This window comes from Klebsiella sp. G-Nf4, assembly GCF_002810615.1.
GTDB classification, from domain to species: Bacteria; Pseudomonadota; Gammaproteobacteria; order Enterobacterales; family Enterobacteriaceae; genus Klebsiella; species Klebsiella variicola.
On sequence record NZ_PION01000001.1, the window covers coordinates 1 to 57,411 of the forward strand.

Annotated in this window: 53 protein-coding genes, 2 tRNA genes, 4 other RNA genes, 1 pseudogene and 1 other annotated feature (1 of these 61 only partly in view); of the genes and pseudogenes, 33 read left to right on the forward strand and 27 right to left on the reverse strand. The window is 54.9% G+C overall.

What is annotated here, in order from left to right; all coding sequences use genetic code 11:
* Positions 1–105: 105 nt before the first annotated feature.
* From CWM57_RS00005 to CWM57_RS00035, 7 genes are all read right to left on the reverse strand, one after another.
* Positions 106–237, reverse strand: a non-coding RNA gene (locus CWM57_RS00005) — RtT sRNA.
* 43 nt (positions 238–280) lie between these two features.
* A tRNA-Tyr gene (locus CWM57_RS00010) sits at positions 281–365 on the reverse strand.
* 39 nt (positions 366–404) lie between these two features.
* Positions 405–537: non-coding RNA, RtT sRNA (locus CWM57_RS00015), on the reverse strand.
* A 43-nt stretch (positions 538–580) separates the two neighbouring features.
* Positions 581–665 (reverse strand) — tRNA-Tyr (locus tag CWM57_RS00020).
* Positions 666–691: 26 nt separating this feature from the next.
* Positions 692–833: non-coding RNA, RtT sRNA (locus tag CWM57_RS00025), on the reverse strand.
* Positions 834–1,004: 171 nt separating this feature from the next.
* Positions 1,005–1,847 (reverse strand): formyltetrahydrofolate deformylase, encoded by an 843-nt coding sequence (gene purU, locus CWM57_RS00030; RefSeq protein WP_074385533.1) that lies wholly within the window; start codon positions 1,845–1,847, stop codon positions 1,005–1,007.
* Positions 1,848–1,889: 42 nt separating this feature from the next.
* A complete protein-coding gene (locus tag CWM57_RS00035; RefSeq protein WP_061154202.1) occupies positions 1,890–2,348 on the reverse strand; it encodes a YchJ family protein in 459 nt (152 codons plus the stop codon).
* Positions 2,349–2,460: 112 nt separating this feature from the next.
* Here CWM57_RS00035 and rssA point away from each other — a divergent pair, with 112 nt between their 5' ends.
* The 3 genes from rssA (at position 2,461) to galU (ending at position 5,566) form a co-directional block, all read left to right on the forward strand.
* Positions 2,461–3,363 (forward strand): patatin-like phospholipase RssA, encoded by a 903-nt coding sequence (rssA, locus tag CWM57_RS00040; RefSeq protein WP_061154203.1) that lies wholly within the window; start codon positions 2,461–2,463, stop codon positions 3,361–3,363.
* 89 nt (positions 3,364–3,452) lie between these two features.
* Entirely contained in the window at positions 3,453–4,466 is a 1,014-nt protein-coding gene (rssB, locus tag CWM57_RS00045) for a two-component system response regulator RssB (protein WP_061154204.1), read from the forward strand.
* A 197-nt stretch (positions 4,467–4,663) separates the two neighbouring features.
* Positions 4,664–5,566, forward strand: a complete 903-nt coding sequence (gene galU / locus CWM57_RS00050) for a UTP--glucose-1-phosphate uridylyltransferase GalU (RefSeq protein WP_061154205.1) — start codon at positions 4,664–4,666, stop codon at positions 5,564–5,566.
* 123 nt (positions 5,567–5,689) lie between these two features.
* Here the strand turns inward: galU and hns are convergent, their stop codons facing one another.
* Complete coding sequence (hns, locus tag CWM57_RS00055) at positions 5,690–6,097, reverse strand: histone-like nucleoid-structuring protein H-NS (RefSeq protein ID WP_002910103.1); 408 nt, start codon at positions 6,095–6,097, stop codon at positions 5,690–5,692.
* Between the two features lie 421 nt (positions 6,098–6,518).
* The gene (locus tag CWM57_RS27290) at positions 6,519–6,650 is read right to left on the reverse strand and encodes a hypothetical protein (RefSeq protein ID WP_165784107.1); all 132 of its coding nucleotides are present in this window, start codon (positions 6,648–6,650) and stop codon (positions 6,519–6,521) included.
* A gap of 7 nt (positions 6,651–6,657) precedes the next feature.
* Here CWM57_RS27290 and tdk point away from each other — a divergent pair, with 7 nt between their 5' ends.
* Positions 6,658–7,275 carry a thymidine kinase gene (gene tdk / locus CWM57_RS00060; protein ID WP_061156354.1) on the forward strand — a complete coding sequence of 206 codons (618 nt, stop codon included), beginning with the start codon at positions 6,658–6,660 and terminating at the stop codon, positions 7,273–7,275.
* Positions 7,276–7,412: 137 nt separating this feature from the next.
* Here tdk and adhE read toward each other — a convergent pair whose 3' ends face one another.
* Complete coding sequence (gene adhE, locus CWM57_RS00065; RefSeq protein WP_074385535.1) at positions 7,413–10,088, reverse strand: bifunctional acetaldehyde-CoA/alcohol dehydrogenase; 2,676 nt, start codon at positions 10,086–10,088, stop codon at positions 7,413–7,415.
* Positions 10,089–10,165: 77 nt separating this feature from the next.
* Here adhE and CWM57_RS00070 point away from each other — a divergent pair, with 77 nt between their 5' ends.
* The 8 genes from CWM57_RS00070 (at position 10,166) to CWM57_RS00105 (ending at position 18,433) form a co-directional block, all read left to right on the forward strand.
* Positions 10,166–10,381, forward strand: coding sequence for a hypothetical protein (locus CWM57_RS00070; protein WP_071839070.1), 216 nt, complete (start codon positions 10,166–10,168; stop codon positions 10,379–10,381).
* Positions 10,382–10,564: 183 nt separating this feature from the next.
* Complete coding sequence (locus tag CWM57_RS00075) at positions 10,565–11,212, forward strand: YchE family NAAT transporter (RefSeq protein WP_008804412.1); 648 nt, start codon at positions 10,565–10,567, stop codon at positions 11,210–11,212.
* A 747-nt stretch (positions 11,213–11,959) separates the two neighbouring features.
* Positions 11,960–13,594, forward strand: a complete 1,635-nt coding sequence (gene oppA, locus CWM57_RS00080) for an oligopeptide ABC transporter substrate-binding protein OppA (protein WP_074385536.1) — start codon at positions 11,960–11,962, stop codon at positions 13,592–13,594.
* 85 nt (positions 13,595–13,679) lie between these two features.
* Positions 13,680–14,600 (forward strand): oligopeptide ABC transporter permease OppB, encoded by a 921-nt coding sequence (gene oppB, locus CWM57_RS00085; RefSeq protein ID WP_002910089.1) that lies wholly within the window; start codon positions 13,680–13,682, stop codon positions 14,598–14,600.
* Between the two features lie 14 nt (positions 14,601–14,614).
* Entirely contained in the window at positions 14,615–15,523 is a 909-nt protein-coding gene (oppC, locus tag CWM57_RS00090; protein WP_004145396.1) for an oligopeptide ABC transporter permease OppC, read from the forward strand.
* 11 nt (positions 15,524–15,534) lie between these two features.
* The gene (locus CWM57_RS00095; protein ID WP_004151853.1) at positions 15,535–16,548 is read left to right on the forward strand and encodes an ABC transporter ATP-binding protein; all 1,014 of its coding nucleotides are present in this window, start codon (positions 15,535–15,537) and stop codon (positions 16,546–16,548) included.
* Positions 16,545–17,549 carry a murein tripeptide/oligopeptide ABC transporter ATP-binding protein OppF gene (oppF, locus tag CWM57_RS00100; protein WP_008804414.1) on the forward strand — a complete coding sequence of 335 codons (1,005 nt, stop codon included), beginning with the start codon at positions 16,545–16,547 and terminating at the stop codon, positions 17,547–17,549. The genes CWM57_RS00095 and oppF overlap by 4 nt, the downstream gene beginning before the upstream one ends.
* Before the next feature lie 56 nt (positions 17,550–17,605).
* A complete protein-coding gene (locus CWM57_RS00105) occupies positions 17,606–18,433 on the forward strand; it encodes an ion transporter (RefSeq protein WP_100675429.1) in 828 nt (275 codons plus the stop codon).
* A gap of 63 nt (positions 18,434–18,496) precedes the next feature.
* Here CWM57_RS00105 and CWM57_RS00110 read toward each other — a convergent pair whose 3' ends face one another.
* The gene (locus CWM57_RS00110) at positions 18,497–18,826 is read right to left on the reverse strand and encodes an HI1450 family dsDNA-mimic protein (protein ID WP_061154212.1); all 330 of its coding nucleotides are present in this window, start codon (positions 18,824–18,826) and stop codon (positions 18,497–18,499) included.
* A gap of 34 nt (positions 18,827–18,860) precedes the next feature.
* A complete protein-coding gene (gene cls, locus CWM57_RS00115) occupies positions 18,861–20,321 on the reverse strand; it encodes a cardiolipin synthase (protein WP_008804416.1) in 1,461 nt (486 codons plus the stop codon).
* Between the two features lie 143 nt (positions 20,322–20,464).
* Here cls and CWM57_RS27110 point away from each other — a divergent pair, with 143 nt between their 5' ends.
* Positions 20,465–20,638, forward strand: coding sequence for a YciY family protein (locus tag CWM57_RS27110; protein ID WP_123235798.1), 174 nt, complete (start codon positions 20,465–20,467; stop codon positions 20,636–20,638).
* 493 nt (positions 20,639–21,131) lie between these two features.
* On the opposite strand, the gene CWM57_RS00120 is transcribed toward CWM57_RS27110, so the two are convergent.
* Positions 21,132–21,743, reverse strand: coding sequence for a YceI family protein (locus tag CWM57_RS00120; RefSeq protein WP_227520639.1), 612 nt, complete (start codon positions 21,741–21,743; stop codon positions 21,132–21,134).
* A 752-nt stretch (positions 21,744–22,495) separates the two neighbouring features.
* Here CWM57_RS00120 and CWM57_RS00125 point away from each other — a divergent pair.
* Positions 22,496–24,925 carry a glucose/quinate/shikimate family membrane-bound PQQ-dependent dehydrogenase gene (locus tag CWM57_RS00125; RefSeq protein WP_074385539.1) on the forward strand — a complete coding sequence of 810 codons (2,430 nt, stop codon included), beginning with the start codon at positions 22,496–22,498 and terminating at the stop codon, positions 24,923–24,925.
* Between the two features lie 270 nt (positions 24,926–25,195).
* Here the strand turns inward: CWM57_RS00125 and CWM57_RS00130 are convergent, their stop codons facing one another.
* Positions 25,196–25,492: a YciI family protein gene (locus CWM57_RS00130; RefSeq protein WP_008804420.1), complete on the reverse strand. Its 297-nt coding sequence runs from the start codon at positions 25,490–25,492 to the stop codon at positions 25,196–25,198.
* Positions 25,493–25,702: 210 nt separating this feature from the next.
* Between CWM57_RS00130 and tonB the strand changes: the two genes are divergently transcribed.
* The gene (gene tonB, locus CWM57_RS00135) at positions 25,703–26,455 is read left to right on the forward strand and encodes a TonB system transport protein TonB (RefSeq protein WP_100675430.1); all 753 of its coding nucleotides are present in this window, start codon (positions 25,703–25,705) and stop codon (positions 26,453–26,455) included.
* A 43-nt stretch (positions 26,456–26,498) separates the two neighbouring features.
* On the opposite strand, the gene CWM57_RS00140 is transcribed toward tonB, so the two are convergent.
* The 3 genes from CWM57_RS00140 to pfkB all read right to left on the reverse strand — a co-directional run bounded on the left by CWM57_RS00140 (position 26,499) and on the right by pfkB (position 28,786).
* Positions 26,499–27,371, reverse strand: a complete 873-nt coding sequence (locus tag CWM57_RS00140) for a fructosamine kinase family protein (protein ID WP_061154217.1) — start codon at positions 27,369–27,371, stop codon at positions 26,499–26,501.
* Positions 27,372–27,476: 105 nt separating this feature from the next.
* The gene (gene ghoS, locus CWM57_RS00145) at positions 27,477–27,761 is read right to left on the reverse strand and encodes a type V toxin-antitoxin system endoribonuclease antitoxin GhoS (RefSeq protein ID WP_100630680.1); all 285 of its coding nucleotides are present in this window, start codon (positions 27,759–27,761) and stop codon (positions 27,477–27,479) included.
* A gap of 92 nt (positions 27,762–27,853) precedes the next feature.
* The gene (pfkB, locus tag CWM57_RS00150) at positions 27,854–28,786 is read right to left on the reverse strand and encodes a 6-phosphofructokinase II (RefSeq protein ID WP_074385542.1); all 933 of its coding nucleotides are present in this window, start codon (positions 28,784–28,786) and stop codon (positions 27,854–27,856) included.
* Between the two features lie 354 nt (positions 28,787–29,140).
* Between pfkB and CWM57_RS00155 the strand changes: the two genes are divergently transcribed.
* From CWM57_RS00155 to ihfA, 10 genes are all read left to right on the forward strand, one after another.
* Positions 29,141–29,899, forward strand: a complete 759-nt coding sequence (locus tag CWM57_RS00155) for a YdiY family protein (RefSeq protein ID WP_061154219.1) — start codon at positions 29,141–29,143, stop codon at positions 29,897–29,899.
* 270 nt (positions 29,900–30,169) lie between these two features.
* Entirely contained in the window at positions 30,170–30,403 is a 234-nt protein-coding gene (locus CWM57_RS00160; protein ID WP_061154220.1) for a hypothetical protein, read from the forward strand.
* 432 nt (positions 30,404–30,835) lie between these two features.
* Positions 30,836–32,764 carry a threonine--tRNA ligase gene (gene thrS, locus CWM57_RS00170; RefSeq protein WP_074385544.1) on the forward strand — a complete coding sequence of 643 codons (1,929 nt, stop codon included), beginning with the start codon at positions 30,836–30,838 and terminating at the stop codon, positions 32,762–32,764.
* 3 nt (positions 32,765–32,767) lie between these two features.
* A complete protein-coding gene (gene infC / locus CWM57_RS00175; RefSeq protein WP_012967832.1) occupies positions 32,768–33,310 on the forward strand; it encodes a translation initiation factor IF-3 in 543 nt (180 codons plus the stop codon).
* Positions 33,311–33,406: 96 nt separating this feature from the next.
* Positions 33,407–33,604, forward strand: coding sequence for a 50S ribosomal protein L35 (gene rpmI, locus CWM57_RS00180; protein WP_001124225.1), 198 nt, complete (start codon positions 33,407–33,409; stop codon positions 33,602–33,604).
* Between the two features lie 50 nt (positions 33,605–33,654).
* Entirely contained in the window at positions 33,655–34,011 is a 357-nt protein-coding gene (gene rplT / locus CWM57_RS00185) for a 50S ribosomal protein L20 (RefSeq protein ID WP_000124850.1), read from the forward strand.
* Between the two features lie 118 nt (positions 34,012–34,129).
* Positions 34,130–34,254, forward strand: a sequence feature (Phe leader region).
* Positions 34,135–34,179, forward strand: coding sequence for a pheST operon leader peptide PheM (pheM, locus tag CWM57_RS27295; RefSeq protein ID WP_001386830.1), 45 nt, complete (start codon positions 34,135–34,137; stop codon positions 34,177–34,179). It overlaps the preceding feature by 45 nt.
* Before the next feature lie 63 nt (positions 34,255–34,317).
* Positions 34,318–35,301: a phenylalanine--tRNA ligase subunit alpha gene (gene pheS, locus CWM57_RS00190; protein WP_008804435.1), complete on the forward strand. Its 984-nt coding sequence runs from the start codon at positions 34,318–34,320 to the stop codon at positions 35,299–35,301.
* 15 nt (positions 35,302–35,316) lie between these two features.
* On the forward strand, positions 35,317–37,704 hold the full coding sequence (gene pheT, locus CWM57_RS00195) for a phenylalanine--tRNA ligase subunit beta (protein WP_074385545.1): 2,388 nt from the start codon (positions 35,317–35,319) through the stop codon (positions 37,702–37,704).
* 4 nt (positions 37,705–37,708) lie between these two features.
* Positions 37,709–38,008: an integration host factor subunit alpha gene (gene ihfA, locus CWM57_RS00200; protein ID WP_002909098.1), complete on the forward strand. Its 300-nt coding sequence runs from the start codon at positions 37,709–37,711 to the stop codon at positions 38,006–38,008.
* Between the two features lie 52 nt (positions 38,009–38,060).
* Here the strand turns inward: ihfA and CWM57_RS00205 are convergent, their stop codons facing one another.
* From CWM57_RS00205 to CWM57_RS00215, 3 genes are read right to left on the reverse strand one after another with little or no spacing between them, the layout of a single operon-like run.
* Positions 38,061–38,414 carry a RidA family protein gene (locus CWM57_RS00205; protein ID WP_008804437.1) on the reverse strand — a complete coding sequence of 118 codons (354 nt, stop codon included), beginning with the start codon at positions 38,412–38,414 and terminating at the stop codon, positions 38,061–38,063.
* The gene (locus CWM57_RS00210) at positions 38,411–39,676 is read right to left on the reverse strand and encodes a D-amino acid dehydrogenase (RefSeq protein ID WP_407045612.1); all 1,266 of its coding nucleotides are present in this window, start codon (positions 39,674–39,676) and stop codon (positions 38,411–38,413) included. The genes CWM57_RS00205 and CWM57_RS00210 overlap by 4 nt, the downstream gene beginning before the upstream one ends.
* Positions 39,677–39,713: 37 nt before the next feature.
* Entirely contained in the window at positions 39,714–40,628 is a 915-nt protein-coding gene (locus tag CWM57_RS00215; RefSeq protein ID WP_048268542.1) for a LysR family transcriptional regulator, read from the reverse strand.
* A gap of 277 nt (positions 40,629–40,905) precedes the next feature.
* Here CWM57_RS00215 and CWM57_RS00220 point away from each other — a divergent pair.
* Together CWM57_RS00220 and btuC are read left to right on the forward strand one after the other, a co-directional pair.
* A pseudogene (locus tag CWM57_RS00220) lies at positions 40,906–42,343 on the forward strand (gluconate:proton symporter).
* Between the two features lie 123 nt (positions 42,344–42,466).
* The gene (btuC, locus tag CWM57_RS00225) at positions 42,467–43,453 is read left to right on the forward strand and encodes a vitamin B12 ABC transporter permease BtuC (protein ID WP_100675432.1); all 987 of its coding nucleotides are present in this window, start codon (positions 42,467–42,469) and stop codon (positions 43,451–43,453) included.
* A gap of 36 nt (positions 43,454–43,489) precedes the next feature.
* On the opposite strand, the gene CWM57_RS00230 is transcribed toward btuC, so the two are convergent.
* Positions 43,490–44,290, reverse strand: a complete 801-nt coding sequence (locus tag CWM57_RS00230) for a MetQ/NlpA family ABC transporter substrate-binding protein (RefSeq protein ID WP_100675433.1) — start codon at positions 44,288–44,290, stop codon at positions 43,490–43,492.
* Positions 44,291–44,526: 236 nt separating this feature from the next.
* Here CWM57_RS00230 and CWM57_RS00235 point away from each other — a divergent pair, with 236 nt between their 5' ends.
* The 4 genes from CWM57_RS00235 (at position 44,527) to selO (ending at position 47,928) form a co-directional block, all read left to right on the forward strand.
* Positions 44,527–45,078 carry a glutathione peroxidase gene (locus CWM57_RS00235; RefSeq protein WP_074385548.1) on the forward strand — a complete coding sequence of 184 codons (552 nt, stop codon included), beginning with the start codon at positions 44,527–44,529 and terminating at the stop codon, positions 45,076–45,078.
* Complete coding sequence (gene btuD / locus CWM57_RS00240) at positions 45,078–45,827, forward strand: vitamin B12 ABC transporter ATP-binding protein BtuD (RefSeq protein WP_100630676.1); 750 nt, start codon at positions 45,078–45,080, stop codon at positions 45,825–45,827. Before CWM57_RS00235 ends, btuD begins: the two co-directional genes overlap by 1 nt.
* An 81-nt stretch (positions 45,828–45,908) precedes the next feature.
* Positions 45,909–46,373: an NlpC/P60 family protein gene (locus CWM57_RS00245; RefSeq protein WP_100630675.1), complete on the forward strand. Its 465-nt coding sequence runs from the start codon at positions 45,909–45,911 to the stop codon at positions 46,371–46,373.
* A gap of 112 nt (positions 46,374–46,485) precedes the next feature.
* Positions 46,486–47,928: a protein adenylyltransferase SelO gene (gene selO, locus CWM57_RS00250; RefSeq protein ID WP_100630674.1), complete on the forward strand. Its 1,443-nt coding sequence runs from the start codon at positions 46,486–46,488 to the stop codon at positions 47,926–47,928.
* A 29-nt stretch (positions 47,929–47,957) separates the two neighbouring features.
* Here selO and hemP read toward each other — a convergent pair whose 3' ends face one another.
* The 4 genes from hemP to CWM57_RS27300 all read right to left on the reverse strand — a co-directional run bounded on the left by hemP (position 47,958) and on the right by CWM57_RS27300 (position 50,590).
* A complete protein-coding gene (gene hemP, locus CWM57_RS00255; RefSeq protein ID WP_023290103.1) occupies positions 47,958–48,137 on the reverse strand; it encodes a hemin uptake protein HemP in 180 nt (59 codons plus the stop codon).
* Positions 48,138–48,292: 155 nt separating this feature from the next.
* Positions 48,293–49,339, reverse strand: a complete 1,047-nt coding sequence (aroH, locus tag CWM57_RS00260) for a 3-deoxy-7-phosphoheptulonate synthase AroH (RefSeq protein ID WP_061156355.1) — start codon at positions 49,337–49,339, stop codon at positions 48,293–48,295.
* Positions 49,340–49,492: 153 nt separating this feature from the next.
* On the reverse strand, positions 49,493–50,326 hold the full coding sequence (locus CWM57_RS00265; RefSeq protein ID WP_044612763.1) for a pyruvate, water dikinase regulatory protein: 834 nt from the start codon (positions 50,324–50,326) through the stop codon (positions 49,493–49,495).
* A gap of 144 nt (positions 50,327–50,470) precedes the next feature.
* Complete coding sequence (locus tag CWM57_RS27300) at positions 50,471–50,590, reverse strand: hypothetical protein (RefSeq protein ID WP_165784109.1); 120 nt, start codon at positions 50,588–50,590, stop codon at positions 50,471–50,473.
* Positions 50,591–50,665: 75 nt separating this feature from the next.
* On the opposite strand from CWM57_RS27300, the gene ppsA reads away from it, so the two are divergent.
* Complete coding sequence (gene ppsA, locus CWM57_RS00270; protein WP_008804447.1) at positions 50,666–53,044, forward strand: phosphoenolpyruvate synthase; 2,379 nt, start codon at positions 50,666–50,668, stop codon at positions 53,042–53,044.
* 86 nt (positions 53,045–53,130) lie between these two features.
* On the opposite strand, the gene rprA is transcribed toward ppsA, so the two are convergent.
* Both rprA and ydiK read right to left on the reverse strand, forming a co-directional pair.
* Positions 53,131–53,238, reverse strand: an RNA gene (gene rprA / locus CWM57_RS00275) — antisense sRNA RprA.
* Between the two features lie 189 nt (positions 53,239–53,427).
* Positions 53,428–54,540, reverse strand: coding sequence for an AI-2E family transporter YdiK (gene ydiK, locus CWM57_RS00280; protein WP_100675434.1), 1,113 nt, complete (start codon positions 54,538–54,540; stop codon positions 53,428–53,430).
* A 218-nt stretch (positions 54,541–54,758) separates the two neighbouring features.
* On the opposite strand from ydiK, the gene CWM57_RS00285 reads away from it, so the two are divergent.
* Positions 54,759–57,411, forward strand: partial view of an FAD-binding and (Fe-S)-binding domain-containing protein gene (locus CWM57_RS00285; RefSeq protein WP_074385554.1) — the 5' portion only. 404 nt of this gene lie beyond the right edge of the window; only the first 2,653 of its 3,057 coding nucleotides appear in the window; its start codon is at positions 54,759–54,761; its stop codon lies beyond the right edge, outside the window.

A 57,411-nucleotide genomic window follows, 5' to 3' on the forward strand; every position in this document is an offset into this window, starting at 1 on the left:
GTCGAAGCTTCTCATCCTTCCCCGTGGGGTAGAATATAGCGTGTAGCCTCGCTAAGCGAAGCGCGAGCGAGGAGATAGCAGCACAGGTGGCTGAAGAGAGTGCAACAGTAGTGGGGGAAGGATAACTTGGCGCTAAAGCGCCTCGCCCTTCGGGCCGTTGCCTGTGGCAACGTTCTCTCGCTACGCTCGAGTCGAACCTTGGTCAAAGCTTCTCATCCTTCCCCGTAGGGCAGAATATAGAGTATCGCAGGCGGAGTAAGCTGGGTAATACATGAAGAGATGGTGGTGGGGGAAGGATTCGAACCTTCGAAGTCGATGACGGCAGATTTACAGTCTGCTCCCTTTGGCCGCTCGGGAACCCCACCAGGGGTAAAATCACATTGTAGGCTATTCAGCAAAATGAATGGTGGTGGGGGAAGGATAACTCGTCGCTATCGCTCCTCGCCCTTCGGGCCGTTGCCTGTGGCAACGTTCTCTCGCTGGCGCTCGAGTCGAACCTTAGTCGAAGGTTCTTACCCTTCCCGCTAAGTGCAAACATCGTTTACGCTTGTCGGGGAAACCATATCACTGTAGTGAATAATGGTGGTGGGGGAAGGATTCGAACCTTCGAAGTCGATGACGGCAGATTTACAGTCTGCTCCCTTTGGCCGCTCGGGAACCCCACCACGGGGAATATTCACTTCTGATGCATTCAACAGGAGGGAAGGATTATTCGGAGCTAAAGCTCCTCACCCTTCGGGCCGTTGCCCTTGGCAACGTTCTCTCGCTGGCGCTCGAGTCGAACCTTTAAGTCGATGACTGCAGATTGACAGTCAGCTCCCTAATGAACGCTCGGGAACCCCACCACGGGGTAATGCTTTGTTCTGGCCTGCTTCCTTCTCGGGAAGCGGGGCGCATCATACCAAATGATGCGCCCCTGTAAAGCATTCGTTTGACAAAAATAAACTGGTTGCCTGATTTTTACGCGTAACGCCGTAAAGCTAACCAATTCATTTCTCAGTCGATTAAAGAATAATCGTCCGGTTACCGTAAACGAAGACGCGCTGCGCCAGTACCTGATACAGCGCCCGGCTCAAGACGTTTTTCTCGACATCGCGCCCGGCGCGCATCATATCTTCTGCGGTATAGGTATGATCGACGTGAATCACGTCCTGCATGATGATTGGGCCTTCATCCAGATTGTCATTCACGTAGTGGGCGGTGGCGCCAATGATCTTCACGCCACGCTCATAGGCCTGATGATAGGGACGGGCACCGATAAACGCCGGTAAAAACGAATGGTGAATATTGATGATCTTGTTCGGGAAGCGGGCGACAAACTCCGGGGTGAGGACGCGCATATATTTGGCCAGTACTACGTAATCCGGCTCATGTGCTGCAATGGCATCTCCCATCTGCTTGTCGTGTTCTTCGCGGCTTAACCCTTCGTGGCTGACCAGCTCAAACGGAATACCAAAGCGCTCTACCAGCGGGCGCAACGTGTCATGGTTGCCGATAATCGCGGCGATGTCGACATCCAGTCCGCCGTAGTTGGCTTTCATCAGCAGGTCGCCGAGGCAGTGCGCCTCTTTCGTCACCAGAATGACCACGCGGCGACGGCCTGCCGGATTCAGTTCGCGGATAGAGCCTTCAGGCAGGGCGCTGTCGAGATCGGCCAGCAGAATAGCGTCGTTAAAAATGCCTTCCAGTTCGGTGCGCATAAAGAAACGACCGGTACGGTGGTCAACAAATTCATTGTTCTGCACAATGTTGAGTTCATGCTTGTAGCAGATATTGGTGATACGCGCGATGAGGCCTTTCTGATCAGGGCAAATAGTGCGTAGTACTTTACGTTGTAATGAATGCATCGCGAGGAAAATCCTGTAGTGTTTGCAAGCGCTACGGCAGCGTTACTGGCCGCAGCATTTTTTAAATTTTTTACCTGAGCCGCAAGGGCAGGGGTCATTACGACCAATCAGCGGTCGTGTCCCGTCGATATAGTACCACTGTCCATTTTCTTTTAAGAATCTGGAACGTTCAATAATGGCGCCCGGACGGTTATTGTCATTAAAGCGGGCGACAAAGCTGACAAAGCCTTCATGTGGTGCTCGCCCTTCATCACTGGCGAACAGGGTTAAGCCAAGCCACTCGGTCTGGCTAAACCCCTTCTCCAGTTCGGCGCGAAACGCCTGTGCCTGACAGGACGGATGCCAGGTTTTAATCAGATAGTCGGCGTCTTTCATGACGAACGCGCTATAGCGGGAGCGCATAAGCTGTGACGGGCCTGGTGCAAGCTCTGCGCCGCACAGATATCGCTGGCAACATGAGCTATACTCCAGTGCGCTGCCACAGGGGCATAATTGCGACAAGACTGCCTCCATGGAAGAAAGAGTTACGGCGCTTCAACGCCAAAGGTGTTTATGTTAACTGAGCCGTGACAATGTTGCCACGCTCAGAGTGGAAGGATAGTTATCAGTAATAATGAGAAAGCTTAAAATTGGTCTGGCGTTAGGGGCGGGAGCTGCCCGAGGATGGTCGCACATTGGCGTCATCAATGCCCTCCGTCAGGCTGGTATCGAGATTGATATCGTCGCGGGGTGCTCTATCGGTTCGCTGGTAGGGGCGGCGTATGCCTGCAACCGGCTCCCGGCGCTCGAGTCATGGATCTGCTCATTCAGCAACTGGGATGTCCTGAAGCTGATGGACCTCTCCTGGCGACGTGGGGGTCTGCTGCGCGGTGAAAAGGTATTTAATCATTACCGTCGCATCATGCCGGTGACCGATATCGAACGCTGCGAACGTCGGTTTGCTGCCGTCGCGACCAATTTAAGCACCGGCCGGGAACTGTGGTTTACTGAAGGCGATCTGCACTTAGCCGTTCGAGCCTCCTGCAGTATGCCAGGATTGATGGCGCCGGTAAGGCATAATGGTTACTGGCTGGTCGATGGCGCAGTGGTCAACCCGGTTCCCGTGTCGCTGACGCGGGCAATGGGGGCCGACATCGTGATTGCCGTTGACCTGCAACATGATGCCCATCTCATGCAGCAAGATTTATTCTCCCTCGAAACGCCGCGGCCGGAAGCCGAAGAGAAGGAGGGCCCATGGCATACTCGTCTGCGCGCGCGGTTGACGCAAATGAGCTCCCGTCGTACGGCCGTGACGCCGACGGCGATGGAGATCATGACCACGTCTATCCAGGTTCTGGAGAACCGTCTTAAACGCAACCGCATGGCGGGTGACCCGCCGGATATCCTGCTGCAGCCATACTGTCCGCAAGTGTCGACGCTCGACTTCCATCGCGCAGGAGAGGCGATTGCCGCGGGCCATTTGGCCGTGGAAAAGAAAATGGATGAACTATTACCCTTAGTGCGTACAGCGGTTTGACGTACAAGTACCTGACTTAAGTAAAATCTGACAGGCGATAGTGAGAATAGCGTGCCACTATTGAATTATCGTCAGCCAGGGGAGATATCATGACGCAGCCATTGGCGGGGAAACAGATTCTGATAGTTGAAGACGAACCCGTTTTCCGCTCACTCTTGCATGGATGGCTGACCTCGCTGGGAGCAACAACCTGGCTGGCGGAAGATGGCATGGATGCCCTGCATAAAATGACCGAGGTGCGTCCAGACCTGATGATTTGCGACATCTCAATGCCGAGAATGAACGGTCTGGAACTGGTCGAGACGCTGCGTAATCGCGGCGAGCAGCTGCCGATTCTGATGATTTCCGCCACCGAAAACATGGCGGATATTGCCAAAGCGTTACGGCTGGGCGTCCAGGATGTGCTGTTAAAACCGGTGAAAGATTTCGATCGCCTGCGTGAAACCGTTTATGCCTGCCTGTATCCCGCGATGTTTAGTTCACGTGTTGAGGAGGAAGAGCGTTTATTTGAGGACTGGGACGCGCTGGTCAGTAATCCGACCGCCGCGTCGAGGCTGCTGCAGGAGCTGCAACCTCCAGTGCAACAGGAAATGTCGCATTGCCGCATTCATTATCGACAGCTGGTGTCGGCAGATAAACCGGGTCTGGTGCTCGATATTGCGCCGCTCTCGGAAAATGATTTGGCTTTCTATTGTCTGGATGTCACACGAGCAGGGGATAATGGCGTGCTGGCAGCATTATTACTGCGCGCGTTGTTCAATAGTCTGCTGCAGGAGCAACTGGCGCATCAGGGGCAACGGCTACCTGAAATGGGGAGTTTGTTAAAACAGGTCAATCAGTTGCTGCGTCAGGCGAATCTTCCCGGTCAGTTCCCTTTGCTGGTGGGTTATTACCACAGCGGTTTGAAAAATTTAATTCTGGTGTCAGCAGGCCTCAATGGCACGTTGAATACCGGTGAGCATCAAATTCAGATAAGTAATGGCGTTCCTTTAGGGACGCTAGGTGATGCCTATCTTAATCAAATTAGCCAGCGCTGCGCCTCATGGCAGTGCCAAATTTGGGGGGCCGGAGGGCGTTTACGCTTAATGTTGTCTGCGGAATGAGCAATTGCGTTTATATCTAAGCAGACGGCATTACCTGTAGCCCTTTACTGGTGGTACCATCTAGCAGTTTTATGCGTAAAAGTCCTAATTCGAGGCTATCGGAACCTTTTCAGACCAGTGAATACGCGGTTGGCTGATATACTCGACACGTTATTTGTAACGAGAAGTTTAAAAAACAAACAGTCCAGGAGATTTCAATGGCTGCCCTTAATTCTAAAGTCAGAAAAGCGGTTATCCCGGTAGCGGGATTAGGCACCAGGATGCTGCCTGCCACCAAAGCGATTCCAAAAGAAATGCTGCCGCTGGTAGATAAGCCGTTAATTCAGTACGTTGTTAATGAATGTATAGCTGCAGGAATTACTGAAATTGTTCTGGTAACGCACTCGTCGAAAAACTCTATCGAAAACCATTTCGATACCAGTTTTGAGCTGGAAGCGATGCTGGAAAAACGTGTAAAACGCCAGCTTCTGGAAGAAGTGCAGTCTATTTGCCCGCCGCACGTGACAATTATGCAGGTTCGCCAGGGCCTGGCGAAAGGCCTTGGCCACGCGGTACTTTGTGCTCATCCGGTAGTGGGTGATGAGCCGGTGGCGGTTATTCTGCCAGACGTTATTCTGGATGAGTTTGAGTCCGATCTGAGCCGCGATAACCTCGCGGAGATGATCTCTCGCTTTGATGAGACCGGCGCCAGCCAGATCATGGTTGAGCCTGTCGCGGATGTGACCGCGTATGGCGTGGTCGATTGTAAAGGTGAATCCCTGAAGCCGGGCGAAAGCGTGCCGATGGTGGGCGTGGTCGAGAAGCCAAAAGCTGACGTTGCGCCATCTAACCTGGCGGTAGTAGGGCGCTATGTCCTCAGTGCAGATATTTGGCCGCTGCTGGCGAAGACCCCTCCGGGCGCCGGTGATGAAATTCAGCTGACTGACGCAATTGATATGCTGATCGAGAAAGAGACGGTTGAAGCTTATCATATGAAAGGCAAGAGCCATGACTGCGGCAATAAGCTCGGCTACATGCAGGCATTTGTCGAATATGGCATTCGTCACAAGACGCTTGGTGAAGATTTTAAAGCCTGGCTGGAAACCGCGGTGACGAAGTAATCCGCAGTGCTATTGAAAGCCTGAAACCGGGAGCGCGTCAGCGACTCCCGGTTTTTGTTTGTCGAGCCTGAGGGCAAAAAAAATCCCGCCGGAGCGGGATTTTTAATATTGCGACAACGGAGATTAGATCAGGAAATCGTCCAGTGATTTACCTTGTTCGTCCATTGCTTTTTTGATCACCGCAGGAGTACGGCCCTGGCCAGTCCAGGTTTTGGTTTCGCCGTTTTCGTCTACATAGCTATATTTAGCCGGACGTGCAGCACGCTTAGTTTTGGTACCGGCTTTAACGGCAGCCATGGTGCTCAGCAGTTCATTCGGGTCAATACCGTCAGCAATCAGCATTTCACGGTATTGCTGCAGCTTACGCGTACGTTCTTCAATTTCTGCCGCGGCGGCGTTTTCTTCTTCACGGCGCTCGTTAACAACGACTTCTAATTTTTCCAGCATTTCTTCGAGCGTTTCAAGGGTGCATTCTCTTGCCTGCGCACGAAGAGTACGGATGTTGTTCAAAATTTTAAGTGCTTCGCTCATTGTAGTAATCTCAAACTTATATTGTGGGGTGGTTTGTTGAACTAATAATAGAGCGATAAAATGCGTTGTGCAATAGGGGAGAATGTAAGGAATTCAAAATTACTGGTTATTTGTCGCGGGAATTAATTAATTTAAGTTAAAATTCTCGTGCTGCTTCACATCTTTCCTCCTTATAGCCATGAGCGGAAGGCTGGCTAAAACACTGAGACCGTATGCTTTTTCTGAGGTTCGGTGAGAAAAATTAACCTTTACATGGGTAAATAACCCTCGTCAGTATTAGCGCATTTTTGGTTACGCGTCTTAATATAAAACAATGCGCAAGACCGCTTATAGCCCATGGGTACTGGCCCTATAAGCACGAAAAGACAATGGTTACCGCGCTGATAGCGTAACGGGGCGTACAAATAATGGCCCTGTAAATTCAATTCATCATCTTAACCCTTTCTGTTTCCAGGCCCTTCAGCGCCGCGACAATACCCCTGCTGAAAGGGCGGCTGTACGCATAAAATATGGTACAATCGCCGCCGCGATAAAACACTTTGATTGGGGTCACGCAGCCGATGGCACAACTTTATTTCTACTACTCTGCAATGAATGCAGGTAAGTCGACCGCTCTGTTGCAATCTTCGTACAATTACCAGGAGCGGGGGATGCGTACCGTCGTTTATACCGCTGAGATAGATGACCGCTTTGGCGCTGGAAAAGTCAGCTCGCGTATCGGTCTCTCCTCGCCGGCCCGGTTGTATAATCCGCAGACGTCACTCTTTAACGATATTGCGGCAGAGCACAAGCTCAAGCCGATTCACTGCGTGCTGGTGGACGAAAGCCAGTTTCTGACGCGCGAACAGGTTCATGAGCTGTCCGAAGTTGTCGATACACTGGATATTCCGGTGCTTTGCTATGGACTGCGGACGGATTTTCGCGGCGAGCTCTTTACCGGAAGCCAGTATTTACTGGCGTGGTCCGATAAGCTGGTGGAGCTGAAAACCATCTGCTTCTGCGGGCGTAAGGCCAGCATGGTGCTACGTCTCGATCAAGAGGGGCGACCTTATAATGAAGGCGAGCAGGTCGTCATCGGTGGCAATGAGCGGTATGTCTCCGTCTGTCGTAAGCATTATAAAGAGGCGCTGAGCGTGGGTTCTTTAACCCAGGTACAAAACCAGCGTCACTCCTGCTGAGCCGCTCAGAAGCTCGTACAGGCGCCTGTGGGCGCCTTTTTTATATCCAGGAAGCCTTGTGCTCAGGAATGGCTACAGGCAGGCATAAAAAAAGCCCCGTCATCTGACGGGGCTTGCAGAGCGTTTACGGCTGTTGATTAAGCGGATTTCTTCGCTTTTTTCTCAGCTTTCACTGGAGCAGCTTCGGTTTTCGCAGCAGTTTCGCCTTCGACGAATTCGCGGCCGTAGTAGGTATCCAGCAGAATCTGTTTCAGCTCGGAGATCAGCGGGTAGCGTGGGTTAGCGCCGGTGCACTGGTCATCGAATGCATCTTCAGACAGCTTATCAACGTTGGCCAGGAAGTCAGCTTCCTGAACGCCAGCTTCGCGGATAGATTTCGGAATACCCAGCTCAGCTTTGATGCTTTCCAGCCATGCCAGCAGTTTCTCGATTTTCGCTGCGGTGCGGTCGCCCGGTGCGGAGAGACCCAGGTGATCGGCGATTTCAGCGTAGCGACGACGAGCCTGCGGACGGTCGTACTGGCTGAACGCGGTCTGCTTGGTCGGGTTGTCATTCGCGTTGTAGCGGATAACGTTGCAGATCAGCAGGGCGTTGGCCAGACCGTGCGGAATATGGAACTGGGAGCCCAGTTTGTGCGCCATGGAGTGACACACCCCGAGGAAGGCGTTCGCAAACGCGATACCGGCGATAGTCGCAGCACTGTGTACGCGCTCACGGGCAACCGGGTTCTTGGAACCTTCGTGGTAGGAAGCCGGCAGGTACTCTTTCAGCAGTTTCAGTGCCTGCAGAGCCTGGCCGTCAGAGAACTCAGAAGCCAGCACGGAAACGTAAGCTTCCAGGGCGTGAGTCACCGCATCCAGACCACCGAACGCACACAGCGATTTCGGCATATCCATCACCAGGTTGGCATCGACGATGGCCATATCTGGGGTCAGCGCGTAGTCTGCCAGCGGATATTTCTGACCAGTCGCGTCATCGGTCACCACGGCGAACGGAGTGACTTCAGAACCGGTACCGGAAGTGGTGGTGATCGCCACCATCTTGGCTTTGACGCCCATTTTCGGGAACTTGTAGATACGTTTACGGATATCCATAAAGCGCAGCGCCAGTTCTTCGAAGTGGGTTTCCGGGTGCTCGTACATGACCCACATGATTTTCGCCGCATCCATCGGGGAACCGCCGCCCAGCGCGATGATGACGTCTGGTTTGAAGGAGTTCGCCAGATCGGCACCTTTACGTACGATGGTCAGGGTCGGGTCAGCTTCAACTTCGAAGAAGACTTCGGTTTCAACACCCGCTGCTTTCAGTACGGAAGTGATCTGATCGGCATAGCCGTTGTTGAACAGGAAGCGGTCAGTCACGATCAGCGCGCGTTTGTGACCATCAGTAATCACTTCATCCAGTGCGATTGGCAGGGAGCCACGACGGAAGTAGATAGATTTCGGAAGTTTGTGCCACAACATGTTTTCAGCTCGCTTAGCAACGGTTTTCTTGTTGATCAGGTGTTTCGGACCAACGTTTTCAGAGATGGAGTTACCACCCCAGGAACCACAACCCAGAGTCAGGGAAGGCGCGAGTTTGAAGTTGTACAGGTCACCGATACCACCCTGAGAAGCTGGGGTGTTGATCAGGATACGTGCGGTTTTCATCATCTGGCCGAAGTAAGCCACGCGAGCCGGCTGGTTGTCCTGGTCGGTGTACAGGCAAGAGGTATGACCGATACCGCCCATGGCGACCAGTTTTTCCGCTTTGATCACTGCGTCTTCGAAATCTTTTGCACGATACATCGCCAGTGTCGGAGACAGTTTTTCGTGAGCAAACGGTTCGCTTTCGTCAACGTTGGTGACTTCGCCAATCAGGATCTTAGTCGTAGCCGGAACGGTGAAGCCTGCCAGTTCAGCGATTTTTGCCGCTGGCTGACCAACGATAGCGGCGTTCAGCGCGCCATTTTTCAGGATGATGTCCTGAACCGCTTTCAGCTCTTTACCCTGCAGCAGGTAGCCGCCGTGGCTGGCGAAACGTTCGCGAACTGCGTCATACACTGAATCAACGACAACAACGGACTGCTCAGAAGCACAGATAACGCCGTTATCGAAGGTTTTAGACATCAGCACGGAAGCAACAGCGCGTTTGATATCAGCCGTTTCATCAATGACCACCGGGGTGTTACCGGCACCAACGCCGATAGCTGGTTTACCGGAGCTGTACGCCGCTTTCACCATGCCTGGACCACCGGTCGCAAGGATCAGGTTGATGTCCGGGTGATGCATCAGCGCGTTAGACAGTTCTACGGACGGCTGATCGATCCAGCCGATCAGGTCTTTCGGCGCGCCAGCTGCGATGGCAGCCTGCAGTACGATGTCAGCTGCTTTGTTGGTGGCTTCTTTAGCACGCGGATGCGGGGAGAAAATGATGGCGTTACGTGTCTTCAGGCTGATGAGCGATTTGAAGATGGCTGTTGAAGTCGGGTTCGTGGTCGGTACGATACCGCAGATGATGCCGATAGGTTCAGCGATAGTGATGGTACCAAAGGTGTCGTCTTCTGACAGGACGCCACAGGTTTTTTCGTCTTTATATGCGTTGTAAATGTATTCGGAAGCGAAGTGGTTTTTGATTACTTTGTCTTCAACGATACCCATGCCGGATTCGGCAACGGCCATTTTGGCGAGAGGGATTCGAGCATCTGCAGCGGCCAGAGCGGCGGCGCGGAAGATTTTATCGACTTGTTCTTGAGTGAAACTGGCATATTCACGCTGGGCTTTCTTGACACGCTCAACAAGCGCGTTCAGTTCAGCGATATTAGTAACAGCCATAGTGCTCTCCTGATAATGTTAAACTTTTTTAGTAAATCAGTCGCTCGATTCGACATTATAGACAGGCTGTTAACAGCTTGCATGTAAATGTTTATGTAGAAAAATCAGGACACTGTTTTACCGATTTACTAAAAAAGCTTTATCTCTTTAACTTTCAGGTACTGCTGCCTTCCACTCTGTTGGTGTCATCAAGATTACTCACTTCTGAGTACAAAATACGTGATTTAGATCAAGTATTGGCGTGGCTGATACCTTTCAGCTGGCTGCTTTTTAACCGGTTCGATCAAGTGTAATAGACGGGTTTTGAAATTAAAAAAACGATTAGCATTAAAACTACAAATAACTAACATTCGATACATATCACCGGGTTATGCATATTTATAATGAATATTGCATGCAAAAAGCGTATGTTTCGCGCAGTTATTTTATGCTGTTAATAGTCAACCGCCAATTTTGATGATGCTGCGGAGCCCATTGTGACTCAACCACTGTTCGATTTTGCTACCTATTTCAAGTTTTTCATTGGCTTATTTGCCCTGGTCAACCCGGTTGGCATCATTCCGGTGTTCATCAGTATGACCAGCTACCAACCGGCAGCGGTACGCAACAAGACCAACCTGACCGCAAACCTGTCGGTAGCGATCATCCTCCTGACGTCGTTGTTTCTCGGCGATGGCATTCTGCAGATTTTTGGCATCTCGATTGATTCCTTCCGCATTGCCGGCGGCATCCTGGTGGTGACCATTGCGATGTCGATGATCAGCGGCAAACTCGGCGAAGATAAACAGAACAAGCAGGAGAAGTCGGAGACGGCGGTCCGGGAGAGCATCGGCGTCGTGCCTCTCGCGCTCCCTTTAATGGCCGGACCGGGGGCAATCAGTTCAACCATCGTCTGGGGTACCCGATATCATTCCTGGGTGCACCTGGTCGGGTTCTCACTGGCGATAGCGGTATTCGCTCTCTGCTGCTGGGGCATTTTCCGAATGGCGCCGTGGCTGGTTCGTCTGCTGGGGCAGACGGGAATCAACGTCATCACCCGTATCATGGGCTTGTTGCTGATGGCCCTGGGGATCGAATTTATCGTAACCGGTATTAAAGCGCTGTTCCCCGGACTGCTTAATTAGTGGAACACCATGCAAGCGTGGAGGCTTCACTTCGCGCTTGCGCGATTATTAGCAAAACCTATTAACCAGCGCGAGATCGGCCGTTGAGATAACGTTTTGCGATAATATCTTTAAATCCATATTTTTCATTAAGATATCTGTTTTTGTTCATTGTTTTCCCCTCACGCTCTTCCTGCCTGCGATGTTATTTTCTTCACATCATTCTCTGGCACTTGCTGTCGGATCATCGAAATGATATTAGTAATTTTAACAAGGCAGTAGATGAATGTGCTAAAAAGTAACCTGTTGTTAAATTTTTGTACAAAAAAGCACCTTTTAGCCGATGCTCGATTCTCAACGCGATTAAAAAATCATATCACTATGATTAACAATGATATTTTTTTGTCGGTAGTCCGCGAAGATCTTGAGCATCGCGGGCAATATCGGCGATAAAAGAGAATCCGGTAACATATTTGCAAATTGCATTGGCGGAGGTGTTTACCTTTTGGTAATTTCCGCCGTTATCGTCTGCTGAATTATATGCGTAAATGAGAATCATTATTAATAATCTCACTGCGCCGGAACTGCCCTCCAGCGAGGGGGCAAAGAATCGACGTTAAGGCTGCCGTTCGAGCGGTCGTAATAAATAAGTCGGTGATAGCAATCTGCCAATCGCAAACGCTCCTGCGTTGGACAGATCCCCGCAAACGGGAAAAAAAACAGGCTGGTTAAAAAACCAGTAATTATAATGACTGGAGTTACAACACAATGACCATCATCACTAAAAAACGTTTGATCGCCGCGGGAGTGCTATCCGCACTCATTGCCGGCAATATGGCTATGGCAGCGGATGTCCCGGCCGGTGTGCAGCTGTCGGATAAGCAAACGCTGGTACGAAATAGCGGCGCTGAGCCGCAATCGCTGGACCCGAATAAAATTGAAGGGGTACCCGAGGCCAATATTAGCCGCGACCTCTTCGAAGGGTTGCTGAATACTTCGCCGAAAGATGGACACCCGATCCCAGGCGTGGCGGAGAGCTGGGATAATAAAGATTTTAAAGTCTGGACCTTCCATCTGCGTAAAGATGCGAAATGGTCTAACGGCGAGCCGGTTACCGCCCAGGACTTCGTATACAGCTGGCAGCGTCTGGTGGACCCGAAAACAGCGTCTCCTTATGCCAGCTATCCGCAATATGGTCATATCCTTAACGTCGACGAAATCATTGACGGCAAGAAAGCCCCGAGCGAACTGGGTGTAAAAGCCATTGACGACCACACGCTGGAAGTCACCCTCAGCGAGCCAGTCCCTTATTTTTATAAGCTGCTGGTTAACCCAGCGATGTCTCCTGTCTACAAACCGGCCATTGAAAAATTTGGCGAGAAATGGACACAGCCTGGCAATATCGTCACCAACGGTGCCTACACGCTGAAAGACTGGGTGGTCAACGAACGTATCGTGATGGAGCGCAACCCGCACTACTGGGATAATGCTAAAACCGTCATTAACACCGTCACCTGGCTGCCGACCTCTTCTGAAGTGACCTATGTTAACCGCTATCGCAGCGGTGAACTGGACATGACTTATAACCAACTGCCGATCGAACTCTTCCAGAAGCTGAAAAAAGAGATCCCGAACGAGCTGCATGTTGACCCGTATCTGTGTACCTATTATTACGAAATCAACAACCAGAAAGCGCCGTTTACCGACGTACGTGTCCGTACCGCGCTGAAGCTGGGTCTGGATCGCGACATTATTGCTAACAAGGTGAAAGGACAGGGCGATCTGCCGGCCTACGGCTACACACCGCCTTACACCGATGGCGCGAAGCTGAGCGAGCCGGAATGGTTCACCTGGTCGCAGGAAAAACGTAACGAAGAAGCGAAGAAACTGCTGGCCGAAGCCGGTTACACCGCGGATAAACCGTTAACCTTTAACCTGCTGTATAACACCTCCGATTTGCACAAGAAGCTGGCGATTGCTGCCGCCTCGCTGTGGCGTAAAAACCTGGGCATTGACGTGAAGCTGGTTAACCAGGAGTGGAAAACGTTCCTCGATACCCGTCACCAGGGCACCTATGATGTTGCACGCGCGGGCTGGTGCGCCGACTATAACGAGCCAACTTCCTTCCTGAACACCATGCTCTCTGACAGCTCAATGAACACTGCGCACTATAAGAGCCCGGCGTTCGACAAGATTATGGCTGAATCCGTAAAAGCGTCTGATGAAGCGCAGCGTACGGCAGCCTATGCGAAAGCGGAACAGCAGCTGGACAAAGACAGCGCGATCGTACCGGTCTATTACTACGTCAACGCCCGCCTGGTGAAACCGTGGGTTGGGGGCTATACCGGTAAAGACCCGATGGATAACGTCTATACCAAAGATCTCTACGTTATCAAACATTAATGGCAATACGTGGGGCGGGCCTGTGCTCGCTCCATCGTGTCTTATTTGAGAGCAGTGCAAAGGCACACGCCAGAAGGTACGGGCAATGTTAAAATTTATCTTACGTCGCTGTCTGGAAGCGATTCCGACGCTATTTATTCTTATTACCATCTCATTCTTCATGATGCGTCTGGCTCCGGGAAGTCCTTTTACCGGGGAGCGCACCCTGCCGCCGGAAGTCATGGCGAATATTGAAGCAAAATACCATTTAAACGACCCTATCATGACGCAGTACTTCAATTATCTGAAGCAACTGGCGCATGGCGATTTTGGTCCCTCGTTTAAATACAAAGATTATTCGGTCAACGATCTGGTGGCTGCCAGCTTCCCGGTTTCTGCGAAACTGGGCTTCGCCGCCTTTTTACTCGCGGTGGTGATCGGCGTCGCCGCCGGGGTGATAGCCGCTCTGAAGCAAAACACCCGATGGGACTACGCAGTGATGGGGGTAGCCATGACCGGCGTGGTTATTCCGAGCTTTGTGGTCGCGCCGCTGCTGGTGATGATCTTTGCCATTACCCTGCACTGGCTGCCGGGCGGCGGCTGGAACGGCGGAGCGCTGAAATTTATGATCCTGCCGATGGTGGCGCTTTCCCTGGCCTATATCGCCAGTATCGCCCGTATCACCCGCGGCTCGATGATAGAAGTGTTGCACTCTAACTTTATCCGCACCGCGCGGGCAAAAGGGCTGCCGATGCGCCGCATTATTTTGCGCCATGCGCTGAAGCCGGCGCTGCTGCCGGTGCTCTCCTATATGGGGCCAGCTTTCGTGGGCATCATCACCGGCTCAATGGTCATTGAAACCATTTACGGCCTGCCGGGGATCGGCCAGCTGTTCGTTAACGGGGCGCTTAACCGCGACTACTCGCTGGTGCTGAGCCTGACGATCCTCGTTGGCGCCCTGACTATCCTGTTCAACGCCATCGTTGACGTGCTGTACGCCGTTATCGATCCGAAGATTCGCTACTGAAGCCGGAGTTCGCCATGATGTTAAGTAAGAAAAATAGCGAGGCGCTGGAAAACTTCAGTGAGAAGCTGGAAGTGGAGGGGCGTAGCCTCTGGCAGGATGCGCGTCGCCGCTTTATGCACAACCGCGCCGCGGTGACCAGCCTGATAATGCTGGTGCTTATTGCGCTGTTTGTCACCTTTGCGCCGATGGTGTCGTCGTTCTCCTACTTCGATACCGACTGGGGCATGATGTCCAACGCACCGGATATGGCTTCAGGCCACTACTTCGGAACCGACTCCTCCGGGCGCGACCTGCTGGTGCGCGTGGCGATCGGCGGGCGCATTTCGCTGATGGTCGGGGTGGCAGCGGCGCTGGTGGCGGTGATCCTCGGCACGCTGTACGGTTCGCTTTCCGGTTATCTCGGCGGCAAAGTGGATTCGGTGATGATGCGTCTGCTGGAGATCCTCAACTCCTTCCCGTTTATGTTCTTCGTCATCCTGTTGGTGACCTTTTTTGGTCAGAATATCCTGCTGATCTTTGTTGCCATCGGCATGGTTTCCTGGCTGGATATGGCGCGTATCGTGCGCGGACAGACCTTGAGCCTGAAGCGTAAAGAGTTTATCGAAGCCGCGCAGGTCGGTGGGGTCTCCACGGCTAGCATCGTGCTGCGCCATATCGTCCCCAACGTACTGGGGGTGGTGGTAGTGTACGCCTCGCTGCTGGTCCCCAGCATGATCCTCTTCGAATCCTTCCTCAGCTTCCTCGGGCTGGGAACCCAGGAGCCGCTCAGCAGTTGGGGAGCATTGCTCAGTGATGGCGCCAACTCAATGGAGGTCTCGCCCTGGCTGCTGCTGTTCCCGGCGGGTTTCCTGGTGGTGACCCTGTTCTGTTTCAACTTTATCGGCGATGGTCTGCGTGATGCCCTCGACCCGAAAGACCGCTAAGGAGCGCTGCCATGACCATGATTGAAACGGCAAAAGCGCCGCAAGCGCAGAGTCACAGCGGCCTGCTGCTGGACGTGAAAGATCTTCGCGTCACCTTTAAAACGCCGGATGGCGATGTCACCGCCGTTAATGACCTGAACTTCACCCTGCAGGCGGGCGAGACGCTCGGCATTGTGGGGGAATCTGGCTCCGGTAAATCGCAAACCGCCTTCGCCCTGATGGGACTGCTGGCGGCCAACGGTCGTATCGGGGGCTCCGCCACCTTTAACGGCCGGCAGATCCTCAATTTGCCCGAGCGTGAACTGAACAAACTGCGCGCCGAGCAAATCTCGATGATTTTCCAGGATCCGATGACCTCTCTTAACCCGTATATGCGGGTGGGCGAGCAGTTAATGGAAGTTCTGATGCTGCACAAAGGACTGAGCAAAGCCGAAGCGTTTGAAGAGTCGGTGAAGATGCTCGATGCGGTAAAAATGCCGGAAGCGCGCAAGCGTATGAAGATGTTTCCGCATGAGTTCTCCGGCGGGATGCGCCAGCGCGTGATGATTGCCATGGCGCTGTTGTGCCGGCCCCGGCTGCTGATAGCGGATGAACCCACTACCGCGCTGGACGTCACCGTGCAGGCGCAGATCATGACGCTGTTGAATGAGCTTAAACGCGAATTTAATACGGCTATCATCATGATCACCCACGACCTCGGAGTGGTGGCCGGGATCTGCGATAAAGTGCTGGTGATGTATGCCGGGCGCACCATGGAGTACGGTCAGGCGCGCGATGTCTTCTATCAGCCGTCGCATCCATACTCTATTGGCCTGTTAAATGCGGTTCCACGCCTGGATGCCGAAGGCGATGCGTTGTTAACCATCCCTGGCAACCCGCCAAACCTGCTGCGATTGCCGAAAGGCTGTCCATTCCAGCCGCGCTGTCCGCACGCCATGGAGCAGTGCAGCAGCGCACCGCCGCTGGAGTCGTTCGCGCCAGGCCGCCTGCGCGCCTGCTTTAAACCGGTGGGGGATCTGCTATGAACGCCGTAACTGAACAACGAAAAGTTCTGCTCGAGATTGCCGACCTGAAGGTGCATTTCGATATCAAAGATGGCAAGCAGTGGTTCTGGCAGCCGTCGAAAACGCTGAAAGCGGTGGATGGCGTGACGCTGCGTCTCTATGAGGGAGAAACCCTCGGTGTGGTGGGGGAGTCAGGTTGCGGTAAATCGACCTTCGCCCGCGCCATTATTGGCCTGGTGAAAGCGACCGATGGCAAAGTGGCCTGGCTTGGGAAAGATCTGCTGGGCATGAAGCAGGAAGAGTGGCGCGACGTGCGCAGCGATATCCAGATGATCTTCCAGGATCCGCTGGCATCGCTGAACCCGCGCATGACCATCGGGGAGATTATCGCCGAACCGCTGCGCACCTATCATCCGAAGATGTCGCGTCAGGAAGTTCGCGATCGCGTCAAAGCGATGATGATGAAGGTCGGGTTGCTGCCTAATCTGATCAACCGCTATCCGCACGAGTTCTCCGGCGGTCAGTGCCAGCGTATTGGCATCGCACGGGCATTGATCCTTGAGCCGAAGCTGATTATCTGCGATGAGCCAGTATCTGCGCTTGACGTGTCGATTCAGGCTCAGGTGGTCAACCTGCTGCAGCAGTTGCAGCGTGAAATGGGGCTGTCACTGATATTTATCGCCCACGATCTGGCGGTGGTTAAACATATCTCCGACCGCGTCCTGGTGATGTATCTGGGCCATGCGGTGGAGCTGGGCACCTACGACGAGGTGTATCATAATCCGCTGCATCCTTATACCAAAGCGCTGATGTCGGCGGTACCGATCCCCGATCCTGATCTCGAGAAAGCGAAAACTATTCAGTTGCTGGAGGGCGAATTACCCTCGCCAATTAACCCGCCGTCGGGCTGCGTGTTCCGCACCCGCTGCCCGCTCGCCGGGCCAGAGTGTGCGAAAACCCGCCCGGTACTGGAGGGCAGTTTCCGCCATGCGGTTTCCTGCCTTAAGGTAGACCCGTTATAATCTCAGGGGCTGACGCAGGTCAGCCCTTTTTTTTTTGCGAGGTTAACGAAGTGGGTATGCTTTCTGCCGCTCGTCTGCGGCTTTATCATTTACTTTTTGATCAGAATCGACGTTCCGGCCGCCGCTTCGAAGGGCTGTGCGGACTTTTCGCCTTGCTCAGCGTGCTGGTGATTTTTATCGAGTCGGGGCTGGGCACGCAATATCATCTGACATTAGATGAATGGCATATCTTCGTCTGGCTGGAGCTGCTGGTGACCGCGGTTTTTACCGTGGAGTACCTGCTGCGTATCGCCACCTGGCCCAATCCGCTCCACTATATTTTCAGTTTTTGGGGGCTGATTGACCTGGCGACGATTTTACCGCTGTATGTAATGTGGCTGTGGCCGGAGATTAGCCTGAATTATGTCTTTGCCTGGCGAGCAATGCGGGCGATCCGCGCGCTGCGTATTCTCAAACTGTTGCGCTTTATGCCTTCGCTCAACGTGTTCTGGCGAGCAATCGTCAGTGCGCGTCACCAGCTGATTCTGTTCTATTCGTTTATCGCCATTGTGATGGTGATTTTCGGTTCGCTAATGTATTTGATCGAGGGGCCGGAATACGGCTTTACGACGCTCAATGCCTCGGTCTATTGGGCCATCGTGACCATCACCACCGTCGGCTATGGCGATATCACCCCGCATACCCCACTGGGCCGCATTCTGGCGTCTATCCTCATCCTGATCGGCTACTCCATTATCGCGATACCGACCGGGCTTATCACTACCCATATGACCAGCGCCCTGAATCGTCGGCGTCAGCGTCGCCTGTGTCCGCAGTGTCAGCAGGGCGACCATGACGATAACGCCCGTTTTTGTCACGCCTGCGGGCATGCGTTGCCGGAATAAGCTGCCAGCATAAAAAAAGCCTGCCGGGAGGATCGCGGCAGGCTTTTCACTGGCTGGTGAGCGTTACTCACGCCATAGAATATGACACAGCTTATGATCTTTTTCGCGGCACAGCAGAACACGGGCGAAAATGTCATTGATTTCCCCGCCATCGGTATCCGCCAGGCCAATCACCACTTCGGCGAAGAAATCCGGATTCAGATCGTAATCCACATGCTCTTCCCAGTCTGCTGCCGGGTCGAACAGCTCGGCGCCCCCGCGCTCTTCAAACTGCAGGTTAAACAGAATGATGTCCGCCGGGTCGAGGTTGTCGGCCGCCAGCTCGAGGAAGATATCGTAAGCCTGCTCAAGCGTTTCGTCTTCGGTCAGGCGGTTGTTTAAATCCATATCCATGATTGCTACTCATTCGGTATCTGATGGGCACGTTTTACAGCAACGGGCTGAAGAAGTAAAACAGTCGCTCGACGATCCGCTGCCAGAGCGGTCGTTTTAGCCAACGACGGGCGTCAAGCAGGCGCGAACGTGAGATATAGTCATCCTGGACCGCCGCCAGATCGCTGCCGAAACCGGCGTCATCAATGACCAGCGTAATCTCAAAATTGAGCCACAGGCTGCGCATATCCAGATTCACCGTTCCCACCAGGCTGAGTTCGCCATCCACCAGCACGCTCTTGGTATGCAACAGTCCGCCTTCAAACTGATAAATTTTGACCCCGGCTGCCAGCAGCTCGGTGAAAAAGGCCCGGCTGGCCCAGCCCACCAGCAGTGAATCGTTCTTGCGCGGTAAAATAATACTCACGTCGACGCCGCGCTGGGCTGCGGTACAGATCGCGTGCAGCAGGTCGTCGCTGGGCACGAAGTAGGGCGTCGTCATGATCAGATGCTCTTTCGCCGCGTAGGCGGCGGTGAGGAGCGCCTGATGGATCAGATCTTCCGGAAAGCCCGGGCCGGAGGCGATCGTGTGGATGGTATGCCCGCTGGCCTCTTCGAACGGCATGATATTGACGTCCGGTGGCGGCGGCAGAATGCGCTTTCCGGTTTCGATTTCCCAGTCGCAGGAGTAGACGATGCCCATCGAGGTCGCCACCGGGCCTTCCATCCGCGCCATCAGGTCAATCCACTGGCCGACCCCCGAGTCTTGCTTAAAGTAGCGCGGATCGACCATATTCATGCTGCCGGTATAGGCAATATAGTTATCGATCATCACCATTTTGCGATGTTGACGCAAATCCATCCGGCGCAGGAACACACGCATCAGGTTAACTTTGAGGGCCTCGACGACCTCAATACCGGCGTTACGCATCATCGCCGCCCACGGGCTGCGGAAAAAGGCCACGCTGCCCGCAGAGTCGAGCATTAACCGACAGTGAACCCCGCGACGGGCGGCGGCCATCAGCGATTCGGCGACGCTGTCGGCCATACCGCCTGGCTGCCAGATATAAAAGACCATCTCGATATTGTGGCGGGCCAGCTGAATATCGCGGATCAGGGCCTGCATCACATCGTCAGATTCCGTCAGCAGCTGCAGCTGGTTGCCTTTCACCCCGCCAATCCCCTGACGCCGTTCGCATAGCTTGAACAGGGATTCGGCCACCGGGCTGTTATCTTCCGCGAAGATATGTTTGCAGGCTTTGAGATCGTTTAACCACTTGGCCGTCGAGGGCCACATCGCTCTGGCGCGTTCCGCCCGGCGTTTGCCGAGATGCAGTTCACCAAAGGAGAGATAGGCGATAATTCCCACCAGCGGCAGGATATAAATGATCAGCAACCATGCCATGGCGGACGGGACAGCGCGGCGTTTCATTAGAATTCGTAATGTTACACCGGCGATCAACAGCCAGTACCCCAGAATGACCAGCCAGTTCACCACCGTGTAAAAGGTTGTCATAGATGTAAAATCCTTTTGAATGACGTTATGTGATGAGTTTACGCATCAGTATTTTTCTGGCAAATAAAAACGCAGCAAAAGCGGTAGTCAGTTGCCGGTAGAGGTTTATAATGGAGGCTGTTTTCACTCGTAGAGTCGTTGCAATGAAGCGTAGTAGAACGGAAGTAGGGCGCTGGCGCATGCTGAGACAGGTGAATCGCCGTAAAGCGCGCTGGCTGGAAGCCCAATCGCGCCGCAATATGCGGATCCTTGCTATCAGGAAGGGACTGGTGAAACGGCAGCGTCATGCTCTGCTGTTTGTCTTCCCCGACTGTTAAGTGAGCAGATTAACGGCACCGTGAGCGGTGCCGTTGTCGTTTTCTCAATTCTGCGCTGAATTCCCTTTTTATCTTCGCCATCTTTTATCTTCGCGATATTGAAATCTTTGTGTTGTCATGCAGCGATGCAACGACAGACTGAACCTGGCTTGATTTCACGTCTCATTGAAATAGGCATGCTATGCACGCCACGTTATTCCTGGCAGTTTCTTTCAGACTGAACCTATCCCTGGCGCCACAGGAATTAATCGGCATGCAGCATTTATTGTTACCCAGACAGGTGCGGCGTTGTCGAACGCATGTCACCACAGACCAGCAGATGCAACCTGATGTAAGTTGAGGGGAATAATGAAACAGGCGCTGTCAGGAAATCGCGCTTGAGGCTAAATGAACCCCACCGGAGCTGAAATAATCTGCGCCAGTGTTTCCCTTTCAGGATGGCGGTCTGGATAACGCGCCTGAATAAAATGCACGCTATTACGCGTGCGTTAATTTATATCGCATATGCTTCAGTAGATAAGGTGATGGTCACGTTATCACTCACCGCTGGCACATACTTATCAAGCTTGAAGTCAGAACGTTTGATTACACCCGTCGCATCAAAGCCAATAGCCTCTTTTTTCACCATCGGATGCATGTCCTGCTTATTCAGGGTTGCATGCAGTACTACCGGTTTGGTGATGCCTTTAATGGTCAGATTACCTTCAACATCATATTTATTCCCGCCTTTGCTTTCCACTTTGGTACTCTGGAAAGTGGCCTCTGGAAACGTTTTGACATCGAAGTATTCTTTGCCTAAAAATTCATCGGTTAACGCTTTGACATGCGTGTCAATGGTTTTTACCGGCAGAGTAACGTTAACAGAAGATTTTTCAGGGTTTTCTTTGTCAAAAGACAATTTTCCTGAAACATCAGAGATATAGGCTGTAGGGTTAGAGAATCCGAAATGGTTCCAGGCAATAAAAACCGACGTGTGCTGCGGATCCAGGTTATATTCCGTCGCCGCGGCTTGTGAAACAGGGATATATAAGGCAAGCAGAGAAAGAAATGCTGTTTTTTTCCAAAGGTTCACAAAAAGCTCCTTACATGGGTCAGGTCCAAAAATAGTAGCCCAAAAAAATTAAGCGTTTATTGAAAACATTTGTTATTCCCTTTCAAAATTTTTAATCAATTACGAATACCCCTACAATAACCCTGCGTGAACTTTACGCAAAGCAATTAATAGAATTTAAAAAATTATCATCTGCAACTTTTACCTTATAGCGTGATTTTTATTGGCCAATGTCAGCGTGTTATGTGTGCCTTTATCATTCGGGTAATGCAATTTTGGGGGCCGTGAAATCACTGCGTTCCTGAATGTAGGAAGCTTGTCTAAGCCCGGTGCAATACCTTCCGAAAACCAGAGGATAATCCGTATTTACCCTATGGCTTAATATCGATCAGGAAAAAGTGACCCGCATCGATATGCGTATCCAGTCAATTTCAAAAAAAGAGTAATAACCATGGTTTAAGCTGTTAGCTGATTTAATGTTCATATCAAACATGAAAATTCAATATATTATTCTGTAATGTCCATCGGTTATAGTTGTTTCCGTTTCATTGTATTTGGCGTTTTTTTTGCTATATCACGCCAGGCTTGCATAAAAAACAATCAACAAATAAATAAAATACAAGATCTTACATAACGGACTTACACAATCTATTAACAATTCAATATAATTCCTGGCATCGATGTTTTGTCGCCATTTTCTATCCCGGCATTATGCTTCATTTATGCCATCTGGCTTACTGCGGGGTTAAACATCGATAGTTAAATAAGAAATAGTTTTATTTCATGGTGTTATCAGGAGAGTTATTATGTCAGATACGAATCCCCGCTCATCCGGCTGGTTAGGCCTGTGGTGCCTGCTGGTCGGCGTGATACTGTTTGCGACAGGCCTGTTCTTTGTCATCGGCGGTTATAAACTGGTTTCCCTGGGGGGAAGCTGGTATTTCCTTATTGCCGGGGTTATTACCCTGCTCGCCGCGATTCAGTTTTTCCGCCGCAAGTCGTCCGCGGTGTGGCTGTTTGCTCTGGTATTCGTGGGTACCCTGATTTGGGCACTGTTTGATGCCGGCTTCGACTTCTGGCCGCTCGTTTCCCGTTTGATGGTACCCGCCGGGTTGATGCTGCTGGCAGCGGCCACCTGGCCTGCGCTACGTAAGCATGAAGGAAAGCCTTACAGCACCAAAGGGGCATGGGGGGTCTGCGTTGTCCTGGTTATCGCCATGGGCGTCACCTTTGTTCAGATGTTTCAGCCCCATCCCACAGTGGCTTTCAGTGGCGAGAAATTACCGCTGGTGCCGGTAAAAGAAGACGCTAAACAGCAAAACTGGGACCACTACGGCAATACTGCCGGCGGTAGCCGTTTTGTGGCGCTGGACCAGATCACGCGTGACAACGTAAAAAACCTGAAACCCGTCTGGACCTTCCATACTGGCGACACTCCGTTAAGCCCGGATGGCAATGGCGCAGAAGATCAGCAAACGCCGCTGCAGGTAGGCGATCGCGTTTTCCTGTGTACCCCACATAACAATGTGATCGCCGTGGATGCCGATAGCGGAAAAGAGATCTGGAGAGCGGAAATTAATGCTAAATCCGCAATCTGGATGCGCTGCCGAGGCCTGGCGTATTTTGATGCGACGAAGCCACTGACGCAGCCCACTGTGGCTGGTTCCACACCGGTTCTGCCGGCACAGGTCGCGCCGGGAGCCGCATGCCAGCGTCGCATCCTGATGAATACGATTGATGACAGATTGATCGCCTTAGACGCTGATAACGGCCAATTCTGCCCGGACTTCGGGACGAACGGCAGCGTGAATCTGCGAGAAGGGATGGGGGCCGCGGCAGATCCAAGCTATGTGTTGACTTCAGCCCCGACGCTGGCTGGCACCACAGTGGTGGTTGGTGGCCGCGTGGCGGATAACGTCAGTACTGACATGCCGGGCGGCGTGGTGCGCGGTTATGACGTGATCACTGGCCAGCAGCGCTGGGCATTTGATCCGCGTAATCCGGATCCCAATCATGTTCTGCAACCGGGGGAACATTACAAACGCAGTTCCGCTAACTCCTGGGCGCCCATGTCCTGGGATGCGTCGATGAATACCCTGTTTATTCCGATGGGGAGCTCCTCTGTTGACCTGTGGGGCGCAGACCGTATTCAGGGCGATCACAAATACGCCACTTCAATCCTGGCGCTGGATGCGACCACCGGGAAAGAGAAGTGGGTATACAAGACCGTGCGTAACGATCTGTGGGACTTCGATGTCCCGATGCAGCCAAGCCTGGTCGATTTCCCGACCAAAGAGGGCAACAAACCCGCCGTGGTGGTGGGGACCAAAGCGGGCCAAATCTATGTACTTGATCGCCTGACGGGTCAACCGCTTACCGAAGTGAAAGAGGTCCCGGTGAAACCGGCTGATATCCCAAATGAACAGTATCCGGCGACGCAGCCGCGCTCTGTTGGGATGCCGCAGATTGGGGCGGAAACCCTGAAAGAATCTGATATGTGGGGGGCAACGCCGTTTGATCAGCTGGTCTGTCGTATCAGCTTCAAATCGATGCGTTATGACGGGCTGTACACCATGCCGGGGACCGATGTTTCCCTCAGCTTCCCGGGCTCTCTGGGAGGAATGAACTGGGGCAGCCTGTCCACCGATCCGAACAACCACTATATTTTCGTCAATGATATGCGCCTGGGTCTGTGGGTTCAGCTGATTAAGCAGGACCCGCAAAGCGCGGTGGCCAACACCGGTGGCGAGGCGGTGAACGCCGGGATGGGGGCAGTCCCGATGAAAGGAACGCCGTACTCGGTCAATAAAAACCGTTTCATGTCGCCGCTGGGGATCCCGTGTCAGAAACCACCGTTTGGTACGCTGTCCGCGATTGACCTGAAAACACAGAAAATCGTCTGGCAGGTGCCGGTCGGTACCGTCCAGGATACCGGTCCGTTTGGCGTAAAAATGCGTGCTCAGATGCCGATCGGTATGCCAACGCTGGGCGGAACCCTGGCCACTCAGGGCGGTCTGGTCTTCATTGCCGGAACCCAGGACTACTACCTGCGCGCTTTCGATTCATCGACGGGTGAAGAAGTCTGGAAAACCCGTCTTCCGGTAGGAAGCCAGGGGGGACCCATCAGCTATGTCTCGCCGAAGACCGGCAAACAATACATCCTGATTTCCGCCGGTGGTGCCCGCCAGTCGCCGGATCGCGGTGACTACGTGATTGCCTATGCGCTCGATAAGTAACAGGTAGTTGGATCAGCGATAACGATCAAAGGCCCCCGCCGGACAGCGGGGGCCTTTTATATTAATGCATGGATGGCGAGACGGTAGGCGACGATGTGGTGGCAGGAGAGGGGATCTGACCCTGCACAGGACAGGTCAGTGAGAGAACAGCCAAACTTTTCGCATGATTGAAAAGGGCGGCATTTTAATGTTGTGTACCAAAATGCGCCCTTTAATCTGATGGCCTGGTGTGTTTTTGTGGCTAACCAGAAAAATAACAGGGGATTTTTTTCAAAATACTTTTTTGTACGGCTTAACAGAGACCTGGCGGTAGACGCCAGCCGCAATGTACGGATCATCATTCGCCCAGGACTGAGCCGCTTCCAGCGACTCAAACTCGGCAATCACCGTTGAGCCGCTGAACCCTGCTGCGCCGGGTTCGTTGCTGTCAACGGCCGGCATTGGCCCGGCGGTAAGCAGCCGGCCTTCATCGTGTAAGAGTTGTAGACGCGCGAGATGCGCAGGGCGAACCGAGAGCCGCTTTTCCAGAGAATCGGCGATATCTTCAGCGTAGATAACGTAAAGCACGGCAAAGCTCCTTATCAATAATCAGGCGAATTACGTTAAGTTAAACGGCGATGGACTGCAATGCAAAGATGCATACCGGTGTCGAATGCGCTGCCGGCGCGGCTTTTTTCTGCAAATGGTGGCAAAAATTGACTCAGGTTAAGACGCCTTATTGAATATGATTGCTATTTGCATTTAAAATCGGAGCATCATTTTTCAACAGAAACGACTATGAGCGCAATGACCCTTGATTTACCTCGCCGCTTCCCGTGGCCAACGCTGCTGTCCGTGGCTATCCACGGTGCCGTTGTGGCGGGGCTGCTTTATACCTCGGTACATCAGGTTATTGAACAGCCTTCTCCGACGCAGCCGATAGAGATTACGATGGTCGCGCCGGCCGATCTTGAGCCGCCCCCGGCGGCACAGCCAGTCGTGGAGCCCGTTGTCGAACCTGATCCTGAGCCGGAACCCGAGGTGGTGCCTGAACCGCCGAAAGAAGCGCCGGTGGTTATCCATAAACCGGAACCGAAGCCGAAGCCTAAACCCAAACCCAAACCGAAACCCAAGCCGGAGAAAAAGGTTGAGCAGCCCAAGCGGGACGTGAAGCCGGCAGCAGAGCCGCGTCCGGCCTCGCCGTTTGAAAACAACAATACGGCGCCAGCGCGCACCGCGCCGAGCACCTCGACCGCGGCCGCCAAACCCACCGTTACTACCCCGAGCGGCCCGCGTGCGATCAGCCGTGTCCAGCCGACCTATCCGACCCGCGCCCAGGCGCTGCGCATCGAGGGGACGGTACGGGTGAAGTTTGACGTGACGCCTGATGGCCGAATCGACAACCTGCAGATCCTCTCTGCCCAGCCGGCAAATATGTTCGAGCGCGAAGTGAAAAGCGCGATGCGCAGATGGCGTTACGAGCAGGCAAGACCGGGAACCGGCGTGACGATGACTATCAAATTCCGTCTGAATGGGGTCGAAATTAACTGATAACGGAGCCCGGCGGATCGGAGAGGTCCGCCGGGAGCCTTTTCTAACGTGCTTTTTCCATCAGCACATCGTCCAGCGCCTGCTGGGCGGTCACCAGGTGCTGGCCACCGAACAAAATTGCCCGGTTCAGCAGGGTGTACAGCTGATAGACTGGCTGACGATCGAGAAAACCTGCTGGCAGCGGTGAAACGGACTGGTAGCCGTCATAGATCTGCGGCGGCTGTTCCGGGTGCATCGGCAGCATGGCTAAATCACACTCGCGATCGCCCCAGTAGCAGGCTGGATCGAAGATGTAGGGGCCATCTGGTCCTAAGGCGCAGTTACCGGACCACAGGTCACCATGGAGCAGAGAAGGTTGCGGCTGATGGTTGGCCAGCCGCTGCTGAACCACATCGACTAAGGTATCGATATCGCCAAAGTGCAGCCCTTTCTCCGCCGCCAGCTCCAGCTGCCAGCCGATACGCTGCTCGGCAAAGAACACCGACCAGCGACGCTGCCAGGCGTTGGGCTGCGGCGTGGTGGAAAGATCGTTGTCGAAATCCAGACCAAACTGCGGCTGATCGCTCCACTGGTGCAGATGAGCTAACTGCTGGCCGAGCAGGAAGGCATTATGCGCATCCAGCGGACGGGGAGGGAGGTATTCCATGACCACAAAGCTGTAGTCACGGTCGCTGCCGACCGCAAAGACCTGCGGCACGCGAACGGTTTTGCTTCGCGACAGCAGTTCCAGCTGATCGGCCTCGGCGGTGAAGATGGGCAGAAGCTCACGTTCGTCGCATTTCACGAAGTAATCTTTCCCGCCGAAGCGTAAATGCCAGGCCGAATGGATTTCCCCACCGGGCAGCTCGGTTTTCAGTTCGATTTCAGCGTTTTCGGAATGCCAATCGCGTAAAAGTGTACTGATTGCTTGCCACATGCTGTCTCTCCCCATGTTTTCCACCATATCATAAGGTTAGCGCACTGCTACCGGGTAAACCTGGAACTGACGCACAACTGACGCTTTCCGTTGCGTTAAACGCACTTATTGAGCTTTTAACCACTCGGCGAATGTGCTGACCGTAATCTCTGCCGGGCGGCCCAGGGCCGATTCCGCCAGTCCTGCGCTGAGGGCCTTAACTTCATCAGCATCCTGGGCGCTGAGCAGGCCAAAGGTGTTGGTCCCCAGCTCATGGGGATTGCCGTCTTCATCATTGAGCGTCAGTACGAACCCGGCGCGGGTAAAGTGGTTGCTGACCTCGTTGATCTCCGTCAGCGCCTGTTCGTGAAAGGCGACGCTGGTGACCCAGGCGGTTATCTCATTGCTCATCTCTACACCCCATTGTTATCCATAGCCTTTCCAGCATAGACCATCCAGCCAATATCGTGACTCCCTCCGCCGACGCGGAGGGGCAGGGAAGATCAGCGACCGCAGAGATAATCGTAGATTTTTTGCGTATTGGCCTGCGAGCAGAGACGGGTGCCCTGATTGATCGTCGCGGCGCTACCGGCGGCGACGCCAAAGCGAACCATATCCTCCAGCCCGGCGTTTTCCGCCAGACGCAGGGTCATGGCGCCCACCATGCTGTCGCCGGCGCCGACGGTGCTCTGGCTTTTCATCGGCGGCGGCACCACCTGAACGCTGCCGCTGGCGTCAACGCCTAGCGCCCCCTGCGGCCCGAGCGAAACCACCACCCGGCGTACTTTACCGGACTGGATCAACGACTGGGCGGCAAGGCGTACGTCATCGGGTTGGCTCAGATCGCGCTGTACGAGGGCGCTGAGCTCTTTCTGGTTCGGCTTCACCAGCTCAATATTGCCGACGTCCAGCGCCGCAGCCAGCGCGTCGCCGGAGCTGTCGATAATGCAGCGCAGCCCCTGCTGTTGCGCGTTTTTCACCAGTTGCGTCAGGTTTTCGACGCTGATACCTGGCGGCAGGCTGCCGCTCACCACCAGCAGTGAGCCGGGTTCGATCGTCAGGACTTTCTCTTCCAGGCGGCGGAACTCATCATCCGTCAGCGCTGCGCCGGGCATGACAAAGCGATATTGTTCGCCGCTGGCGGCCACGTGAACGTGCAGGTTTTGCCGCGTCCAGTCTCGGGTTTCGACGGTCTCGACCGGTACCTGCTCATCGGCCAGCAGGGCTGCTAAGTGCTCGCCGGTGGCGCCGCCAACCGGGAAAATGGCGGTGGCTTTACCGCCAAGAAAGGTCACGGCACGGGCGACGTTGATCCCGCCGCCGCCGGGCTCAAATACCGGCGCGCTGCAGCGGAGTTTACCTTCGGGGTAAATCTGTGGGGTCTGCGTGGCGCTATCCAGCGAGGGGGCCAGCGTTAGCGTATAAATTTTGGTCATTCCTTCTCCTCCTTAATACGGCGACTGTATTTTATTTAAGCATGGCACGATGACTCCGGGAGGGAAAGTGATGTTCCTGAGAGATTTGCAAAGAAGCTTGTATTTTCATTATGAAATAAAGATTGTTTCCGGAGCTGTCTTATTCAAAAAACGAAAGAGTAAGTGATTGCTATGTTATTCGTGCTTTTTTATAATTTGCTACCTTTCTTAGGACCTGCACACCGCGATCCTCGCGAAAGTTTCCGGGACCCTCAGGTCTCTTTTATGTTGTACGGACGCTAAATTCAATGAGCGGGCAGGTTGTGTCTGTTCATCATTTGTACTGTCCTAAAAAATGTATTTTAGAGAGTTATAATGAAGCTTTTAAAGACAGTACCCGCAGCGGTTATGCTGGCGGGGGGGCTTTTTGCGTCTGTTGGCGCAATGGCCGATGATTCTGTATTTACCGTCATGGATGACCCTTCCGCTGCTAAAAAACCTTTCGAAGGTGTGGTTAACGCAGGCTACCTGGCGCAGTCCGGCAACACCAAGAACTCCTCGATGACGGCAGATTCCACCTTGACCTGGTATGGTAATACCACCGCATGGTCGCTGTGGGGGAACGCCAGCAACACCTCTTCCAACGATGAGCGATCCTCAGAAAAATATGCAGTCGGTGGGCGTAGCCGCTATAACCTGACCGATATGAACTATCTCTTTGGTCAGGGCAGCTGGCTGACCGACCGCTATAATGGCTATCAGCAGCGTGATGTCCTGACGGCGGGTTATGGTCGTCAGATCCTCAACGGTCCCGTGCACAGCCTGCGGTTTGAATTCGGTCCTGGCGTCCGCTATGACGAGTTTACCGATGGAGAAACCGATACTCAGCCGCTGGGTTACGCCTCCGGCACCTGGGCCTGGCAGATGACCGATAACGCCAAATTTACGCAAGGGGTATCGGTGTTTGGCGCTGAGGACACCACCGTCAACTCTGAGAGCGCGTTAAACGTGGCGATTAACGCCCATTTCGCGCTGAAAGTCGCTTACAACGTGACCTGGAACTCGGCGCCGCCTTCCTCTGCGCCGGAGCATACCGATCGCCGGACGTCGCTGTCCCTTGGGTATAAAATGTAATATTTTCAGGCCGGGTTTTCCCGGCCTGTTCGTTTTAAATTTAGCAATTAGTGGCATTATTTTTTCTGACCTTTCGTTTTAGTTTTTATAAAAAGAAATAGCCCTCCATCTTTTCTCCATTATTCCCGATTTGTTGACAAATATTCATTCTATTTGACACGAAAAGCTAAATATTTGACGGACAAATATGTGATCTGGATCTATACTGAGATGCACTGACCTGGCGGAGAAATCGCGCGGTCTGTCTTCCGTAATAAGAGAATGAACATCATGAAAAACACTCAATTTACCATCGCAGCCCTGGCGCTGTGCGTGCTTTCTTTTGGCGCATCAGCTGCCACGCCAGTCCCGCCGTCGGGCAACCAGGACCATACTCAGATAGGCATCGCCAAAGCGACTGACGTTGAGGCTGGCTCGAATATCGCCCCCGGTTCCCGGACCACCGGACAATCCATGAGCGATGCCTTTAATGTGCATACGCTGGTGGCCGGCGAGTGGTCGTAATATACCAGACCTTTATTTCGTCGTACGTCAATTAAGCCGGGTGAAGCGGTACCGGTTTAACGATCTGCATTAAAGATTAAGCATGCAATATCATTGCGTCTCTTCTATCACGTCCGAATAATATTATCCGGTTTTGCCGGCGATTATTCTCGCCTGCAGTAGCAGGATATTCGTCTTTTTATCTCTATCTCTCTTGTTTTCTCCACATTCCGCCATCATTTATACGCTTGCGGCTTTAATCACGTATCAATGATGTGTAAACTACTCCCCGGTGTTATCAGCAGGCGGTGGCAGGCGGGAACGGTCCATCCGGTCGTCCTCCTTTTTTCGCAGAGTGAAGCGGGAACTGCGCCTTAACCTGATGATAATTATGATTATATAGTTTTGTATGTGCTCTTTCGTGTGGGGCACCACTGCAAATAAGGACATAAAATGCCTGTAATTACGCTTCCTGATGGCAGTCAACGCCATTTTGACCACGCTGTTAGCCCAATGGATGTTGCGCTGGATATCGGTCCAGGCCTGGCGAAAGCCACCATTGCCGGGCGGGTAAACGGTGAACTGGTAGACGCCTGCGACCCGATCGAAAACGATTCCACCCTCTCTATTATCACTGCGAAAGATGAAGAAGGGCTGGAGATCATTCGTCACTCCTGTGCGCACCTGTTAGGCCATGCCATTAAACAGCTGTGGCCCAACACCAAAATGGCTATCGGTCCGGTTGTCGATAATGGCTTCTACTATGACGTAGACCTCGACCACACCCTGACTCAGGAAGATATCGACGCGCTCGAAAAACGTATGCATGAGCTCGCCGAGAAAAACTACGATGTCATCAAGAAGAAAGTCAGCTGGCACGAGGCGCGTGAAACCTTCGTGAAGCGTGGCGAAACCTATAAAGTTTCTATTCTTGACGAAAACATTGCTCATGATGATAAGCCGGGTCTGTATCATCATGAAGAATATATCGATATGTGCCGCGGCCCGCACGTACCGAATATGCGCTTCTGTCATCACTTCAAGCTGATGAAAACCGCCGGTGCCTACTGGCGCGGCGACAGCAACAATAAAATGTTGCAGCGTATCTACGGTACCGCGTGGGCGGATAAAAAAGCGCTGAATGCTTATCTGCAGCGTCTGGAAGAAGCCGCCAAGCGTGACCACCGTAAAATCGGTAAGCAGCTCGACCTGTATCATATGCAGGAAGAGGCGCCGGGTATGGTGTTCTGGCATAACGATGGCTGGACCATCTTCCGTGAACTGGAAACATTCGTTCGTTCTAAACTGAAAGAGTACCAGTATCAGGAAGTTAAAGGTCCGTTCATGATGGACCGTGTGCTGTGGGAAAAAACCGGTCACTGGGACAACTACAAAGATGCGATGTTCACCACCTCTTCTGAGAACCGTGAATACTGCATCAAGCCGATGAACTGCCCGGGTCACGTGCAGATCTTCAACCAGGGATTGAAATCCTATCGCGATCTGCCGCTGCGTATGGCGGAGTTCGGTAGCTGTCACCGTAACGAACCATCAGGTGCGCTGCACGGTCTGATGCGCGTTCGCGGCTTTACCCAGGATGATGCGCATATCTTCTGTACTGAAGATCAGGTTCGCGATGAAGTGAACGCCTGTATTCGTATGGTCTACGATATGTACAGCACCTTTGGCTTCGAGAAGATCGTCGTCAAACTGTCGACTCGCCCGGAAAAACGTATCGGTAGCGATGAGACCTGGGATCGCGCGGAAGCGGATCTGGCGGTGGCGCTGGAAGAAAATAACATCCCATTTGAATATCAACTGGGCGAAGGGGCCTTCTACGGCCCGAAAATTGAATTTACCCTGTATGACTGCCTCGATCGTGCATGGCAGTGCGGTACCGTACAGCTGGACTTCTCTCTGCCGCAGCGTTTAAGCGCCTCCTACGTAGGCGAAAACAACGAGCGTCAGGTGCCGGTTATGATTCACCGCGCAATTCTTGGTTCTCTGGAGCGCTTCATTGGCATCCTGACCGAAGAGTTCGCTGGCTTCTTCCCAACCTGGATTGCACCAGTGCAGGTAGTGGTCATGAATATTACCGATTCTCAGGCTGAATACGTTAACGAATTGACGCGTAAACTACAAAATGCGGGCATTCGTGTAAAAGCAGACTTGAGAAATGAGAAGATTGGCTTTAAAATCCGCGAGCACACTTTACGTCGTGTCCCGTATATGTTGGTCTGTGGCGACAAAGAAGTCGAAGCCGGCAAAGTGGCCGTGCGCACCCGTCGCGGGAAAGACCTCGGCAGCATGGACGTAAGTGAAGTGATTGAGAAGCTGCAACAAGAGATTCGCAGCCGCAGTCTTCAACAACTGGAGGAATAAGGTATTAAAGGCGGAAAACGAGTTCAAACGGCACGTCCGAATCGTATCAATGGCGAGATTCGCGCCCTGGAAGTTCGCTTGACAGGTCTGGAAGGCGAAGCTTTGGGTATTGTGAGTCTGAGAGAAGCTCTCGAAAAGGCTGAAGAGGCCGGAGTAGATTTAGTTGAAATCAGCCCTAACGCCGAACCGCCAGTTTGTCGTATCATGGACTACGGCAAGTTCCTTTATGAAAAGAGTAAGTCTTCTAAGGAACAGAAGAAAAAGCAAAAAGTTATCCAGGTTAAGGAAATTAAATTCCGTCCTGGGACCGATGATGGTGATTACCAGGTAAAACTCCGCAGCCTGGTTCGCTTTCTCGAAGATGGCGATAAGGCTAAGATCACACTGCGTTTCCGCGGTCGTGAGATGGCCCACCAGCAGATCGGTATGGAAGTGCTTACGCGCGTCCGTGACGATCTGAGTGAACTGGCAGTAGTCGAATCCTTCCCTACGAAGATCGAAGGCCGCCAGATGATCATGGTGCTCGCTCCTAAGAAGAAACAGTAAGGCCTTCAAGTAGCGATGTCAGTGGAGCCTTAGGGCTTCACTGATGTTGTTCGCCTATGTTTCGTTTATTAACAATGCGAAGTGGAAGTTATTAAGATGCCAAAAATTAAGACCGTACGCGGTGCTGCTAAGCGCTTCAAAAAAACCGGTAAAGGTGGTTTTAAGCACAAGCACGCTAACCTGCGTCACATTCTGACTAAAAAAGCTACCAAGCGTAAACGTCACCTGCGTCCGAAAGCCATGGTTTCCAAAGGCGATCTGGGCCTGGTTATCGCGTGCCTGCCGTACGCATAAGTCGTTAACGTTTAACTTTTTTAACTTAGAATAGATACAGGAGAGCACACATGGCTCGCGTAAAACGTGGTGTAATTGCACGTGCACGTCACAAGAAAATTTTGAAACAAGCTAAAGGCTACTACGGTGCGCGTTCTCGCGTATACCGCGTTGCCTTCCAGGCTGTTATCAAAGCTGGTCAGTACGCTTACCGTGACCGTCGTCAACGTAAACGTCAGTTCCGTCAACTGTGGATTGCACGTATCAACGCAGCAGCACGTCAGAACGGTATTTCTTACAGCAAATTCATCAATGGCCTGAAAAAAGCCTCTGTTGAAATCGACCGTAAGATCCTGGCTGACATCGCCGTATTCGACAAAGTAGCGTTCACCGCTCTGGTCGAAAAAGCGAAAGCAGCTCTGGCATAAGCCAGTTGAAAGAGGGAGCTTGTCTCCCTCTTTTCGTTTCAACACCATCAATACATTGACTTTTATCGGCGCAGGCTTTTCAATACAGGTCTGACGTTTCTTACCAGACAAGGTAATGCAAGCATGAATGCTGCTATTTTCCGCTTCTTTTTTTACTTTAGCACCTGAACTCAGGAGGCTAGCGCGTGAAAGAAGAAACGGAAAACAGCGCCAGAAAGCCTCCCCTGTGGAGGCTTTTTTCGTATATGGATTCGGGATATTAATTTCACTATAACCGGTGTCTGCACCGACATAATGAGGAAAACCATGTCACATCTCGCAGAGCTGGTTGCCAGTGCCAAGGCAGCCATTAACGAGGCATCAGATGTTGCTGCGCTGGACAACGTCCGCGTGGAATACCTGGGTAAAAAAGGGCATCTGACCCTGCAAATGACCACCCTGCGTGAGTTACCGCCGGAAGAGCGTCCGGCAGCCGGCGCGGTCATCAACGAAGCGAAAGAGCAGGTGCAGCAGGCGCTGAACGCGCGCAAAGCTGATCTGGAAGGCGCAGCGCTGAATGCGCGTCTGGCCGCAGAGACCATTGACGTCTCGCTGCCGGGACGCCGCATTGAAAATGGCGGCCTGCATCCGGTCACTCGCACCATCGACCGTATTGAAAGTTTCTTCGGTGAGCTCGGCTTTACCGTGGCGACTGGCCCGGAAATCGAAGATGATTACCACAACTTCGATGCGCTGAATATTCCGGGTCATCATCCGGCGCGCGCTGACCACGACACTTTCTGGTTCGATGCCACTCGCCTGCTGCGTACTCAGACCTCCGGCGTGCAGATCCGCACCATGGAAAACCAGCAGCCGCCCATCCGCATTATCGCGCCGGGCCGCGTCTATCGTAACGACTACGACCAGACTCATACCCCGATGTTCCACCAGATGGAAGGTCTGATTGTTGATAAAAACATCAGCTTCACCAACCTGAAAGGGACGCTGCACGACTTCCTGAACAACTTCTTTGAAGAAGATCTGCAGGTGCGCTTCCGTCCGTCCTACTTCCCGTTCACCGAGCCGTCCGCAGAAGTTGATGTGATGGGGAAAAACGGCAAATGGCTGGAAGTGCTGGGCTGCGGGATGGTACACCCGAACGTGCTGCGTAACGTGGGTATCGATCCGGAAGTCTACTCCGGCTTCGCCTTCGGTATGGGGATGGAACGTCTGACCATGCTGCGTTATGGCGTGACCGATTTGCGCGCGTTCTTCGAAAACGATCTGCGTTTCCTCAAACAGTTTAAATAAGGGCAGGACAGAACAATGAAATTCAGTGAACTGTGGTTACGCGAGTGGGTTAACCCGGCGATCGACAGCGAAGCGCTTTCCGATCAGATCACCATGGCGGGCCTCGAAGTCGATGGCGTTGAGCCGGTTGCCGGCAGCTTCAACGGCGTAGTGGTCGGTGAAGTGGTGGAGTGCGGCCAGCATCCAAATGCTGACAAACTGCGCGTCACCAAAGTCAACGTGGGCGGTGAACGCCTGCTGGATATCGTCTGCGGCGCGCCAAACTGCCGTCAGGGGCTGAAAGTCGCCGTGGCGACCATCGGCGCCGTACTGCCGGGCGATTTTAAAATTAAAGCGGCGAAGCTGCGCGGTGAACCGTCAGAAGGGATGCTGTGCTCCTTCTCCGAGCTGGGTATTTCCGACGACCATAGCGGAATTATCGAACTGCCGGCGGATGCGCCGATCGGCACTGATATTCGTGAATACCTCAAGCTTGACGATAACACTATCGAAATCAGCGTCACGCCAAACCGCGCCGACTGCCTGGGTATCATCGGTGTGGCGCGCGATGTCGCTGTGCTGAACAAAGCGCCGCTGAACGCGCCGGAAATCACTCCGGTTGCCGCGACCATTGACGACGTGCTGCCGATTCAGGTTGACGCGCCGCAGGCCTGCCCGCGCTATCTGGGCCGCGTGGTGAAAGGCATCAACGTCAAAGCGCCGACGCCGCTGTGGATGAAAGAGAAGCTGCGTCGCTGCGGGATCCGCTCCATCGACGCGGTGGTTGACGTGACTAACTATGTCCTGCTTGAGCTGGGCCAGCCGATGCACGCCTTTGACCGCGACCGTATCGAAGGCGGGATCGTGGTGCGCATGGCGAAAGAGGGTGAAACCCTGGTGCTGCTCGATGGCTCTGAAGCGAAGCTCGACAGTGACACCCTGGTTATTGCTGACCATAACAAAGCGCTGGCGATGGGCGGGATCTTCGGCGGGGAACACTCCGGTGTTAACGACGAAACCCAGAACGTGCTGCTGGAGTGTGCCTTCTTCAGCCCGCTGTCCATTACCGGCCGCGCGCGCCGTCACGGCCTGCACACCGATGCCTCTCATCGTTATGAGCGCGGCGTCGATCCGGCGCTGCAGTATAAAGCGCTGGAGCGTGCCACGCGTCTGCTGATCGACCTCTGCGGCGGTGAAGCCGGCCCGGTGATCGACGTGACCCACGAAGAGACCCTGCCAAAACGCGCCACCATTACCCTGCGTCGTAGCAAACTGGATCGCCTGATTGGCCACCATATCGATGACGCGCAGGTCACCGACATTCTGCAGCGCCTGGGTTGCGAAGTGACGGTAGGTCAGGGTGAATGGCAGGCAGTCGCCCCGAGCTGGCGTTTCGACATGGAGATCGAAGAAGATCTGGTCGAAGAAGTGGCTCGCGTTTATGGCTACAACAACATTCCTGATGAGCCAGTACAGGCGGGTCTGATCATGGGGACCCACCGTGAAGCTGACCTGTCGCTGAAGCGCGTGAAAACGCTGCTGAACGACAAAGGCTATCAGGAAGTGATCACCTACAGCTTTGTTGACCCGAAAGTCCAGCAGCTGATCCACGTCGGGGAAGAGGCGCTGATCCTGCCAAGCCCGATCTCCAGTGAAATGTCGGCGATGCGTCTGTCGCTGTGGACCGGCCTGTTGGGGACCGTGGTCTACAACCAGAACCGTCAGCAGAGCCGCGTGCGCATCTTTGAGAGTGGTCTGCGCTTCGTGCCGGATACTCAGGCGCCGCTGGGCATTCGTCAGGATGTGATGCTGGCCGGGGCGATCTGCGGTAACCGCTATGAAGAGCACTGGACGCTGGCGAAAGAGACGGTCGATTTCTATGATCTGAAGGGCGATCTGGAATCCGTTCTGGATTTAACCGGTAAATTGGCCGACATCGAGTTCCGTGGCGAAGCGATAACTGCGCTGCATCCAGGCCAATCCGCAGCGATTTATCTTAAAGGTGAACGCATTGGTTTCATTGGGGTTGTTCATCCTGAGCTGGAACGTAAACTGGATCTGAACGGTCGCACTCTGGTGTTCGAACTGGAGTGGAACAAGCTCGCAGACCGCGTGGTGCCTCAGGCGCGCGATATTTCCCGCTTCCCGGCGAACCGTCGCGACATCGCGGTACTGGTCGCTGAAAACGTGGCTGCTGCCGATGTTTTAGCCGAATGTAAGAAAGTTGGCGTAAATCAGGTAGTTGGCGTAAACTTATTTGACGTGTACCGTGGTAAAGGTGTGGCGGAAGGGTATAAGAGCCTTGCGATTAGCCTGATCCTGCAGGATACCAGCCGTACACTCGAAGAAGAGGAGATTGCCGCTACCGTTGCCAGATGTGTAGAGGCATTAAAAGAGCGATTCCAGGCATCATTGAGGGATTGAACCTATGGCGCTTACAAAAGCTGAAATGTCAGAATATCTGTTTGATAAGCTTGGGCTTAGCAAGCGGGATGCCAAAGAACTGGTCGAGTTGTTTTTCGAAGAGATCCGTCGTGCTCTGGAAAACGGAGAACAGGTCAAACTCTCCGGGTTCGGCAACTTCGATTTGCGGGATAAAAACCAACGCCCGGGACGTAACCCGAAGACGGGGGAGGATATTCCCATTACAGCCCGGCGCGTGGTGACCTTCAGACCCGGTCAGAAGCTGAAAAGCCGTGTCGAAAACGCGTCACCGAAAGACAAATAATCTGAACTAATTAAAAAGGCCGCATTGCGGCCTTTTTCTTTTCTATACGTCCTTACGCTTTGACGGCGGTGAGCATGATCTCCACCAGGATATCCGGTCGCGCCATCTCCGCCTGTACTGCTGCTCGCGCCGGGCTCTGGCCTTCCGGCATCCACTGTACCCACACGTCATTGAATGCGACAAAATCACGTTCGATATCTTTCAGCCAGATCTGCGCGGAGAGAATTTGGCGCTTATCGCTCCCGGCAGCCGCCAACAGGGCATCGATCTTCTCCAGCACTTCACGGGTTTGTAAAACGATATCGTCTTCGCTGCTTTTTGGCGTCTGCCCGGAGAGGAACAACAGATTGCCATACGCAACGCTGGCGGAAAGGCGAGGTTGTGGATTATTGCGAATAATGGTCATGCGGTTTGTTTCCATGTGAGACCTTCTAAAGAAATAGTGGGTGCCTGATTGTCGATTAACGCGCCCAGCACCACCGCGCTGCCGGCGGCGAGGGTAAAGCCGAGACTACCCTGGCCGAGGTTCATCCACAGATTGGGGTATCCGGCGCGACCCAGCATCGGCGGGCCTGCTGGTGTTGACGGGCGCATGCCGGTCCAGGCTTCGGCCTTGTCCAGCCCTTCGAGTTCGGGAAAGCTACGGGCGACGATGTTTTTCAGCGCCTGAATGCGGCTCTCGCGCAGTTGGTCGCCGTCGTAGCCGATGTCCACCATCGCCGCGATGCGCAGTTGTTGGCCAAGGCGGGCATAAACGATTTTGTGCCCGTAGTCGGTGACGCTGATGTCAGGGGCAATACCTGCTTTTTCAGGATAGGGCAGGGTCAGGCTGTACCCCTTCAGGGCGCACAGCGGCACGCGAACCCCCAGATGCCCAAGCAGAGGACCGCTGCCGTTACCGGCGGCAACGACATAATCATCGCCGGTGATGGTTCCCCGGTTGGTCTCCAGGGCGCTGATGCGTCCGCCGCGCTTATTGAGCTGCTGCACCTCACAGTGCGTCAGCAGGCTAAAGTCGTTGCTGGCATTGAGCTTGTCGAGCAGGGCAAGGCAGAACTGATGGCAATCTGCCGTTTCATCGCCCGGCGAATAAATTCCGCCCTGCAGCGAAGGGCTGATATGTCTGAGTGCCGGCTCCAGCTGCAGACAGGCGTCAGCATTCAGCGCTTGTTGATACTGAGGATCTATTCCTTTTGCCGCTTTATTAAAATCATATCCGCGGCGATGGATAATTAATTTACCGCTGCGCCGCCAGTGAAAATCGGCAAGATTATCCTCATCCAGCCATGACTGCATGACCTGACGGCTGAGCAACGACAGGCGCAAAATATGATTGCCGTTCATTTTATTAGTCTGGCTATTACAGGCACGCAGGAACTGCAGCAGCCAGCGCCACTGCTGGAAAGACATCTTAAGACGCATATTCAGCGGCGAATCGGCTTTGCCCATCCATTTAATCCCCTGCAGGGGAACGCCGCTATCGGCAAGGGGGGCAACGTAGCGATAACTTAATTGTCCGCCGTTAGCAAAACTGGTGGCACTGCCCGGTTCGGCATTGCGCTCCAGTAATTGCACCCGATGGCCGCGCTTAATCAGTTCCCAGGCCGTGGCCAGACCGACCACGCCGCCGCCGATAATGACAATGCGTTTGTTCATAACCCGATATATCCACCGCTGATCAATTTATCGGGTTATGTCAAAGCATTTACCCCAGCGGCGCAATTGACTTTTTATGGTCAGGGTATAACCGCAGGTTAATCTCCTTGAGTTGCTGGCGCAGACGCTGGCAGAGAAAATCGACGAACTTTTGCGCCATTGGACTCAGCGAAACATCGGCCCGGCGCAGCAGGCAGAGGTTGATGGCAATCGGCGGCGTAATGGGGTGGATCATCTCGGGATCCAGGTTGTGCTGGGCGGAAAAGATATCAGTGATGCTGCAGCCCATGCCGCGCTTCACGAACTCGGTAGCCATATAGTAGGTCTGGACGTTAAGCCGGGTGGTGGAAAAGTCGCGACGGGTGGCGATGGCCGCAGAGAGCGAGTGCGGCCCTGGCGAGATCCAGCGCTGCTGGTCGATCTGGCTGATGTCCACCGCCCCCTGACGATAATGACGGTCGATGTACACCAGCGGTACTTCGGCAATCAGGGTGGTCAGGATCTCTCCCTGCTGCACCGGCTGTAGCGTCAGCGCCAAATCTATCTCGCGCAAATCCAGTTTTCTGACCAGCGTCTCGGTGTGCTCGGTGGTGAGCGTCATCACCAGGTTGCTGTTTTGCTGATAAAAGTCGGTCACCAGCTCTGGCACCAGGCTTAACCCCAGGCTCGGCAGGCAGCCTAAGGTGATTTTGGCGCGCGGATCGCGAGCCAGGTTGTCGGCCAACAGGCGCAGGTTGTCCAGGTCCTGATAAATGCTCTGCGCTTTTTCGAAAAGTGTGATCGCCTCGCTGGTCGGTAGCAGCTTGCCGCGCACCCGCTGAAAGAGGGTAAAACCCAGTTTCATCTCGGCGCTTTTTAGCGCTTTGCTGGCCGCTGGCTGAGAGATATTAAGCGCTTCCGCCGCCCGTGACAGCGAGCCGCAGGTCATTACGGCATGAAAGATTTCCAGATGACGCAGTTTCATGAACAGTTAACTCAGGGTTATAGCCTACCGATAAAAAGTCATTTTCCACTAACACTAAGTTAACATAAATTTAATCTCCAATCAGCGCTCCGGTTACATATTGTGCTGTAGACCCCGCCTGATGGCGGAATATTACGCTCTCAGAATTTATTCCTTTGTACCCAAACGCACCCTCAGGCTCGCGGCCAATAATGAAAAAGAGGGGGGATGTTTTCTGAGCAGGCCCCAATACACCACCTGACCTTTACGGTCGGATTGATTGGCATTAAGGAGTGTTATGAGTGACTCAACGCTCACAGGCAATGCGCCTGTCAGACGAAATATCACGCGGAAAAACGTTATTACTGGTCTGTTATTGCTGCTGTTCGTGTTGATCGCGCTGTGGTGCCACGGTCGACCGGGCAGTGAGCTTGGCCTGCTGGGATTTACGCCGCTGGTGGCACTAGCGATATTATCGCTGATCGGCGTTGATATTGTGCTGGCGGTGATCTCCTCGATTATTATCGCCATGATAATGACCTCGACCGGCCTGCCGGAAATGGGCACGATGCTGGCGAAATCCACCGGATCATTTATCGCCACCGTAGGGCTTATCATTATGCTCGGCGCCGGCGTGGGGGAAGTGGCCACCCGCACCGGCGCAGCGGTTGAGCTGGTGAAATTCGTGGTCCATCGTATTGGGCTGTCGAGCCAGACGCGGGTTAAGTTCGGCATTGTGGTGTCATCGATTTTAATTTGTGGTTCGCTGGGCACCATGGCCGGTGGTAACGCCATTATCGTGGCCGTGATCATTCCGGTGGCGGCAGCGGTACGCTTAACGCCGCCGACAGTCGCCGCGCTGATGATGACCGCCGGCTCCGTTGGGCTCTTTACCGGGCCCTTCACCCCCAGCACCGTGACAATCCTCAGCCTCGGCGGGTTGAGCTATCCGGACTATCTGCTGTACGTCGGTCTGCCGATGAGTGCGGTGACGCTGCTGGCCGGCTGGATAATGGCGGGGCGGATCCAGAAGATGACCGAAGGCAAACTGCGCTATGACGTCGATCTTTCGGAGAAGCCAAAAGAGGAAGGATCTCAGCGCCGCGCAGCAGCGTCGGCGTAAATTAAGCGCGCTGGCCTTCGCCGCGACGATCATTGTGATGGCGGTCGTTGGCGTGGTGATCAAAGCTGGCTTCAGCTTTGCGATTATCGTGATGCTGCTGGTGGCGCTGATGACCGGGCTGGTAGGCGGCCTGCGACCGACGCAGATCCTGCAGGCGCTGTATCACGGCTGCGGCCGTCTGGTGTGGATGTTTATCCTCTACTGGCTGTATAACCCAATCCTTGAACTGATGGATGGTCTGCATGCCTATCAGGGGCTGCTGGAGTATACCCAACCGCTGCTCGAGGGTATCTCCCCGGCCTGGCTGTGCTTTAGCATCTTCGCGTTCAATATTATCGGCCATGTGCCCGGTGCGGCGGTGGCGCAAATGACGTTTACCCATAAAATCTTTGGCCCGATGCTGATGGCCGCCGGCGTGCCGCCGCAGGGGACCACCGCGGTGCTGCTCGCCTCGTCTCAGGTGGACTGGTTCGGTCCGTTTCCCTCATCGGACATGTTCGGCCAGATGGGGCTGGCGCAGTCAACGCATCTGAAATATATGCTCTATAACGGCTGGGCAATCGTGGTGGCGAATATCATTCTCTTTGCGCTGCTGTTTCAGATCCTGGTGTAACGAACGACCGCAGACGCGGGGGAGGTCTTCCTCCGCGTCGACGAACGGGCGCGAGGTTTTCCTTTTCTCACCGCGACACCCACCGTAAAATCAGTCTCTTGTTCCCACTGCGTAATGGAATCTATGCTGACTCTCGCCCATCTTCAACAGCGCCGCAGCCGGCGTTGGCTCTTTGGATTAACGCTGTTGCTCCTGGTTACGCTACTGATCAGCCTGTGCGCGGGCGATCAATGGATCCCGCCTGGGGAATGGCTGAGCGCGAAAGGCCAGTTGTTCATCTGGCAGATCCGCCTGCCGCGAACCCTGGCGGTGGTGCTGGTGGGGGCGGCGCTGGCGCTCTCCGGGGCGATTATGCAGGCACTGTTTGAAAATCCGCTGGCGGAGCCGGGTCTGCTGGGCGTCTCCAACGGGGCGGGCGTTGGGCTGATTGCCGCCGTCCTGCTGGGGAAAGGGGTCTTGCCCGGCTGGGCGCTCGGCCTGTGCGCGATCCTCGGCGCGCTGCTGATCACCTTTATTCTGCTACGTTTTGCCCGCCGCCATCTGTCTACCAGTCGTCTGCTGCTGGCGGGGGTGGCGCTGGGGATCATCTGCAGCGCCCTGATGACCTGGGCGGTCTACTTCTCCACCTCTTTTGACCTGCGTCAGCTGATGTACTGGATGATGGGCGGGTTTGGCGGCGTCGACTGGCAGCAGTTGTGGCTGATGATAGCCCTCCTGCCGGTGCTCTGCTGGGTCTGTCTGCAGTCGCAACCCCTGAATTTACTGGCGCTGGGCGAGGTCTCCGCTCGTCAGCTCGGGCTGCCGCTGTGGCTATGGCGCAAGCTGCTGGTGGTGGCGACCGGATGGTTGGTCGGCGTTAGCGTGGCGCTGGCGGGGGCAATTGGCTTTATCGGCCTGGTGATCCCGCACATTCTGCGATTATGCGGCTTAAGCGATCACCGGGTGTTGCTCCCGGCCTGTATGCTGGCGGGGGCGAGCGCCTTGCTGGGGGCGGATATCATTGCCCGACTGGCGCTTTCCGCCGCAGAGCTGCCGATTGGCGTGGTGACGGCGACGCTGGGCGCGCCTGTATTTATCTGGTTGCTGCTGCGTTCGCGGGTGCGAGGATAGCGCGGCGCCGTCGGCAGGGACGGCGCCGGTTCAGGCTTACCAGCCTTTAATCGCGTCGCCTTTGTAGACTTCCTTCGCTTTTTCCGCGACTTCGCTGGTCTGGAAGGCGGCTTTCAGCTCCTGAATTTTCTTGCTGTCCTTATTATCCTCGCGGGCGACAATCGCATTCACGTAAGGGGAATCCGGCTCCTCCATAAACAGACCGTCGCGGGCGGCCGACAGGCCCGCCTGAGCGGAGAAGTTGGTGTTAATAATTGACAGGCTGACGTTCGGATCATCAAGGGTACGGGTCAGCTGCGGGGTATCCACTTCAACAATTTTCAGCTGTTTCGGGTTGTCGATGATATCCAGCGTGGTGGGTAAATAGCCGACGCCCGGTTTCAGCTTGAGTAACCCCTGCGCCTGGAGCAGCAGCAGGCTGCGGCCCAGGGTGGTGGTTTCATTAGAAATGGTCACCGTCGCCCCATCGGGCAGTTCGCTGATGTTTTTGATCCGGTGAGAATAGGCGGCGATAGGGAAGACAAAGGTTTTACCGACCACCGCAAATTTATAGCCACGCTCTTTCGACTGCGCCTCAAGGTACGGCAGGGTCTGGAAGGCGTTGGCATCCACATCTTTGTTGTTCAGCGCTTCGTTGGGCAGCACATAATCATTGAAGGAGACCACTTCGACGTCGAGATGATATTTATCCTTCGCCACCTGCTCCACCACTTTCCAGATGGCTTCGTCCGGCCCGGTATTGATAGCGACTTTCACTTTATTATCTTCATCCGGAGAGCAGGCGCTCAGCAGGGCGACAGAGGTGGCGATTAACGCCAGGCTAAACAACTTCTTCATCAATAAAACTCTCTTAAATTAACAAGTAACGAAACCATATTACATTACCGGGATACTGTACACGGAAATGGTCGACTGCCCAATTGAGAGGATTTCATGTTGCCGGCGGCCAGCGAAGCGCTGTTACATCATGCGACAACTCGGGGGGATTGGCAGTAGAATGGCGGCCGCTGAATCCGCTACAGTAGATAGGGATCACCTTCACCGGAAACCGGTTTATCCATTGAGGACAGGCTATGCAACATGACATTCTGAATACCGAAGTGACGACCATTGATGGCGAGAAAACCACCCTGGCATCCTTTGCCGGCAAGGTGCTGTTGATCGTCAATGTGGCCTCGAAATGCGGCCTGACGCCGCAGTATGAGCAACTGGAGGATCTGCAAAAGCAGTTTGCCGGCGAGGGCTTTAGCGTACTGGGGTTCCCCTGCAACCAGTTCCTCGGCCAGGAGCCGGGCAGTGAAGAAGAGATTAAGACCTTCTGCAGCACCACCTACGGCGTCACCTTCCCGCTGTTCAGCAAAATTGACGTCAACGGTGAACATCGCGCACCGCTGTATCAAAAACTGATTGCCGCCGCGCCGAAAGCGGTGGCCCCGGAAGGCAGCGGTTTTTATGAGCGGATGGCCAGCAAAGGCCGGGCGCCGCTGTATGTGGACGACATTCTGTGGAATTTCGAAAAATTCCTCGTCGATCGCCAGGGCAACGTCATTCAGCGCTTCTCTCCGGATATGACGCCGGACGATCCGCAGCTGGTGGCGGCGATTAAAGGAGCGCTGGCGAAATAATGGCGTTTCTGATGCAGCTACAGGATGTAGAAGCGGCGGGGCGTCTGGCCCCGTTCTCTGCGGCTTTTCGCGCCGGGGAGATTGTCCACCTGGTGGGGCCGAACGGCGCAGGGAAGAGCACGCTGCTGACCCGCATGGCGGGGCTGTCCGACGGCCCCGGCACGGTTCATTTTAACGGCCGGCGGCTTGACGAGTGGCCGGCGACGGAGCTGGCGCGCCGTCGCGGATATCTGTGCCAACACCAGACCCCGCCGTTCGCCATGCCGGTGTGGCACTACCTGGCGCTGCATATGCAGCAGCAGGGCGATAGCGCCCGTCTGAGCGATATCGCGGCCAGGCTTGGTCTGGACAATAAGCTGGGCCGTCAGGTCAATCAGCTTTCGGGCGGTGAGTGGCAGCGCGTGCGGCTGGCGGCAGTCATCCTGCAGATCGATCCCTTGAGTCATCCCGCGGGTCAACTGCTGCTGCTGGATGAGCCGATGAACAGTCTGGATGTGGCTCAGCAGGCGGCGCTGGATCGGCTGTTACGTGAGCTGAGCGCGGCGGGTATTGCGGTGGTGATGAGCAGCCACGATCTCAACCATACCCTGCGCCATGCCGGACAAAGCTGGCTGCTCTGCCAGGGCGAAGCCATCGCCTGCGGAGAGACCGCCGAGGTGCTGAATGAGGAAAATTTAACCGCTGCCTATGCGATCCCGTTCCAGCGCGTGGAGGTGGCCGGTCATATTATGCTCATCGCGTCACAGTAGCACGCAGTCACCTTGTCAGTGTATTGATAAACAAGCTAAATTATTGCGATAAAGAGACTAGGGACAGAGGGATCATCTGAAATGCGCTTCTGGTTCATGTTGGCGGCGGCGTTAATTTTAGCCGGCTGCAGCAGCCATCGGGCACCGCCGCCGAATCCTCGGCTGGCTGACTCCATTACGGTGGTGGCGAATCTGAACGAGCAGCTGCGCAGCTGGCGTGGCGCGCCGTATCGCTACGGCGGCATGACGCCGCGCGGCGTTGACTGCTCCGGCTTCGTGGTGCGCACGTTTCGCGATAAATTTGCCCTCCAGCTGCCGCGTGAAACCCGCGAGCAGGCGGAAGTCGGCACCCGCATCGATAAGCGCGATCTGCTGCCCGGCGATCTGGTGTTCTTCAAAACCGGCTCAGGGGAGAGCGGCTTACACGTTGGCATTTACGATACCGACAACCAGTTTATTCATGCCTCCACCAGCCAGGGCGTCACCCGTTCCTCGCTGGATAACGTCTACTGGAACAAAAAGTTCTGGCAGGCGCGGCGTATCTGACGTCATTCAGAAGCAAGAGGGAAGTGAGGCTTCCCTTTTTTCTGCCGATAACCCTGCACTCCGCCTGTGTTAATCCGCTGTTCGAGGCACTACACTGAAGGAAGGAGGAACCATGACCCTTTCTTTTACCACCCACTGGCGGGATGAACTGCCGGATTTTTACACTTCCCTGTCACCGACGCCGCTGGATAACGCCCGACTCATCTGGCGCAACGCCCCACTGGCGCAACAGCTGGGGGTGCCCGACGCCCTGTTTGCGCCTGAAAGTGGGGCCGGCGTCTGGGGCGGCGAAGCGCTGCTTCCGGGCATGTCGCCGCTGGCGCAGGTTTACAGCGGCCATCAGTTTGGCGCCTGGGCTGGCCAGCTGGGCGACGGACGCGGGATCCTGCTCGGCGAGCAGCAGCTGGCGGATGGCCGCCGTTACGACTGGCATCTGAAAGGCGCCGGCCTGACTCCTTATTCGCGGATGGGGGACGGCCGCGCTGTGCTGCGCTCGACGATCCGGGAAAGTCTGGCGTCAGAGGCGATGCACGCGCTGGGGATCCCGACGACGCGCGCCCTGGCGATGGTGACCAGCGATACGCCGGTCTACCGCGAGCGCGTGGAGGCTGGCGCGATGTTGATGCGGGTGGCAGAGAGCCATGTCCGCTTCGGCCATTTCGAACATTTTTACTATCGCCGTGAGCCGCAGAAGGTCCAGCAATTGGCCGACTATGTCATTCGCCACCACTGGCCGCAGCTGCAGGATGAGGCAGACAAGTATCTGTTATGGTTCCGTGACGTTGTCACGCGTACCGCGCAGACCATCGCCAGCTGGCAAACCGTGGGCTTTGCCCATGGGGTAATGAATACCGACAATATGTCAATTCTCGGTCTGACCATCGACTACGGCCCGTATGGCTTCCTTGACGATTTTCAGCCGGACTTCATCTGCAACCACTCGGATTACCAGGGGCGCTACAGTTTTGAAAACCAGCCGGCGGTAGGACTGTGGAATCTGCAGCGTCTGGCCCAGTCGCTGTCGCCGTTTATCAGCGCCGAAGCGCTGAACGCGGCGCTGGATGATTATCAGCACGCCTTGCTGACTACTTATGGCCAGCGGATGCGCGATAAACTCGGCCTGTTCAGCCAGCAGAAAGGGGATAACGACCTGCTGGACGGGCTGTTTGCCCTGATGATCCGTGAGAAGAGCGACTATACCCGAACGTTCCGCCTGCTGAGCCACAGCGAACAGCTCAGCGCCGCCTCGCCGCTGCGCGACGAGTTTATCGATCGGGGGGCTTTTGACAGCTGGTTTGCCGGGTATCGTGCGCGCCTGCGTGATGAACAGGTGGATGACGCGCAGCGCCAGCAGCGGATGCATGGCGTTAATCCGGCGCTGGTGTTACGCAACTGGCTGGCGCAGCGGGCGATAGAGCAGGCCGAGGCGGGCGATATGGGCGAGCTGGAGCGCCTGCATGCCGCGCTGGCTGACCCCTTTACCGATCGCGAGGACGACTACGTCCGCCGCCCACCGGACTGGGGGAAACGTCTGGAAGTCAGCTGCTCGAGCTAACTCGCCTCGCCCCGCGCTCAGCGGGGCGCTTATTTGGTCAGAATTAACTTCCCGGCATGGGTCTGGCGCAGCAGATAGCGCTGGCCGCCATGTTCAATGACTACCCGTCCTTCGCTACCTAACAGCACCCGACTGCTAATCTGCCTGTCCGTCGCCACGGGATAAGGGGCATTGTCTTTTGGTTTTTCAGCTGTGGCAGTGTTATCCATACGCGTCATAGCTCTCAAAATAAAAATCAAAGCAACAATGATAATCATTATCAATAATGTTGTTTTTGACGGCAAGCGTTATTTATCGTGTTACCGGATTTGGTAGGGGAGTCACCGAAGGAAATTGCCCGCCGCAGGCGCGACGGGCGGAGCGGTTACAGACGGGTAGCGGTGGCGGCGGCCAGCTCGCTCAATAACCTTTCGCTGTCATCCCAGCTCAGGCAGGGGTCGGTGATCGACTGGCCCCAGGTCAGCGGCTGGCCGGGGACCACTTTCTGGGTGCCTTCCTGCAGGAAGCTCTCTGCCATAATCCCGGCGATGGCGGTGGAGCCGGCGCGAATTTGCTGACAGATATCGGCGCACACCTCCAGCTGACGGCGGTGCTGCTTCTGGCAGTTACCATGGCTGAAGTCAACGACCAGCTGTTCCGGCAGATCGAATTCACGCAGCGCCTCGCCAGCGGCAGCAATATCCTCGGCATGATAGTTTGGCTGTTTGCCGCCGCGCATAATGATATGCCCGTACGGGTTGCCGCTGGTCTGGTAAATCGTCATCTGCCCCTGCTTGTCCGGGGAGAGGAACATATGGCTGGCGCGGGAAGCGCGGATGGCGTCCACCGCGATGCGCGTATTGCCATCGGTGCCGTTTTTAAACCCGACCGGGCAGGAGAGCGCTGAGGCCATCTCACGGTGGATCTGGCTTTCGGTGGTGCGCGCCCCGATGGCACCCCAGCTGATGAGATCGGCGATAAACTGACCGGTCACCATATCGAGAAACTCGGTGGCCGTCGGTACCCCCAGCTCATTAACCTGCAGCAGCAGGCGCCGCGCCAGCTCAATTCCGTGGTTGACCCGGTAGCTGCCGTTGAGATCCGGATCGGAGATTAAGCCTTTCCAGCCCACCACGGTACGCGGTTTTTCAAAATAGGTGCGCATCACGATCTCCAGCTGCGGCTGGTAGCGCTCGCGCATGCCCTGCAGGCGGCGGGCATATTCCATCGCCGCGTCGGTATCGTGAATGGAGCAGGGGCCGATAATCACCAGCAGGCGGCGGTCTTCGCCGTTGAGGATTTTTTCAATTCGGCGGCGGGAGGCCGAGACGTGGGCGGCCACGTCGGCCGTGACGGGATGGCGCTGTGCCAGTTCCGCGGGCGTTACCAGGCTTTCAATGCGCGCGGTACGCAATTCGTCTGTTTTATTCATTGGGGTCTCAAAATCTGTTTCTTCCGCGGCGAAAATGCCGGGAAGTGATGCGCATCACGATAAACCAATCCCTGCTTATTGCAAGAGCAGGGCATGATCCTGTATAGGCCACGGGTGATAGCATAAACAAATTTTTAATAATGTACTAGTGTGTTAGTACATTCTGCGATTCAACCCCATGATGTCCATGATTTTTGTCGCAATTTCCTCAACAGAATAATTGGTACTGTTCAGGCACGGGATTTTATTTTTGCGATACAGGGCCTCCACTTCGGTCACCTCCATCCGACACTGACGCAGAGAGGCGTAGCGGCTGTTCTCCCGACGCTCTTCGCGGATCGCCGCCAGCCGTTCGGGGTTGATGGTCAGGCCGAACATCTTATGCTGCAGGGGTTTCAGCGACGCCGGCAGCACCAGATTGTCCATATCGTCGGCGATAAACGGATAGTTGGCGGCGCGAATGCCGTACTGCATGGCGAGGTACAGACTGGTGGGCGTCTTGCCGCAGCGCGACACGCCGAGAAGGATCACCTGGGCCTGATCGAGGTTACGCAGGGAGATGCCATCGTCGTGGGCGAGGGTGTAATCGATGGCGGCGATACGCGCATCATATTTAATCAGGTTGCCGGGGTTGAGGCCATGAGTACGGTGCGCCACTGGCGTCGGGTCGAGGTTGAGCTCCTGCTGCAGCGGGGCCACCAGCGCCTGCACGATGTCCTGACAAAAACCTTCGCTTTGCAGGATAATGTCGCGGATTTCCGGGATGACGATGGAATAGAACACCAGCGGACGAATGCCCGTTTGCTGATAGATGGCGTCGATCTGCTCCTTCACCGCCCGCGCGCGGCTGACGTTTTCGACAAACGGCAGAGTCACGCTGCTGATGGCGACCGGGAATTGCGACATCACGGCATGCCCCAGCACTTCTGCCGTAATGGCGGTACCGTCAGAAATATAAAATACGTGGCGATCTACAGCACTTTCCATTTTGACCATCCGGTATAATGAGTTTAATTGCCTGAATACGGATATTAAATTTAAGCATATCCCTGTTTGATTTGTCTCTTGTTAAAATTGAAACGCTATTTTTGTTTTTTATGAAAAGGGTGGTTCATTTTCTTTTTTTTGCCGTTATTTCCAGCGTTTTTCGTCATAATTCCTAAAAATCATTAAGTTAACTATATCGGGGGAACAGTCCGAAAATTGAAAAAATAATTTGCTTGAACGATTCACCGTTTTTTTCAGCACCATAAATATGTCAGGATAATCCTGCAGTCGATCGTGAAATTTTTTTCACTGGTATTAAATCACAAAAGGATTGTCTCGATGTCCAACAATGGCTCGTCACCGCTGGTGCTTTGGTATAACCAACTCGGCATGAATGATGTAGACAGAGTTGGGGGCAAAAATGCCTCCCTTGGTGAAATGATTACAAACCTGTCCGGTATGGGTGTCTCCGTGCCTAACGGGTTTGCCACCACCGCTGATGCTTTTGATCAGTTCCTGGACCAAAGCGGTGTTAACCAGCGCATTTATGCACTGCTGGATGAAACCGACATTGACGACGTTTCCGCATTAGCGAAAGCGGGCGCGCAGATCCGTCAGTGGATCATCGACACCCCTTTCCAGAGCGAACTGGAAAACGCGATTCGCGATGCTTATGACCTGCTGTCCGCCGATGACGCCGAGGCCTCATTTGCCGTGCGCTCTTCCGCCACTGCGGAAGATATGCCGGACGCCTCCTTCGCTGGGCAGCAAGAGACATTCCTCAACGTGCAGGGCTTTGACGCCGTGCTCGTTGCCGTGAAGCACGTGTTTGCCTCACTGTTTAACGATCGCGCGATCTCCTATCGCGTGCATCAGGGTTACGATCACCGCGGCGTGGCGCTTTCCGCCGGGGTGCAGAGGATGGTCCGCTCCGATCTGGCCTCCTCCGGCGTCATGTTCTCTATCGATACCGAGTCCGGCTTTGACCAGGTGGTGTTTATCACCTCGGCGTGGGGCCTCGGCGAGATGGTAGTGCAGGGCGCGGTGAACCCGGACGAATTCTACGTCCACAAGCCGACGCTGGCCGCTGGCCGCCCGGCTATCGTGCGCCGCACCATGGGGTCGAAAAAGATCCGCATGGTTTACGCGCCGACCCAGGAGCACGGCAAGCAGGTGCGTATCGAAGATGTGCCGCAGGCGCAGCGCGATGTTTTCTCGTTAACCAACGAGGAAGTCGAAGAGCTGGCGAAGCAGGCGGTGCAGATCGAGAAGCACTACGGTCGTCCGATGGATATCGAGTGGGCGAAAGATGGCCACACCGGTAAGCTGTTTATCGTCCAGGCGCGTCCGGAAACTGTGCGTTCCCGCGGCCAGGTGATGGAGCGTTATACCCTGCACGCTCAGGGGCAGATCATCGCCGAAGGGCGCGCCATCGGCCACCGTATCGGCGCCGGCCCGGTGAAGGTGATCCACGATATCAGCGAGATGAACCGCATTGAGCCAGGCGACGTGCTGGTTACCGACATGACCGACCCGGACTGGGAACCGATCATGAAGAAAGCCTCGGCGATCGTCACCAACCGCGGCGGACGTACCTGCCACGCGGCGATTATCGCCCGTGAGCTGGGGATCCCGGCAGTGGTCGGCTGCGGCGATGCCACCGATCGCATTCAGGAAAACCAGAACGTGACCGTCTCCTGCGCCGAAGGCGACACCGGCTATGTTTACGCCGAGCTGCTGGACTTCAGCGTCAAGAGCTCCAGCGTCGGCGAGATGCCGGATCTGCCGCTGAAGGTGATGATGAACGTCGGCAACCCGGATCGTGCGTTTGACTTCGCCTGCCTGCCGAACGAAGGCGTGGGTCTGGCGCGGCTGGAATTTATCATCAACCGCATGATTGGCGTTCACCCGCGCGCGCTGCTGGAGTTTGACGACCAGGAGCCGGGCCTGCAAAACGAAATCCGCGAGCTGATGAAAGGCTACGATTCGCCGAGAGAGTTCTACGTCGGCCGTCTGACCGAAGGGATCGCTACCCTTGGCGCCGCCTTCTACCCGAAACGGGTGATCGTGCGTCTTTCGGACTTTAAATCTAACGAATACGCCAACCTGGTGGGCGGCGAGCGTTATGAGCCGGAAGAAGAGAACCCGATGCTCGGCTTCCGCGGCGCCGGACGCTACGTTTCCGAAAGCTTCCGCGATTGCTTCGCGCTGGAGTGTGAAGCGATGAAGCGCGTGCGTAACGACATGGGGCTGACCAACGTCGAAGTGATGGTGCCGTTTGTGCGTACCGTCGCCCAGGCGAAAGCGGTGGTCGAAGAGCTGGAGCGTCAGGGGCTGAAGCGCGGCGAGAACGGGCTGAAGATCATCATGATGTGTGAGATCCCATCGAACGCCTTGCTGGCCGAGCAGTTCCTCGAGTACTTCGACGGCTTCTCCATCGGTTCGAACGACATGACCCAGCTGGCGCTCGGTCTGGACCGCGACTCCGGCGTGGTCTCTGAGCTGTTTGATGAGCGCAACGACGCGGTGAAAGCCCTGCTGTCGATGGCGATCCGCGCAGCGAAAAAACAGGGCAAATACGTCGGCATCTGCGGCCAGGGGCCGTCTGACCATGAAGATTTTGCCGCCTGGCTGATGGAAGAAGGGATCGACAGTCTGTCCCTGAACCCGGATACCGTGGTGCAAACCTGGTTAGGTCTGGCGGAACTGAAAAAATAAGTTCGCCCTGACAGCACCGATCCCCGGGAGCGATGCCGGGGATTTTTTTTGCCTGTTGCAGGCTGTCCGGTGTGGCGATGCGCAGGACAAAAAAAAGCCCATCGTGGGAGATGGGCAAAGACTACACACAGCAATTCGTTGTTTCACTCAGGGGATTTCCATGCTTATAAATCAAGGTGTTGATTTATAACCGTGAGCTAATAGTAGGCAGCGGGGCCTTTGCCGTCGATCAGATTCCTCTCAATAGTTAAATTGTTGTGAAGGACCGGGGGAGGAAAGCGAGGGGAATGGCGCTCAGGGCCAGCGCTTTGCCGGCAATCAATAAATTTTGCTTAACAATAAGTGGGCAAGGAAACAGGCGGGTCTCCCCGCCTGCCAGGGCATTACTTGCGACCGGCCTCCAGCTCGCTGAGCTCTTCGAGGACGACGTCAGGGTCTTTCGGCGGTGGCGGCACTTCGTGTACCCAGGCGTCATACAGACGCCAGGAGACGGCCAGCAGCACCGGGCCGATAAACAACCCGATCATGCCGAAGGCGATCAGTCCGCCAATGACGCCGGTGAGGATGAGGATCATCGGCAGGTCGGCACCCATACGGATAAGCACCGGACGGATCACGTTGTCCATGGTGCCGACCACGCAGCTCCATACCAGCAGTACGGTGCCCCAGGTGGTGTCCCCGCTCCAGTAAAGCCAGATTATCGACGGCACCAGAACCAGCAAAGGCCCGAGCTGGACCAGACAGGTAAAGATCATCACCACGGTCAGCAGGGCGGCGTAGGGCACGCCGGAGATGGCAAGACCAATCCCACCCAGCACCGCCTGAGTGAGGGCCGTCACCACCACACCCAGCGCCACGGCGCGTACGGCCTGGCCGGCCAGCAGCACCGCGGCATCGCCGCGTTTGGCCGCGAGGCGTGTAGCGAAATAGCGGAAACCGTAGGCCACCTGCTCGCCGCGCCAGTAGAGCAGCGCGCTGAACAATAGCATCAGACCGCAGTAGACCAGCAGCTTGCCGATGTGCGCCGCCTGACCGACGAACCAGCTGGTGGTGGTGCCAATATACGGGCGAACCTTGGCCATAATCGCCGAGCCGCCCATATCCAGCAGGCCGTGCCAGGCGGAGTACAGCTTATCGCCGACCAGCGGCACGCTGTTCAGCCAGGCGAAATCCGGCAGCGTCACATTTCCACTGCTGATAAGTTTGATCAGCGGGACGCTGTTATCCACCAGGCTGTTGACCAGCAGAGCGATAGGAATAACGAATAACAAAAACAGCAGCAGGGTCATCGCCAGCACCGCCAGCATCCGTTTGCCAAACAGCACGCGCTGCAGACGCAGCAGCACCGGCCAGGTGGCGATCACCACCGTACCGGCCCAGGCGAAGGACAGAATAAACGGCTGCACAACCCACAGGCAGGATATGATAATCAGGGCCAGGAACAGCACCGACAGCAGTATTTGCGGAATGTCCCGAGGCTGATGGAGGTTTATCATAGAGAAATTTTACCTTTCCAGTCGCGCCAAAAAGCTGGCGCCGCGTAAATCCATGTACTGATAATAATATCAATAATATTGCCGGGCTGATTTTGCACAGAAAACACGTGGGCGCATATGAAAAAAATGTGATAAAAAGTTGAATGCGCTACGCAAACGTTTAGTTAGCACCAACACAATATTTTCAAACACAACATAGTCAGGCAGGGTCAAGTGTGATGATCCCACAAATTTCTCAGGCACCAGGGGTAGTTCAGCTGGTGCTGAATTTTTTGCAGGTACTGGAGCAACAGGGTTTTACCGGCGATACCGCCACCAGCTATGCCGACAGGCTGACGATGGCCACCGACAACAGCGTCTATCAGCTGCTGCCGGATGCGGTGCTTTTTCCGCGTTCTACGGCGGACGTGGCCTTGCTGGCGCGCGTCGCCGCCGAACCGCGCTTTACATCGCTGGTCTTCACGCCGCGCGGCGGTGGCACCGGCACCAACGGCCAGGCGCTGAACGGCGGGATTATTGTCGATATGTCCCGCTATATGAATCGCATCATTGAGATTAACCCCGAAGAGGGCTGGGTGCGCGTTGAAGCCGGGGTCATCAAAGATCAACTGAACCAGTTTCTTAAACCCTATGGTTACTTCTTTGCACCTGAGCTTTCCACCAGCAACCGCGCCACGCTGGGCGGGATGATAAACACCGACGCGTCCGGACAGGGATCGCTGGTGTACGGTAAAACGTCGGATCACGTGCTCGGTCTGCGAGCGGTGCTGATGGGCGGCGATATCCTCGATACCCAGGCGGTGCCGGTGGCGCTGGCGGAGACGCTGGGCAACACCCCATCGACGATTGGCCGGATCTATAACACGGTCTACCAGCGCTGCAAGACGCAGCGTGAACTGATCATTGATAAGTTTCCTAAACTTAACCGCTTCCTCACCGGGTACGATCTGCGTCATGTCTTTAACGATGAGATGAGCGAGTTCGATCTGACCCGTATTTTAACCGGTTCGGAAGGCACGCTGGCGTTTATTACCGAAGCGCGGCTGGATATCACCCGCCTGCCAAAGGTGCGCCGCCTGGTCAACGTCAAATATGACTCCTTTGACTCTGCGCTGCGTAACGCGCCCTTTATGGTGCAGGCGAAAGCGCTGTCGGTGGAGACTGTCGACTCCAAGGTACTGAATCTGGCGCGCGAGGATATCGTCTGGCACTCGGTAAGCGAACTGATCACCGACGTGCCGGATAAAGAGATGCTCGGGCTCAATATCGTCGAGTTTGCCGGGGATGACGCTACGCTGATTGACCAGCAGGTCACCGCCCTGTGCCAGCGGCTGGATGAGCTGATGGCCGGCAGTGAGGCGGGCGTCATCGGCTGGCAGGTCTGTCACGATCTCGATGGCGTAGAGCGGATCTACGCCATGCGCAAGAAGGCCGTGGGTCTGTTGGGCAATGCCAAAGGCGCCGCCAAGCCTATTCCTTTCGCCGAGGACACCTGCGTACCGCCTGAGCATCTGGCGGATTACATCGTCGAGTTCCGCGCGCTGCTCGACAGCCACGGCCTGAGCTACGGCATGTTTGGCCACGTTGATGCCGGGGTGCTGCACGTGCGTCCGGCGCTGGACATGTGCGATCCGCAGCAGGAGGTGCTGATGAAGCAGATCTCTGACGACGTGGTGGCGCTGACGGCGAAGTATGGCGGCCTGCTGTGGGGCGAACATGGCAAAGGCTTCCGCGCGGAGTACAGTCCGGCCTTCTTTGGCGAGACGCTGTATGCCGAGCTGCGGAAGATCAAAGCGGTCTTCGATCCCGATAACCGCCTGAACCCAGGGAAAATCTGTCCTCCGGAAGGCGTCGACGCACCGATGATGAAAGTCGATGCGGTGAAGCGCGGCACCTGGGATCGGCAGATCCCCATCGCGGTGCGCAGCAACTGGCGCGGGGCGATGGAGTGTAATGGCAACGGGTTGTGCTTCAACTTTGACGTCAAGAGCCCGATGTGTCCGTCGATGAAAGTCAGCAACCAGCGCATCCACTCGCCGAAAGGGCGCGCGACGCTGGTGCGTGAATGGCTGCGCCTGCTGGCCGACCGCGGCGTCGATCCCAACCAGCTGGAGAAGGCGCTGCCGGAGCAGGGCGTCAGCCTGCGTTCGCTGGTGGCGCGCACGCGGAACAGCTGGCATGCGCGTAAAGGGGAATATGACTTCTCGCACGAGGTCAAAGAGGCGATGTCCGGCTGTCTGGCCTGTAAAGCCTGTTCGACCCAGTGCCCGATCAAAATCGATGTGCCCGAGTTCCGTTCGCGCTTCCTGCAGCTGTACCACAGCCGCTATCTGCGCCCGGTACGCGATCATCTGGTGGCGTCGGTCGAATCCTATGCGCCGCTGATGGCGCAGGCGCCGAAGACCTTTAACTTTTTTATTAACCAGCCGTGGCTGAAAAAGCTCTCGGAGAAGCACATTGGGATGGTCGATCTGCCGCTGCTTTCGGCGCCGTCGCTGAAGCAGCAGATGGCCGGCCACCGCTCCGCCAACATGACGCTTGAGCAGCTCGAAACGCTGAGCGACGAGCAGAAAGCGAAGATGGTGCTGGTGGTACAGGATCCCTTCACCAGCTACTACGACGCCCAGGTGGTGGCCGACTTTATTCGCCTCGTCGAAGCGTTAGGCTATCAGCCGGTGCTGCTGCCGTTCTCTCCAAACGGCAAGGCGCAGCATATTAAAGGATTCCTCACCCGCTTCGCGCGCACCGCGCAGAAGACGGCGGACTTCCTCAATCGCGTGGCGCAGCTTGGCATGCCGCTGGTCGGCGTCGATCCGGCGCTGGTGCTCTGCTACCGCGATGAATATAAGCAAACACTCGGCGATAAGCGCG

Coding starts and splice junctions, on each gene's coding strand:
- pheT (WP_074385545.1), top strand. CDS start 35,317: ATGAAATTCAGTGAACTGTGGTTACGCGAGTGGGTTAACCCGGCGATC.
- galU (WP_061154205.1), top strand. CDS start 4,664: ATGGCTGCCCTTAATTCTAAAGTCAGAAAAGCGGTTATCCCGGTAGCG.
- ydiK (WP_100675434.1), bottom strand. CDS start 54,540: ATGATAAACCTCCATCAGCCTCGGGACATTCCGCAAATACTGCTGTCG.
- selO (WP_100630674.1), top strand. CDS start 46,486: ATGACCCTTTCTTTTACCACCCACTGGCGGGATGAACTGCCGGATTTT.
- oppC (WP_004145396.1), top strand. CDS start 14,615: ATGATGTTAAGTAAGAAAAATAGCGAGGCGCTGGAAAACTTCAGTGAG.
- oppB (WP_002910089.1), top strand. CDS start 13,680: ATGTTAAAATTTATCTTACGTCGCTGTCTGGAAGCGATTCCGACGCTA.
- CWM57_RS00230 (WP_100675433.1), bottom strand. CDS start 44,290: ATGAAGAAGTTGTTTAGCCTGGCGTTAATCGCCACCTCTGTCGCCCTG.
- tdk (WP_061156354.1), top strand. CDS start 6,658: ATGGCACAACTTTATTTCTACTACTCTGCAATGAATGCAGGTAAGTCG.
- btuD (WP_100630676.1), top strand. CDS start 45,078: ATGGCGTTTCTGATGCAGCTACAGGATGTAGAAGCGGCGGGGCGTCTG.
- aroH (WP_061156355.1), bottom strand. CDS start 49,339: ATGAATAAAACAGACGAATTGCGTACCGCGCGCATTGAAAGCCTGGTA.
- CWM57_RS00160 (WP_061154220.1), top strand. CDS start 30,170: ATGAAAAACACTCAATTTACCATCGCAGCCCTGGCGCTGTGCGTGCTT.
- pheS (WP_008804435.1), top strand. CDS start 34,318: ATGTCACATCTCGCAGAGCTGGTTGCCAGTGCCAAGGCAGCCATTAAC.
- CWM57_RS00265 (WP_044612763.1), bottom strand. CDS start 50,326: ATGGAAAGTGCTGTAGATCGCCACGTATTTTATATTTCTGACGGTACC.
- thrS (WP_074385544.1), top strand. CDS start 30,836: ATGCCTGTAATTACGCTTCCTGATGGCAGTCAACGCCATTTTGACCAC.
- CWM57_RS27300 (WP_165784109.1), bottom strand. CDS start 50,590: ATGGTGCTGAAAAAAACGGTGAATCGTTCAAGCAAATTATTTTTTCAA.
- pfkB (WP_074385542.1), bottom strand. CDS start 28,786: ATGACCAAAATTTATACGCTAACGCTGGCCCCCTCGCTGGATAGCGCC.
- CWM57_RS00235 (WP_074385548.1), top strand. CDS start 44,527: ATGCAACATGACATTCTGAATACCGAAGTGACGACCATTGATGGCGAG.
- CWM57_RS00155 (WP_061154219.1), top strand. CDS start 29,141: ATGAAGCTTTTAAAGACAGTACCCGCAGCGGTTATGCTGGCGGGGGGG.
- cls (WP_008804416.1), bottom strand. CDS start 20,321: ATGACAACCTTTTACACGGTGGTGAACTGGCTGGTCATTCTGGGGTAC.
- btuC (WP_100675432.1), top strand. CDS start 42,467: ATGCTGACTCTCGCCCATCTTCAACAGCGCCGCAGCCGGCGTTGGCTC.
- CWM57_RS00245 (WP_100630675.1), top strand. CDS start 45,909: ATGCGCTTCTGGTTCATGTTGGCGGCGGCGTTAATTTTAGCCGGCTGC.
- oppA (WP_074385536.1), top strand. CDS start 11,960: ATGACCATCATCACTAAAAAACGTTTGATCGCCGCGGGAGTGCTATCC.
- CWM57_RS00095 (WP_004151853.1), top strand. CDS start 15,535: ATGACCATGATTGAAACGGCAAAAGCGCCGCAAGCGCAGAGTCACAGC.
- hemP (WP_023290103.1), bottom strand. CDS start 48,137: ATGGATAACACTGCCACAGCTGAAAAACCAAAAGACAATGCCCCTTAT.
- tonB (WP_100675430.1), top strand. CDS start 25,703: ATGAGCGCAATGACCCTTGATTTACCTCGCCGCTTCCCGTGGCCAACG.
- rssB (WP_061154204.1), top strand. CDS start 3,453: ATGACGCAGCCATTGGCGGGGAAACAGATTCTGATAGTTGAAGACGAA.
- CWM57_RS00105 (WP_100675429.1), top strand. CDS start 17,606: ATGCTTTCTGCCGCTCGTCTGCGGCTTTATCATTTACTTTTTGATCAG.
- oppF (WP_008804414.1), top strand. CDS start 16,545: ATGAACGCCGTAACTGAACAACGAAAAGTTCTGCTCGAGATTGCCGAC.
- ihfA (WP_002909098.1), top strand. CDS start 37,709: ATGGCGCTTACAAAAGCTGAAATGTCAGAATATCTGTTTGATAAGCTT.
- rpmI (WP_001124225.1), top strand. CDS start 33,407: ATGCCAAAAATTAAGACCGTACGCGGTGCTGCTAAGCGCTTCAAAAAA.
- CWM57_RS00140 (WP_061154217.1), bottom strand. CDS start 27,371: ATGTGGCAAGCAATCAGTACACTTTTACGCGATTGGCATTCCGAAAAC.
- CWM57_RS00110 (WP_061154212.1), bottom strand. CDS start 18,826: ATGGATATGGATTTAAACAACCGCCTGACCGAAGACGAAACGCTTGAG.
- CWM57_RS00205 (WP_008804437.1), bottom strand. CDS start 38,414: ATGACCATTATTCGCAATAATCCACAACCTCGCCTTTCCGCCAGCGTT.
- ppsA (WP_008804447.1), top strand. CDS start 50,666: ATGTCCAACAATGGCTCGTCACCGCTGGTGCTTTGGTATAACCAACTC.
- CWM57_RS27110 (WP_123235798.1), top strand. CDS start 20,465: ATGAAGCGTAGTAGAACGGAAGTAGGGCGCTGGCGCATGCTGAGACAG.
- CWM57_RS00215 (WP_048268542.1), bottom strand. CDS start 40,628: ATGAAACTGCGTCATCTGGAAATCTTTCATGCCGTAATGACCTGCGGC.
- rplT (WP_000124850.1), top strand. CDS start 33,655: ATGGCTCGCGTAAAACGTGGTGTAATTGCACGTGCACGTCACAAGAAA.
- purU (WP_074385533.1), bottom strand. CDS start 1,847: ATGCATTCATTACAACGTAAAGTACTACGCACTATTTGCCCTGATCAG.
- CWM57_RS00125 (WP_074385539.1), top strand. CDS start 22,496: ATGTCAGATACGAATCCCCGCTCATCCGGCTGGTTAGGCCTGTGGTGC.
- rssA (WP_061154203.1), top strand. CDS start 2,461: ATGAGAAAGCTTAAAATTGGTCTGGCGTTAGGGGCGGGAGCTGCCCGA.
- ghoS (WP_100630680.1), bottom strand. CDS start 27,761: ATGAGCAATGAGATAACCGCCTGGGTCACCAGCGTCGCCTTTCACGAA.
- hns (WP_002910103.1), bottom strand. CDS start 6,097: ATGAGCGAAGCACTTAAAATTTTGAACAACATCCGTACTCTTCGTGCG.
- adhE (WP_074385535.1), bottom strand. CDS start 10,088: ATGGCTGTTACTAATATCGCTGAACTGAACGCGCTTGTTGAGCGTGTC.